This window comes from Microbacterium sp. CFBP9023, from assembly GCF_034045055.1.
Lineage (GTDB): Bacteria > Actinomycetota > Actinomycetes > Actinomycetales > Microbacteriaceae > Microbacterium.
In genome coordinates this window covers 1-56,806 of the sequence record NZ_JAXCWI010000001.1, presented here as the reverse complement: position 1 = coordinate 56,806, position 56,806 = coordinate 1, and the positions used below count along the sequence as shown (strand labels likewise).

Annotated in this window: 50 protein-coding genes and 1 tRNA gene (1 of these 51 cut by a window edge); 19 read left to right on the top strand and 32 right to left on the bottom strand. The window is 68.9% G+C overall.

The features are described from left to right. The 6 genes from SOM10_RS00255 to SOM10_RS00230 all read right to left on the bottom strand — a co-directional run. A protein-coding gene (locus tag SOM10_RS00255) for an LCP family protein (protein WP_222839157.1) crosses the window boundary here: on the bottom strand, positions 1–816 show its 5' portion. The gene continues 555 nt to the left of window position 1, outside the view; the window shows 816 of its 1,371 coding nt (coding positions 1–816); the start codon lies at positions 814–816; the stop codon falls past the left edge of the window. Positions 817–896: 80 nt separating this feature from the next. Then, on the bottom strand, positions 897–1,364 hold the full coding sequence (gene purE / locus SOM10_RS00250) for a 5-(carboxyamino)imidazole ribonucleotide mutase (RefSeq protein ID WP_053099056.1): 468 nt from the start codon (positions 1,362–1,364) through the stop codon (positions 897–899). Positions 1,365–1,473: 109 nt separating this feature from the next. Then, the gene (locus tag SOM10_RS00245; RefSeq protein ID WP_320487928.1) at positions 1,474–2,598 is read right to left on the bottom strand and encodes a 5-(carboxyamino)imidazole ribonucleotide synthase; all 1,125 of its coding nucleotides are present in this window, start codon (positions 2,596–2,598) and stop codon (positions 1,474–1,476) included. 82 nt (positions 2,599–2,680) lie between these two features. Next, a complete protein-coding gene (locus tag SOM10_RS00240; protein WP_056278146.1) occupies positions 2,681–3,235 on the bottom strand; it encodes a PH domain-containing protein in 555 nt (184 codons plus the stop codon). 57 nt (positions 3,236–3,292) lie between these two features. Continuing rightward, the gene (locus tag SOM10_RS00235; protein ID WP_320487926.1) at positions 3,293–4,057 is read right to left on the bottom strand and encodes a biotin--[acetyl-CoA-carboxylase] ligase; all 765 of its coding nucleotides are present in this window, start codon (positions 4,055–4,057) and stop codon (positions 3,293–3,295) included. A gap of 1 nt (position 4,058) precedes the next feature. Beyond that, positions 4,059–5,342 (bottom strand): CDP-glycerol glycerophosphotransferase family protein, encoded by a 1,284-nt coding sequence (locus SOM10_RS00230; protein WP_056278141.1) that lies wholly within the window; start codon positions 5,340–5,342, stop codon positions 4,059–4,061. Positions 5,343–5,495: 153 nt separating this feature from the next. Between SOM10_RS00230 and SOM10_RS00225 the strand changes: the two genes are divergently transcribed. Next, positions 5,496–6,521 carry a glycosyltransferase gene (locus tag SOM10_RS00225; RefSeq protein ID WP_053099055.1) on the top strand — a complete coding sequence of 342 codons (1,026 nt, stop codon included), beginning with the start codon at positions 5,496–5,498 and terminating at the stop codon, positions 6,519–6,521. A 21-nt stretch (positions 6,522–6,542) separates the two neighbouring features. Here SOM10_RS00225 and SOM10_RS00220 read toward each other — a convergent pair whose 3' ends face one another. From SOM10_RS00220 to SOM10_RS00210, 3 genes are read right to left on the bottom strand one after another with little or no spacing between them, the layout of a single operon-like run. Further along, positions 6,543–7,979 carry a CDP-glycerol glycerophosphotransferase family protein gene (locus tag SOM10_RS00220; protein WP_230100651.1) on the bottom strand — a complete coding sequence of 479 codons (1,437 nt, stop codon included), beginning with the start codon at positions 7,977–7,979 and terminating at the stop codon, positions 6,543–6,545. Further along, positions 7,976–9,229, bottom strand: coding sequence for a CDP-glycerol glycerophosphotransferase family protein (locus SOM10_RS00215; protein ID WP_320487923.1), 1,254 nt, complete (start codon positions 9,227–9,229; stop codon positions 7,976–7,978). The genes SOM10_RS00220 and SOM10_RS00215 overlap by 4 nt, the downstream gene beginning before the upstream one ends. Before the next feature lie 53 nt (positions 9,230–9,282). Continuing rightward, positions 9,283–10,875, bottom strand: a complete 1,593-nt coding sequence (locus tag SOM10_RS00210) for a S1C family serine protease (RefSeq protein WP_320487922.1) — start codon at positions 10,873–10,875, stop codon at positions 9,283–9,285. A 100-nt stretch (positions 10,876–10,975) separates the two neighbouring features. On the opposite strand from SOM10_RS00210, the gene SOM10_RS00205 reads away from it, so the two are divergent. After that, on the top strand, positions 10,976–12,175 hold the full coding sequence (locus SOM10_RS00205) for an aminotransferase class I/II-fold pyridoxal phosphate-dependent enzyme (RefSeq protein ID WP_320487921.1): 1,200 nt from the start codon (positions 10,976–10,978) through the stop codon (positions 12,173–12,175). Positions 12,176–12,185: 10 nt separating this feature from the next. Here SOM10_RS00205 and SOM10_RS00200 read toward each other — a convergent pair whose 3' ends face one another. Then, complete coding sequence (locus SOM10_RS00200) at positions 12,186–13,007, bottom strand: carbon-nitrogen hydrolase family protein (RefSeq protein ID WP_320487920.1); 822 nt, start codon at positions 13,005–13,007, stop codon at positions 12,186–12,188. Between the two features lie 79 nt (positions 13,008–13,086). Here SOM10_RS00200 and SOM10_RS00195 point away from each other — a divergent pair. Continuing rightward, positions 13,087–13,160: transfer RNA gene (locus SOM10_RS00195), tRNA-Met, on the top strand. A 120-nt stretch (positions 13,161–13,280) separates the two neighbouring features. On the opposite strand, the gene SOM10_RS00190 is transcribed toward SOM10_RS00195, so the two are convergent. After that, the gene (locus SOM10_RS00190) at positions 13,281–13,748 is read right to left on the bottom strand and encodes a hypothetical protein (protein ID WP_053095607.1); all 468 of its coding nucleotides are present in this window, start codon (positions 13,746–13,748) and stop codon (positions 13,281–13,283) included. A gap of 4 nt (positions 13,749–13,752) precedes the next feature. After that, entirely contained in the window at positions 13,753–15,072 is a 1,320-nt protein-coding gene (locus SOM10_RS00185; RefSeq protein ID WP_053095606.1) for a hypothetical protein, read from the bottom strand. Positions 15,073–15,293: 221 nt separating this feature from the next. Between SOM10_RS00185 and SOM10_RS00180 the strand changes: the two genes are divergently transcribed. Then, positions 15,294–15,884, top strand: coding sequence for a hypothetical protein (locus tag SOM10_RS00180; protein ID WP_320487918.1), 591 nt, complete (start codon positions 15,294–15,296; stop codon positions 15,882–15,884). A 151-nt stretch (positions 15,885–16,035) separates the two neighbouring features. Here SOM10_RS00180 and SOM10_RS00175 read toward each other — a convergent pair whose 3' ends face one another. Together SOM10_RS00175 and SOM10_RS00170 are read right to left on the bottom strand one after the other, a co-directional pair. Further along, complete coding sequence (locus tag SOM10_RS00175; protein WP_053095604.1) at positions 16,036–18,930, bottom strand: UPF0182 family protein; 2,895 nt, start codon at positions 18,928–18,930, stop codon at positions 16,036–16,038. Positions 18,931–18,976: 46 nt separating this feature from the next. Next, positions 18,977–20,071 carry a YlbL family protein gene (locus SOM10_RS00170; protein ID WP_082586550.1) on the bottom strand — a complete coding sequence of 365 codons (1,095 nt, stop codon included), beginning with the start codon at positions 20,069–20,071 and terminating at the stop codon, positions 18,977–18,979. Positions 20,072–20,188: 117 nt separating this feature from the next. On the opposite strand from SOM10_RS00170, the gene SOM10_RS00165 reads away from it, so the two are divergent. After that, complete coding sequence (locus SOM10_RS00165) at positions 20,189–21,595, top strand: zinc-dependent metalloprotease (RefSeq protein WP_053095602.1); 1,407 nt, start codon at positions 20,189–20,191, stop codon at positions 21,593–21,595. 789 nt (positions 21,596–22,384) lie between these two features. Here SOM10_RS00165 and SOM10_RS00160 read toward each other — a convergent pair. Together SOM10_RS00160 and nudC are read right to left on the bottom strand one after the other, a co-directional pair. Beyond that, complete coding sequence (locus SOM10_RS00160) at positions 22,385–24,106, bottom strand: ATP-dependent helicase (protein WP_053095601.1); 1,722 nt, start codon at positions 24,104–24,106, stop codon at positions 22,385–22,387. After that, the gene (gene nudC, locus SOM10_RS00155; protein ID WP_056278120.1) at positions 24,103–25,002 is read right to left on the bottom strand and encodes an NAD(+) diphosphatase; all 900 of its coding nucleotides are present in this window, start codon (positions 25,000–25,002) and stop codon (positions 24,103–24,105) included. Before nudC ends, SOM10_RS00160 begins: the two co-directional genes overlap by 4 nt. A gap of 64 nt (positions 25,003–25,066) precedes the next feature. On the opposite strand from nudC, the gene SOM10_RS00150 reads away from it, so the two are divergent. Beyond that, complete coding sequence (locus tag SOM10_RS00150) at positions 25,067–26,416, top strand: phosphotransferase (RefSeq protein WP_320487915.1); 1,350 nt, start codon at positions 25,067–25,069, stop codon at positions 26,414–26,416. Here the strand turns inward: SOM10_RS00150 and SOM10_RS00145 are convergent. Together SOM10_RS00145 and SOM10_RS00140 are read right to left on the bottom strand one after the other, a co-directional pair. Further along, positions 26,362–29,856, bottom strand: coding sequence for an ATP-dependent DNA helicase (locus SOM10_RS00145; RefSeq protein ID WP_320487914.1), 3,495 nt, complete (start codon positions 29,854–29,856; stop codon positions 26,362–26,364). The genes SOM10_RS00150 and SOM10_RS00145 overlap by 55 nt on opposite strands. Then, positions 29,805–33,038, bottom strand: coding sequence for an ATP-dependent helicase (locus SOM10_RS00140; RefSeq protein WP_053095597.1), 3,234 nt, complete (start codon positions 33,036–33,038; stop codon positions 29,805–29,807). The genes SOM10_RS00145 and SOM10_RS00140 overlap by 52 nt, the downstream gene beginning before the upstream one ends. 186 nt (positions 33,039–33,224) lie before the next feature. Here SOM10_RS00140 and SOM10_RS00135 point away from each other — a divergent pair, with 186 nt between their 5' ends. Next, the gene (locus SOM10_RS00135) at positions 33,225–33,449 is read left to right on the top strand and encodes a DUF3107 domain-containing protein (RefSeq protein ID WP_053095596.1); all 225 of its coding nucleotides are present in this window, start codon (positions 33,225–33,227) and stop codon (positions 33,447–33,449) included. 7 nt (positions 33,450–33,456) lie between these two features. Next, positions 33,457–33,744, top strand: coding sequence for a hypothetical protein (locus SOM10_RS00130; protein WP_056278108.1), 288 nt, complete (start codon positions 33,457–33,459; stop codon positions 33,742–33,744). Between the two features lie 22 nt (positions 33,745–33,766). Here SOM10_RS00130 and SOM10_RS00125 read toward each other — a convergent pair whose 3' ends face one another. After that, positions 33,767–34,480 (bottom strand): ferritin-like fold-containing protein, encoded by a 714-nt coding sequence (locus SOM10_RS00125; RefSeq protein WP_053095594.1) that lies wholly within the window; start codon positions 34,478–34,480, stop codon positions 33,767–33,769. 167 nt (positions 34,481–34,647) lie between these two features. On the opposite strand from SOM10_RS00125, the gene SOM10_RS00120 reads away from it, so the two are divergent. Next, a complete protein-coding gene (locus SOM10_RS00120) occupies positions 34,648–36,171 on the top strand; it encodes a DEAD/DEAH box helicase (RefSeq protein ID WP_053095593.1) in 1,524 nt (507 codons plus the stop codon). Positions 36,172–36,244: 73 nt separating this feature from the next. Here SOM10_RS00120 and SOM10_RS00115 read toward each other — a convergent pair whose 3' ends face one another. Continuing rightward, the gene (locus SOM10_RS00115; RefSeq protein ID WP_187249398.1) at positions 36,245–37,120 is read right to left on the bottom strand and encodes a PHP domain-containing protein; all 876 of its coding nucleotides are present in this window, start codon (positions 37,118–37,120) and stop codon (positions 36,245–36,247) included. Between the two features lie 88 nt (positions 37,121–37,208). Between SOM10_RS00115 and SOM10_RS00110 the strand changes: the two genes are divergently transcribed. Genes SOM10_RS00110 through SOM10_RS00100 form a run of 3 tightly spaced genes read left to right on the top strand, consistent with a single transcriptional unit; the run spans position 37,209 to position 40,586 of the window. After that, entirely contained in the window at positions 37,209–38,228 is a 1,020-nt protein-coding gene (locus SOM10_RS00110) for an endonuclease/exonuclease/phosphatase family protein (RefSeq protein ID WP_320487904.1), read from the top strand. Between the two features lie 37 nt (positions 38,229–38,265). After that, a complete protein-coding gene (locus SOM10_RS00105; protein ID WP_230100661.1) occupies positions 38,266–39,687 on the top strand; it encodes an aminopeptidase P family protein in 1,422 nt (473 codons plus the stop codon). A gap of 8 nt (positions 39,688–39,695) precedes the next feature. Beyond that, entirely contained in the window at positions 39,696–40,586 is an 891-nt protein-coding gene (locus tag SOM10_RS00100) for a phosphotransferase (RefSeq protein WP_320487902.1), read from the top strand. 4 nt (positions 40,587–40,590) lie between these two features. Here SOM10_RS00100 and SOM10_RS00095 read toward each other — a convergent pair whose 3' ends face one another. From SOM10_RS00095 to SOM10_RS00080, 4 genes are read right to left on the bottom strand one after another with little or no spacing between them, the layout of a single operon-like run. Then, a complete protein-coding gene (locus tag SOM10_RS00095) occupies positions 40,591–41,346 on the bottom strand; it encodes a metallophosphoesterase family protein (RefSeq protein ID WP_230100663.1) in 756 nt (251 codons plus the stop codon). A 12-nt stretch (positions 41,347–41,358) separates the two neighbouring features. After that, positions 41,359–42,009, bottom strand: coding sequence for an alpha/beta family hydrolase (locus SOM10_RS00090; protein WP_295100551.1), 651 nt, complete (start codon positions 42,007–42,009; stop codon positions 41,359–41,361). Then, positions 42,009–42,764 (bottom strand): DUF4870 domain-containing protein, encoded by a 756-nt coding sequence (locus tag SOM10_RS00085; protein ID WP_320487897.1) that lies wholly within the window; start codon positions 42,762–42,764, stop codon positions 42,009–42,011. Before SOM10_RS00085 ends, SOM10_RS00090 begins: the two co-directional genes overlap by 1 nt. Then, complete coding sequence (locus tag SOM10_RS00080) at positions 42,764–43,531, bottom strand: general stress protein (RefSeq protein ID WP_320487896.1); 768 nt, start codon at positions 43,529–43,531, stop codon at positions 42,764–42,766. Before SOM10_RS00080 ends, SOM10_RS00085 begins: the two co-directional genes overlap by 1 nt. 101 nt (positions 43,532–43,632) lie before the next feature. On the opposite strand from SOM10_RS00080, the gene SOM10_RS00075 reads away from it, so the two are divergent. Genes SOM10_RS00075 through SOM10_RS00060 form a run of 4 tightly spaced genes read left to right on the top strand, consistent with a single transcriptional unit; the run spans position 43,633 to position 47,040 of the window. After that, entirely contained in the window at positions 43,633–44,898 is a 1,266-nt protein-coding gene (locus tag SOM10_RS00075; protein WP_053095585.1) for a magnesium transporter MgtE N-terminal domain-containing protein, read from the top strand. Then, on the top strand, positions 44,898–45,443 hold the full coding sequence (locus tag SOM10_RS00070) for a DUF1003 domain-containing protein (RefSeq protein WP_053095584.1): 546 nt from the start codon (positions 44,898–44,900) through the stop codon (positions 45,441–45,443). Before SOM10_RS00075 ends, SOM10_RS00070 begins: the two co-directional genes overlap by 1 nt. Further along, positions 45,440–46,558, top strand: coding sequence for an Mrp/NBP35 family ATP-binding protein (locus SOM10_RS00065; protein WP_320487893.1), 1,119 nt, complete (start codon positions 45,440–45,442; stop codon positions 46,556–46,558). The genes SOM10_RS00070 and SOM10_RS00065 overlap by 4 nt, the downstream gene beginning before the upstream one ends. A gap of 8 nt (positions 46,559–46,566) precedes the next feature. Further along, positions 46,567–47,040 carry a hypothetical protein gene (locus SOM10_RS00060; RefSeq protein ID WP_082297768.1) on the top strand — a complete coding sequence of 158 codons (474 nt, stop codon included), beginning with the start codon at positions 46,567–46,569 and terminating at the stop codon, positions 47,038–47,040. A gap of 37 nt (positions 47,041–47,077) precedes the next feature. Here SOM10_RS00060 and SOM10_RS00055 read toward each other — a convergent pair whose 3' ends face one another. After that, positions 47,078–47,464 (bottom strand): twin-arginine translocase TatA/TatE family subunit, encoded by a 387-nt coding sequence (locus SOM10_RS00055; RefSeq protein WP_053095581.1) that lies wholly within the window; start codon positions 47,462–47,464, stop codon positions 47,078–47,080. 89 nt (positions 47,465–47,553) lie between these two features. Here SOM10_RS00055 and SOM10_RS00050 point away from each other — a divergent pair, with 89 nt between their 5' ends. Further along, entirely contained in the window at positions 47,554–48,189 is a 636-nt protein-coding gene (locus SOM10_RS00050) for an O-methyltransferase (RefSeq protein ID WP_053095580.1), read from the top strand. A 91-nt stretch (positions 48,190–48,280) separates the two neighbouring features. Here SOM10_RS00050 and SOM10_RS00045 read toward each other — a convergent pair whose 3' ends face one another. The 3 genes from SOM10_RS00045 to dapE all read right to left on the bottom strand — a co-directional run bounded on the left by SOM10_RS00045 (position 48,281) and on the right by dapE (position 50,823). Then, positions 48,281–48,454: a DUF3117 domain-containing protein gene (locus tag SOM10_RS00045; RefSeq protein WP_067122349.1), complete on the bottom strand. Its 174-nt coding sequence runs from the start codon at positions 48,452–48,454 to the stop codon at positions 48,281–48,283. Positions 48,455–48,550: 96 nt separating this feature from the next. Continuing rightward, positions 48,551–49,768, bottom strand: a complete 1,218-nt coding sequence (locus SOM10_RS00040) for a hypothetical protein (protein WP_320487884.1) — start codon at positions 49,766–49,768, stop codon at positions 48,551–48,553. After that, positions 49,750–50,823 (bottom strand): succinyl-diaminopimelate desuccinylase, encoded by a 1,074-nt coding sequence (gene dapE / locus SOM10_RS00035; protein WP_056278082.1) that lies wholly within the window; start codon positions 50,821–50,823, stop codon positions 49,750–49,752. Before dapE ends, SOM10_RS00040 begins: the two co-directional genes overlap by 19 nt. A 65-nt stretch (positions 50,824–50,888) precedes the next feature. Here dapE and dapD point away from each other — a divergent pair, with 65 nt between their 5' ends. Together dapD and SOM10_RS00025 are read left to right on the top strand one after the other, a co-directional pair. Beyond that, the gene (gene dapD, locus SOM10_RS00030) at positions 50,889–51,842 is read left to right on the top strand and encodes a 2,3,4,5-tetrahydropyridine-2,6-dicarboxylate N-succinyltransferase (RefSeq protein ID WP_056278079.1); all 954 of its coding nucleotides are present in this window, start codon (positions 50,889–50,891) and stop codon (positions 51,840–51,842) included. 227 nt (positions 51,843–52,069) lie between these two features. Then, a complete protein-coding gene (locus SOM10_RS00025; RefSeq protein WP_320487879.1) occupies positions 52,070–53,470 on the top strand; it encodes a DEAD/DEAH box helicase in 1,401 nt (466 codons plus the stop codon). 75 nt (positions 53,471–53,545) lie between these two features. On the opposite strand, the gene SOM10_RS00020 is transcribed toward SOM10_RS00025, so the two are convergent. The 4 genes from SOM10_RS00020 to SOM10_RS00005 form a co-directional block, all read right to left on the bottom strand. Further along, positions 53,546–54,016 (bottom strand): SRPBCC family protein, encoded by a 471-nt coding sequence (locus SOM10_RS00020; RefSeq protein ID WP_053095575.1) that lies wholly within the window; start codon positions 54,014–54,016, stop codon positions 53,546–53,548. 11 nt (positions 54,017–54,027) lie between these two features. Next, positions 54,028–55,347, bottom strand: a complete 1,320-nt coding sequence (locus SOM10_RS00015; RefSeq protein ID WP_150115050.1) for a citrate synthase — start codon at positions 55,345–55,347, stop codon at positions 54,028–54,030. 144 nt (positions 55,348–55,491) lie between these two features. Continuing rightward, entirely contained in the window at positions 55,492–56,604 is a 1,113-nt protein-coding gene (gene dapC, locus SOM10_RS00010) for a succinyldiaminopimelate transaminase (protein ID WP_320487876.1), read from the bottom strand. Between the two features lie 3 nt (positions 56,605–56,607). Continuing rightward, on the bottom strand, positions 56,608–56,806 hold a 199-nt coding region (locus SOM10_RS00005; protein WP_320487875.1), incomplete at its 5' end, for a ferredoxin family protein.

Below are 56,806 nucleotides of genomic sequence, written 5' to 3'. Positions count from 1 at the left end.
CTCCGCCGCATCCTTGGTCGCCTCGATGCCGGGATCGGAACCGTGCGATGCGGCGTCCGGGTACAGTCCCGTGCCGTTGTCGTCACGGCAGATCTCTGCCGCGTTGCGCACGTGGTTCATCCAGCCGTTCCAGCCGCACGCGCTGGAGCTGTGACCCTCGAAGCCGTTCGGATACAGAGCCTGCATCGGGCTTCCCTCGCTGAAGGGTGCATTGGGCAGCTCGCGCGGGATCCCGGTGATCGTCACGGCGCCGGTGGTCGCGTTCACCGAGACCACCGAGATGCTGTCGAACCTCATCGAGTCTCGGCCCTCGCCGCTGTCCGCTCCGAGCAGCAGGATGTTGTAATACCCCTCGCTCGGCGGCAGGCTGGGCCCGCTCTGTCCGAAGATCGTGCTGATCGTTCCCCGGGCTGTGCCGACGTACGACGCCGCGTATGCCGTTCCGGTTCCGACGAGACCGAGCAGAAGCAGGGCGACGAGTGGGATCGCGAACTTGGACGGGCCCGGGACCCTGACCAGTCGGACGAGCCGCAGCACATCGAAGGTGAGCACCACCCACAGCACGAGGTAGGCGATCAGCAGCACCTGGACGAGAGTCAGGATGACCGCGGAGAACCAGCCTCCGCCGACCGTGAGCCACAGCAGCACAGGACGAGCGAACAGCGCCAGCCCTGCGCCCACGATCACGAGCAGCCATGCGGTCAGCGTCGCGCCGAGACCGAAGCGTCCGAGCCTGCGATTGCCGGCGAGAACCTGGGCAGAACCGGGCACCAGCAGATTGAGCAGCACCAGCCACCACCCGCGTTTGGTCATCATCCCCGCATCGGCGGTGTTCGGATGCCGGATCGGGCGGCTCTCGATCAGTGGTCGCGCCGTACCTCGCGGCGGCGCAAGGGTCACAGGGACCCCTTCAGCCGATCGTTCTTCTCCTCGACCTGCGCTTCGAGGTCGAGCGCGTAGGCCTCGACACGATCCGCGAGGTCATCGTCGGAGGTGCCGAGGATCCGCGCCGCGAGGATGCCCGCGTTGCGCGCTCCCGCTATCGACACCGTCGCGACCGGGATTCCGGCGGGCATCTGCACGATGGAGAGAAGCGAGTCCATCCCGTCGAGGTACGCGAGCGGAACGGGGACTCCGATGACCGGCAACGCGGTCATCGAGGCCAGCATCCCGGGAAGATGAGCGGCCCCGCCGGCACCTGCGATGATCACACGGATGCCGCGACCGCGCGCTTCCCGCGCGTACTGCATGAGCTTGTCGGGGGTGCGGTGCGCCGAGACGACCTCCACCTCGTGCGGGATAGCGAAGTCGCTCAGCGACTGAGAGGCGTCGCTCATCACGCGCCAGTCGGAGTCGGAACCCATGACGACGCCGACGAGGGGCGCGGTGGAGGAGTGCAGTGGCTCAGTCACCCACTCAGGCTACGGTCTGGTGCTGGGAGAAACCCCGAACGGCACACCCCTGACCGCACGCTCAGTCGAAGTGCGCCGCCGCGGCGCGCGCGACGTACACCGCGTCGTCGAGGTCGTCGCCCGTCACATTGACGTGCCCGACCTTGCGACCCGGTCGCGGGCTCTTTCCGTAGGTGTGGATCTTCGCCGACGGATGCTCGGACATGGCTCCGGCGAAACGGTCGCCGAGCGTGCCGGTCTGCGGCCCTCCGAGGATGTTCACCATCACGGACCACGCCGCCTGAGGCGCGGTGTCGCCGAGGGGCAGGTCCGCGACAGCGCGCAGGTGCTGTTCGAACTGCCCGGTCACTGCGCCGTCCTGGCTCCAGTGGCCGCTGTTGTGCGGACGCATGGCGAGTTCGTTCACGAGGATGCGCTCATCGTCGGTCTCGAAGAGCTCGACCGCGAGCATCCCGGTGACCCCGAGTCCTTCCGCGATCGATCGACCGATCTCCTCGGCGACCCGGACGAGGCGCTCGGCCGCATGAGGCGCCGGCGCGATCACCTCTGCGCACACGCCCCCGCGCTGCACCGTCTCGACCACCGGGTAGGCGACGATCTGGCCGCCGGGACGACGAGCCACCTGCTGCGCGAGCTCGCGCACGAATCCGACCAGCTCCTCGACCAGCAGCGCCTCGCCGTCGGCGAGCCCGTCGAACCAGTCCTGAGCCTCGCCGGCCTCTCGGACCACGCGGACTCCCTTGCCGTCGTATCCGCCGCGGGGCGTCTTCACGACACCCTGCCCGTCGTGCTCGTCGAGGAATGCCTGCAGCTCGGAGGAGTCGCGCACCGGCGCCCAGTCCGGCTGAGGAACCCCGAGCTCTTCGAGCCTCGCCCTCATCAGGAGCTTGTCCTGGGCGAACTGCAGGGCGTCCGGCCCCGGGTGCACGGCGATCCCGTCGGCGACCAGTGCCCGCAGCACCTCCTGCGGCACGTGCTCGTGGTCGAAGGTGACGACGTCCACGTCGCGGACGAACGCGCGGACGACCTCGAGGTCGTGGTAGTCGCCGACCGCCGTCGCGGCGAGCTGCGCGGACATCCCCTCGTCCTCAGCGAGCACCATCAGCTCGAGTCCGAGCTCGACCGCCGGAGCGATCATCATCCGAGCCAGCTGGCCTCCACCGATCACACCAACGCGCAGCGCCATGGGCCGCCTCCATTTCGTCCTGACCATTCTCGCGCATCAGCGCGGGCGCCGTTCACGCGTCCCGCCCGACGCGGTACCGCGCTCAGAATCCGGCAGTGCCGTCGTGACCTGACTGCGCATCGCGGTGCGCCAGGATCTGGCTCACCTCGATCTGATCGGCCAGTGTCTCGTGCACGAGCGTCACGTTCGGGACATTGGGCAGACGCAACGGCGCATCGACCCCGTTCGAGAGGGTGATCGTTCCGACGCCCCACATCCGCTGGATCATGCCGCGGCGGACGCCGATCGTGTATCCCCGAGCGTGCGACATCTCCCGCCGGTTGCGGGCGCCGATACCGTGATTGACGATGACCCTCCGCGTGGTGAGAGTAACGGAGCGCGAGTACCAGATGACCCAGGGCACGACGACCAACAGGAGGACGATCGCTCCGGCTGCACTCAGCAGCATCCAGTTCTCGAACGGCGCCGGGAGGTTGTCGTAGAAGAAGGACGTCGCACCGAAGACGGCGATGAGCACGAGCGCCGACCAGAAGAGCCTCCGGGCGTGAGTGCGGAACCGGGCGATGAGCAGCTCTTCCGCGGGCGCACCCGGCGGTGGCATCGTCGGCCTTCCGCCGAGAGTCACGGGCTGAGTCACTCCTCCATTGTGCCCGCAACCGCCGACATCGCCGCTCGCGCGCCGGGCGTGTCAGACTCACGCCGGACGGACGTGCACCACATCTCCGGCAGAGATCGATGTCTCGGCACCCTCCCCCTGCACGACGAGCCGACCGTCCACGTCGAGTCCGGTGGCTCTTCCGACGAGGACGGAGTCGCCGGGAAGGGAGACCCTGACGTCGAGACCGATCGTGGCGCACCGCTCGGTCGCGGCGGCGTGGAGACCGCTCGAGACGGCGTCGCCCGCTCCCGCGAGCTCGGCGACCAGCTGATCGAGTGCGCGCAGGTAGGTGGCGAGAAGCCTGTCGGCGTCAGCCTCGACGCCGAGGATAGCGAAGGACGTCGCGGTCGGCACCGGAAGCTCCGAGCCTGTCATCGCCGTGTTCACACCGGTTCCGACGACGACGGCATCCTGAGTCGCCTGCGCCAGGATTCCGCAGATCTTGCGACCGTCGACCAAGATGTCGTTCGGCCATTTGACCGCCACGTCGTGGTCGGGAAGCTGTTCGGCGATCGCATCCGCCATCGCCACTCCGGCCGCGAGCGGGATCCAGCCTCGCGAATCCGCCGCCGAGGGCAGCCTCCGCAGCAGCACGGAGACGGCGAGCGATGCGCCAGGCGCGGATGTCCAGGAGCGGCCGAGTCTGCCGCGCCCCGCCGTCTGGTTGTCGGTGAGGACAACGGACAGGTGCGGCGTCGACGGCGAATCGCGCGCTCGCTTGCTCAAGATGTCGTTCGTCGAGCCTGCTTCGGTCAGCACCTCGAGACGTGAGGCGACCGCGGCAGTGAGTGGAAGGTCCACGTCAGACCTCCTCTTCGTCGGCCTCTTCGTCGTCATCGTCCTCATCGGTGCGCACTGCCCCGATCTCGTTCGCCTGCCAACGATCCCACTTCTGCATGAGCTGCGCGATCGCGGCGTGGAACTTCTCCGTGGCCACTCCGGGGGTCGTGTCTCCGAAGTAGTGCTGCACCCACATGCGCAGCCTCGCGATGGCGACCTCGTCGGCACGCACGCGTTCCACCTCGGCGACGATGTCACCCGCAGCGCCTGCGTCGAGCCATTCACAGTCCGACAGGTAGCCGTTGGTGTCGATCGATGCCCTCTCGTCGGCCGGCCGTGTGATCATCAGCGGCTTGCCTACCGCGAGGCGGTCGTAGACCATCGCCGAGATGTCGACGATCGCGACATCGGCGGCGGCCAGCTGCCATCCGAGCTCCGCCCCGTCGTCGTAGACGTGCTGGGCGGACGGATCCGCGGCGTTGGCGGCCGCGATGGCGGCGATGATGCGTCGGTGCGCGGCACCGTACGCGTCGTCGATCACGCCGCTTCGCGGGTGCGGGCGGTAGATCACGCGGTGCCTCTCCGAGGCGAGCAGCGTCGTGACGAGGGTCTCGCCGTGGGTGGCGATCGACCCGTAGTGCGCGCTCGGGCGGTCGCCCTCCCACGTCGGGGCGTAGAGCACCACGGTGCGCTCGTCCGGAACGTACGGCAGCGTGCCCGAGTAGTGGTCGGCCTGCGGCCGGCCGATCTCGATCGTCCGTCGATCGATGTCCCAGTCCCAGAGAGTCCGTGACAGGCGGTCACGGGCAGCCTGTCCTGCGACCAGGGCGTAGTCGTACGCCTTGTACTGATTGGTCGTCATGTACATCTTGTCCGACTCGCCGTGATTGATGAACACGTGCCAGCGCCTGCCGTAGCGGAACATCTGGAAGTTGCGGGTGTTCTGATTCACGTAGAGGACGACACGGATGTCCTGCGTGCTGAGGAACCGTTCGAGATCGCGGATCGTCGGGACGAAGGCGACGGGAGGACCGTCCTCGTCGAGCAGCTTGTCGGCGCCCGTCGCCGACCGGGACAGCACGACGACGGGCCAGTGCTTCGACAGCTCCACGAGAGGGCGATACCACTGCCGCATCTGGTACATGTTCACGTCGCCGTCGGCGAAGTACACCGCCACCTGGTAGTGCTCCGGCGGGTGCGGTTCGCGCTCGGCGAGGCGCCGCCGCACTCGCTGCACAGCCTTGCGCGAGGCGAGCGCCCGCTTCAGCAGACGGTAGGCCTTCTTCGCATCGGACACAGCACCCATCCCTCCAGGATACCGAGTGCGGCGGCTCGCCCCGCCTGACGCCTTCCGAGATCACCGGTGCCGGGAATCAGCGAACGCGCGAGAAGCGCATGCCATGATCGTCATGTGCCTGACAACGACATCGCCGCCCCGGAGAACGGAGTGTCTTTCGTCATGCCCGTGCTCAACGAGCGCGCCTATCTGGAGCACGCAGTCGCCTCCGTGCTCCAGCAGGAGCTCACTGTCCCCGCAGAGCTGGTGCTCGCGCTCGGGCCTTCCACCGATGGCACGACGGAACTCGCTCAGCGCCTGGCCGCCGGGGACGCGCGGATCCGCCTCGTCGACAACCCCGCAGCTCACATCCCGGTCGGGTTGAACGCCGCGATCCGAGCGAGTCGCTTCGCGACGATCGTCCGCGTCGACGCCCATTCCGAACTCGCTCCGGGCTATGCGGCCCTCGCCCTCGCGACTCTCGAACGCACGGGTGCCGCGAACGTCGGCGGTGTGATGCGCGCTGACGGGCGCACGCCGTTCCAGACCTCCGTCGCGCGCCTCTACAACTCCCCCGTCGGCCTCGGCGGCGGGGCCTATCACGGCGGCACCCACGAGGGCGAGGCCGAATCCGCCTACCTCGGCGTCATGCGTCGGTCGGTGCTCGACGAGGTCGGGCTCTTCGACGAGTCGATCCGCCGCGGAGAGGACTGGGAGCTCAACCTCCGCATCCGCCAGGCAGGACATCTCGTCTGGTTCGATCCCGATCTCTCGGTGACCTACTGGCCTCGCGAGAGCTGGCTGCGCCTCGCCCGTCAGTTCCGGGCCACGGGCGCGTGGCGCGGCGAACTCGTGCGACGATACGGACGCCGCAACGGCATCCGGTACTTCGCTCCCCCGGCGCTCGTCGTCCTCGTCGCGGCCGCTCTCCTCACCGGCGTCCTGCAGTTGACCGGCATCCTCTCCGGCGCTCTCTCGCTCGTCGTCGGGGCCGTGGTCTATCTGCCGCTGGTGGCGTATCTGCTGCTCGTGGTGGGCGTCGCCTGCCTTCCCGGCGGTGGCGGGCTGCGCCAGAGACTGTGGACACTGCTGGTTCTGCCCACCATGCACCTCTCCTGGGGCCTCGGCTTCATCGAGGGCGTGCTGCGCGGCGCTCGCGACACGGTGGACGCGTCTCGACTCGGCACCCGCAACACGCCACTCCCCTGACGCGCCGCACCGCCGACCGGCTCACCGGGTGACGTACCCCTGGTCCAGGATCCGCGCGACGACCCGCTCGGCGGAGCGACCGTCATCCCGCGGGTTGAACTGCGCCCGCCAGGCACGATATCGCTCGGCATAGACGTTCCCGTGCTCGCCGTCGGCGAGTGCCGCGACCAGTTCATCCTGCGTGCGAACCAGAGGGCCGGGGGCGCGGGTCTCGAGATCGAAGTAGAACCCACGGAGCTCTCCGCGATAGTGGTCGAGGTCGGGCACGAGGAAGAACATCGGCTTGCCCGTGACACTGAAATCGAACATCACCGAGGAATAGTCGGTGATCAACACGTCGGCGGCGAGCAGAAGCTGCGAGGTCTCGGGGTATCCGGTGACGTCGATCACGCGAGCGCCCGCTCGGTCCCGTCCCGTGTCGATCGTGCGCGAGTGGCCGCGCACGAGCACGACGGAGTCCGTCTGCCTGGCGAGCTCCTCCGCGTCGATGAAGTCGACCATCTCGGGTCGGTCGTCGCGCCAGGTGGGCGCATACAGCAGCACGCGCTCGCCGTCGGCGATGCCCAGGTCCGCGCGGATCGCTGCGGCATCCCCGGTGACCAGAGCGTCGTTCCGCGGATACCCCTCGACCCAGATGGGCCGTCCGAAGAATGCGTATGCTTTGCGGAGAATGCGCTCGGAGTAGGTGTTCTGTGCCAGAAGCACGTCCCAGCGTCGAGACTCCTTGATGACCGCCGCCATCCGTCGAGGGGCGAACCCCGGACGGTGCAGCGCCAGCCGCTTCAGGGGCGTGCCGTGCCAGGTCTGCAGCACCTTCTGGCCGGGCTTGCGGGCGAAGCGACGGCGCAGCCAGTCATTGACCACGAGCAGGCGGGATGCCGCGCGGGCACGCCACCACTCCGGGCTGCCTTCGACCACCGCGATCGCCCCGTCGGGAACCGCCACCGACAGGTCGACCACACTCCAGTAGCGCGTGACGTCCGGCGCCTGCGCGAACAAGGCGCGGTCGATCGCCTGCGGGTTGCAGCCGACGGCACGTCCGTAGAAGCTCTCGAAGAAGACGGCGTTCTCGGTCGCCCCGGGATGCGCGAGGTAGCGGCCCTCGAGCGTCGCCTGCCCCTCGCTCGTCTCATAGGCGGGATCGATCGGGGCCGCGATGCGCACGGTCGTCCCGTCGACGGCGACGCGCACGCCGGTCAGCACCTCCGCTGCGACGAGGAGATCACCGAGCTCCACGTCTGCAATGTGCAGCTCGTAGTCCCCAGTCGGCAGGGGAAGCTCAGGGCCGCCCCACCGTGCTGCGCGCAGCGGGAACGTCGCCTTCCAGGTCTTGCCTCCGCCGGTGATGCGCGCGCCGACCCGGGCGCGCGGCCCGATCAGCTCGGCGGTGGTGGGGCGCTGGCCGGCGCCTGCGATGACCAGCGTCTCTGCCGCCTCATCGATCCGGGCCGTGGTCATGCTGCTCCCTTCGGCGCGGGGATCCCCCGCGCACGGATTGTCTCGTAGACGCGCCGGGTGTTGCCGCCGTCGCGGAAGGCGTGCATCTCCGCGCTGAGCGTATCCGAACGCTCGGCGCGTGCAGAGAAGAGGTCCTCGTCGTCCAGAAGTGCAGACAGCTGCGGCAAGAGCGAGTCCCAGCCGGTCGCGGCGTCGTCGCCGGCGACGTCCTGGAACCGACCGTAGAAGCCTCTCGTCCGCGCGTAGTCCTCGGCGTCGGGAGCGAGGAACAGCACCGGCATTCTCAAGAGTCCCACGTCGTACGCCATCGAGGAGTAGTCGGTGATGAGCACATCGATCGCCGGCAGCACCGGCGTGACGTCGGTCAGCAGGCCGGAGCCGAGCATCCGCACCCTTCTGCTGGGCAGCGGAGGCGCATACCCGCCCTCTCCGAGCGGGTGGGAGCGAACGAGCAGCACGGCATCCCGCTGCTCGAGCATCTGGATGATCCGCACCCACTGAGTCGCCGACGGGACTGCCGGATCATCGGCTCCGTCGCGCCAGGTCGGGGCGTAGAGGATCGTCCGAGATGCGGTCGGCAATTCGCCGACGACGCGCGCCAGCGCATCGGACGCGGCGGCCCGACGCTCGGTCGGGTCGCCTGCGGACAGCACGTCGACGCGCGGCTCGCCCGTGACGACGACGCGGCCGTCGCCGAGCGCGAAGGCCGACTCGAGCCGACCCCTCGACCGGTGCGATGCGGCCGGGAAGACTCGGATCCGCTGAGCGGCTCGGCGGTACAGGAAGCCGACGAGACGACGCAGCAGCGGCGCACCGGGGACTTCCGGGACCTGCGTGGTCGCGGGTGAGTCCAATCCGATCCGCTTGAGGGGGATGCCGTGCCAGAGCTGCACGACGAAGGCACCGGACACCGCATAGCGGTTGACGTCGCCGAGGCCGTGCGTGACGACGACGACGCGGGCACGCGCCGTCGCCCACCACCCTCGCAGGCTGCCCTTGCGCACCGTGCGGAGGCCGAGCGCCGCGGCATCGTGGTCTTCCCGATCGGAGGACGTGAGCCACACGGTGTCGTGCCCCTCAGCTGCGGCGACACGGTGCAGGGCGAGAGCCCCATCCCCGACGCCTGCACCGCACCCGAACACCCATCGGGCCCCGCGCGGAATCACGAGGGTGCCGGCGCGTCCGGCGAGGTAGAGCGGTATCCGAAGCAGCTTGGCCGCATTGCCGGAGCCGAAAGAGAAGGACGCCACCCCGCGAGCCTATCGCGGGGTGGCGTCCTTCTCGGTGAGCACGGTTGCCGGAGTCAGCCGGCGAGGTCGCCCAGGGTCACATCGGCCTCGTATTCCTTGCCGCCACGGATGTAAGTGACCTTCGCGTCGCTGCCCCCGGCTGCCGCCCGCACCTGCGCCGTGAGGTCGCTGGCGCTCGTGATGGGCACGCCGTTGAACGCGGTCACGATGTCATCGGCCTTCAGCCCGCCGGCCGCGGCGGCGCCGCCACCGGTGACATCCGCGATGTAGGCACCCGACACGTCGGCATCCTTGACGCTGGCCGCATCCTGCACCGATGCCCCGAGCAGGCCATGGGTGGCTGCGCCGTCGGCGATGATCTCCTCCGACACCCGCTGAGCGATGTTCGCGGGGATGGCGAAGCCGATCCCGATGGATCCCGACTCCTCCGAGCTCCCGGAGCTCGCGATCGCGACGTTGATGCCGATGAGCTCGCCCTTGCTGTTCACGAGCGCGCCGCCGGAGTTGCCGTGGTTGATGGCGGCATCCGTCTGGATCACGGCGATCGAGATCGACTCCGACGTCTGCTGCGAGGTGTTGCCGGGCAGATCGAACTGGAACGGGCCCTCGCCCTCCTCAGGCGTCTGCTGCTCGTTCTGCGGAGCATCTTCCGAGGACGAGTCCGGAAGCGCCGACGACGCGATCTGGATGCTGCGGTTCAGAGCACTGACGATTCCGGTCGTGACCGAGTTCGACAGGCCGAGCGGCGCGCCCAGAGCCACCGCGGTGTCCCCCACGTTGAGCTTGGAGGAGTCTGCGAAGTCGATCGGGGTGAGATCTGTCGCGTCCTCGAGCTTGATGACGGCGAGGTCGTAGATCGGGTCGGTCCCGACGACGGTCGCCGAGAAGATGCGGCCGTCCGACGTGGTGACGCGGATCGTGGGATCGGCGACTGCGCCGCCGAGCGTCACCACGTGAGTGTTCGTGAGCACGTAGCCGTCGTCGCTGATGATGACGCCCGATCCGCTGCCGCCCTGATCGGAGCCGGCCACCTCGATGGTGACGACCGACGGGAGCGCCGCGGTCGCGACGGCCGTCGTCTCGTTGACGGAGCCGGGGTTGTTGACGGTGATGGTCTCGGGACCCTGGGCGACGCCCGTCGAACTCTGGTCGGAGATCCCGTTGAGGATCGCTCCGCCGCCGAAGCCCGCGACACCGCCGACGAGCGCAGCCGCCACGACGATCGCGGCGAACTTCACTCCGGCGCGCGGCTTCTGCTCTTTGACCTTGACGGAGCCGTCGACCGGCTGCCCGGGCTGCGCTCCGGTGTGCAGACCGAACGCCGCACCGGGAGAGGCCGCGGCCGGTCCGCCGACCGGGCCCGATGCGTGGCCAGGGTGGTGTCCCGGCGCTCCGAGGTACTGCTGCGGGACGGTCTGGGCGTCCGGCGCCACCGGGGCGGTCGGCGCCTCGAATGCCGGCGCGGGTGACGATGTGAACGTCGCGGGAACGTGGTGTCCCTGATATGGCCCCGGGGCGGCGACGATGCCGGGGGTCTGAGCGGCGGCATCCGTCGTCGAACGGTCGACGACCTCTGCTGCCTCGGTGGACGGCGCTGCGTCATTCGACGCAGGTGCCGTGTGGTCCTGGGTGCTGTCTTCGTTCATGGTGTGTGCTCCTTCAACAACGCCCTCTCAGAGTGACGCCTGTATCTGTGCGTTTCGTATGGCGAAGATGAGTTTCACCTATGGCCTTAGCCTGTTCTTCATGAGTGTCATCCCCGGCGCATGGCGGCGCACGGCAGCGGGAGCCGGTCTGCTCGCACCAGACGGAACCGTCGCGCCCACCATCTTCGCAGAGATGTCCGCTGCTGCGGCCCGAACCGGTGCGATCAATCTCGGCCAGGGCTTCCCCGACGAGGACGGTCCTGCAGAAGTGCTCGACGCTGCCAGGGACGCGATCTCCCGCGGGGTGAACCAGTACCCGCCCGGAAGAGGGAACCCCGACCTGCTCGCCGCGATCAGCGAACACCAGCGGCGCTTCTACCGGCTCGAGGTCGACCCCTTCACAGAGGTGATCGTGACGGCCGGCGCCACCGAGGCGCTGACCGCGACGCTGCTCGCCCTCATCGACGGTCCTGACGACGAGGTCGTCGTCTTCGAGCCGTACTACGACTCCTACGCGGCGGCGGTCGCTCTCGCCGGCGCGCGACTGCGCACGGTGCCGTTGCGCGCTCCGGACTTCCAGCCCGATCTCGAGCAGCTGGCGGACGTGGTGTCCGACCGCACGCGCATCATCCTGGTCAATGACCCCCACAACCCCACCGGGGCCGTCTTCGGTCGCGAGGTGCTCTCGGAGGTCGTCCGTCTCGCCGACCTGCACGATGCGATCATCGTCACCGACGAGGTCTACGAGCATCTCGCGTTCGAGATCCCGCACACCCCCGTCGCCACCCTGCCGGGTGCCGCCGAGCGCACGCTCACGATCTCGTCGGCGGGCAAGACGTTCTCCGCGACCGGCTGGAAGATCGGCTGGGTGCACGGCCCCGCCGATCTCATCACCGCCGTGTTGACCGTGAAGCAGTATCTGACATACGTGAACGGCTCGCCGTTCCAGCCGGCGATCGCCGTGGGTCTGCGCCTCGGAGATGCGTTCTTCGCGGGTACCGCGTCGACGCTGGCGCGCAAGCACGAGATACTCGGCGCCGGCCTGCGCGCCGCCGGGTTCACCGTGCATCGGCCCCAGGGCGGCTATTTCACGGTGGCCGACGCATCAGCGCTCGGCGGAGCGGATGCCGCGGAGTTCTGCCGCGCACTTCCCGAACGCGCAGGAGTGGTCGCGATCCCGCTGACCGCCTTCGTGTCGCAGTCACGCCGACGCGAGTACGCCGGGCTCGTCCGCTTCGCGGCATGCAAACGCGTCGAGATCCTGGAGGACGCGGCGACGAGGCTCGCGACGAGCTTCTGAACGCTCCCGTTCAGCGCGGACCGACGGCGTAGCGGCGCACGCGCAGGGACGGGTTCACTGCCCGCACGCGATCGATCGTGCTCCGCTCGACTGTCGCGAACGCGATGCCCTCGGTCGTTCCCACCCCAGCGAGCACGACGCCCTGCGGATCGACGATCTGCGAGTGCCCGACGCCGATCGGGGTCGGGTGGTCGGCGGCGATCACGTACGCGGTGTTCTCGATGGCGCGTGCGGCCAGCAGCGTGGTCCAGTGGTGCTCCTTGAGCGGACCGCGGACCCACTCGGCCGGCACCACCAGGGCGTCGGCGCCGGCATCCATCAGAGTGCGCGACACCTCGGGGAATCGCAGGTCGTAACAGGTCATCAGTCCGAATCGGATGCCCGCGAGCTCGAACGTCGCCGCTCCCCCGACCTCCCCCGCCTCGACCCAGTCGGACTCGGTCTGGCCGAAGGCGTCATACAGGTGCTGCTTGCGATAGGTCGCGAGGATGCCGTCGCCGCGCACCGCGACCACCGTGTTCCTCACATGAGCGGCGTCCGAGGCCTGCTCGGCCAGCCCCGCCACGATCACCACCGCGTAGTCGGAGGCCAGCGCAGTCAGTGTCGACACGAACTCACCATCGAGTGGCTCCGAGTTCTCGGCGAGAGTGGCGTCCATCGGATCCACGAAGTAGCTCGAGTACTCGGGGAACACGACCAGCCTGGCACCGCGTGCGGCGGCCTCCGCCGTCAGCTCCGCGATCCGATCCCGGTTGGCGGCGCGGGAGGCGGCGGGGGCGAACTGACAGACGGCGACGGGCACAGCGACGGGCACGGCGGGGGTCTCTGGCATGCTCCCATCCTCTCGCACACGCGTCCTCGCGGCCTCGATTCGCGCACTCCTGATTCGCGTGTTAGGCTATTGATCGTGCCGCGGGGTGGAGCAGTTCGGTAGCTCGCCGGGCTCATAACCCGGAGGTCGCAGGTTCAAATCCTGTCCCCGCAACGAGAATGCGACACACGAAAGGCCCTTGATCGGGAGATATTCCGATCAAGGGCCTTTCGCATGTGTACCTCACGCCGGCCTCGCAGCCGAGCGACATCGAGATCGCTCGGCTGCGAAGGATCAGCGGTAGCTGAGTGTGAGCTCAGGACCGGTCGGCTCGACGAACTTGACTCGGACGCTGCCCAGCGCCGCCGCGCCGGCCGCGACGTAGCTCATCACGACGCGGTCCCTGTTCGCGGTTCCGCCGTCCGGCAGGATGAGAACGCGCGCGACCGAGAGCGCGTCCACGAAGTCACCCGCCGAGGCGCCCCCGACCCGGCCCTGTTCCCAGGTGCGGAAGACACTCGCCGCTGGTGAGCTGTCGCGCTGCACTCCCTCGGAGATGGTGGTGCGCGCCATCTCGTCGAGGAAGGCGAGATTGTCGAGAACCATATCGACGTCGTTGAGGACGGACTCGTCGAAGCGGTCCGGATAGTCGATCTCGATGCGCACCTGCACATCGTCTCCGTCGAACGGCACCGAGCCGTTCATCGCGCCTCCTCCGGTTCCGCCGTCGAGGGTGATCTGTCCGAGATGACGGCTCTCCATCAGCTCACACCCCCAGATTCGCGCTGAGGATCTCTTCGGCAAGGAGGCGCGAGACCTCCTGCGAAGCCGCGGAATCCGACGAGAAGAAGTCCTCGACAGTCGCGTCGAACAGCTGATGCCCTCGGGCATACTCGGCCACGGTGAGGGCCAGGCAGCGCGCCGTCAGCGCGTAGAGGTCGCTCGCCGCGTAATGCGTGCCGTTCGACGAGCGCCCGACGCCGGCGCCGCGGGGAGTCGGGTTCGACGCCGGCGCGCTGCCGAGCGCCGCTGCGGCACTGGCGAGCTCCGTATCGATCCGGCCCATGCTGTTCGACACCACGGTCGCATTGCTCCTGTCCATGCTCATCGTGCCGTCACCGACCGGGTACGGGCCGAGAGCGAACGCGTCCAGATTGTAGGTGGCGTTGTCGGAGCGGATGATGCTCGCGGCTTCGGTCATCGCGTCGTTGAGCTCGTTCTCCTGCTTCTCGAGCGCCTTATCGAGATTGCCGAGCGCCTCGTCGAGAGACGACAGGATGTCGGAATAGGTGTTGCCCTCGATGACGACGTTGCGGGCGATCCCCTGCACGGCGCTGCTGGCCGCGCCGGCGATTCCCGAGAGCACGGCTGCTGCGGCCACCGTGCCCGTGCCGGCCGTCACGATCGCGGATACGACGCCCGCCACCGCTCCGACGACTGTCAGCACGAGCGTCCCGTTGGCCGCAGCGGCGTTCCCCGCCTTCTGGTCCCAGGCGGCGCGAGCGCTGTCGCAGATCGACACGACGTCCTGTCGCGCGGCGGGCCACATGGCGGCCTGAGCGCTGTAGTTGAGCTGGAGGATCACGCATGCGTCCCCCAGGCCGTGGGTGACGGACTGGAACTGGATGTAGTACTTGTCGATGAACGCGGGCTTGAAGCTGCCCTCGATCTTGTTCGCCATCATCTCGTGCACCGAGTCGTTGGCTGTGCCGATCGCACCGGTGTTCTGCACCGACGCACCCGCGCCCGAGGTGCCGAGGATCGCGGCTGCCGCCGAGGTCGCACTCGCCGGTGCCTCGCAGGCGTCGCCGCCGTCCGGCAGATCAAGCCACTTCGACACGCGGGCATCGATCGCGGCCCGGATGTCGTCGAAAGCCGGTGCGACCGAGTGGTTCACGCCGTTGCCGTCGCCCCCGCCCTCGCCTGCGGCATTCGGCCGGTTGTAGAAGTTGAGCATGAAGCCCCACTTCGCGTAGATCTGGTCATTTCCCCAGTTCGGGTGAAAGCCCTGGTCCGCCATGAAACAGTCGATCGCGGCGCGCTTCATCTTGCCGATGATGTCCGGCAACTCCGAATAGTCAGGCATATCTCGATCCCCTCCAGTCTCGATTTCCGTCAAGTGCCGCCCGGACATCTCTCGACGCGTCGGGGCGGCTCCACCGAGAGACTAATCGATTCCCGGACTCCTTCGCTCGCGACAGGACGACACCCGCATCGCCCGCGGATCCACTCGTTAGACTGTCCCACCGAACGGCGCGACCGTCGACGGCGGCGCGGTCGGTGGAAACAATGACCCGGAGGTCCATCATGACGCAGACTCCCGACAGCGCCGCGGGGAACCGTCCCGCGCTCGCATCAGGCGCATCGCGGCGCGCGATCGTCAGCCTCTGGGTCGGCGCCGTGGCTCTGCTGATCTCCGTCGCACTGATCGTGCTCTTTTTGCCCGTTCCGGCCCTGCTCCCGGTCGCAGCAGCCGCCGCGCTGCTGGCGATCGTCGCTCTCCTGCTGGGCGTGCGAGCGAGACGCTCCGCGGTCGCTCGCGCGGGAACGGCGGCCGTCGTCGTCGCAGCGGTCGCCCTCATCGTCGATCTCATTCTCGTCGTCGTGATGGCAGTCGGCGTCCTCGCCGGCAACGGCCTCAACCACGTCGAGGTGCGTGCCACGGGCGGACCCACATTCACGGTCTCCTTCGCCGATGACACACAGGCGTACGACGAGGAGTGGGCCTCCAGCGGCTGGAAGCAGTACACGACGACCGGCGATTCGGCGGAGATCGTCGTCACCGCCCCGGACGACGACACGGACGCGACCGTGAGCTGTCAGATTCTGTGGAACGACGAACTGGTCGTCGAGCAGAGCGGCACGGGCTCCGTGACCTGCCGTTACGACGCGGACTGACCGACCGGACTGATCGGCCCGGGCGGATCGAGGCGGCGTCAGCGGACTGCTCGTCGCCCCCGGCGCCTGCCTCCGCGAGCGTCGGCAGAAACGGACGATGCCGCCCCTCGCGAACGAGGGACGGCATCGTGTGCAGACGGGGCCGGGGCTGTTACTCCCCCGAGGCGGCTTCCAGTCCGAGCAGCGTGTTCACGGCATCCGTGAGGCGCTTGTCGGCCTCGGCGAACTTGGTCAGATCCCCTGCCTTCAATGCGGCCTCTCGGTCGGTCAGCGCCTGCTGCGCGGCTGCAAGAGCCTCAGCCTCGGCGTCGGTCGGCACCGTCGGCTCGGTCGGGACCTCACCGGTGTCCGGGTCGGGCTCGGTCGGCTCGACCTCATCGTCTCCACCGGTCGCACCGGCATCGCCGCCGAAGAGGGTGTCGAGCGCGGCGGTCAGCGTGTCTTCGAACGCGACCTTGTCGCCGAAGGCCACGAGGACCTTCTGCAGACGCGGCAGCTTGGTGCCCTCCGAGGACTGCACGTACACCGGCTGCACGTAGAGCAGACCGCCGCCCACGGGCAGAGTGAGGAGGTTTCCGTACAGCACCTCGGACTCGCCCTGCTGCAGCAGGTTGAGCTGCGGCACCACAGCCGTGTCCGAGTTGTAGGTGTTCTGCACTTGGCCGGGGCCCGGCACGGTCGTATCGGTGTCGATCTCGAGCATCCGAAGCTGGCCGTAGCCTTCTGCCTTCACGCCGGCCTCCGATCCGGCATCCGAGTCGACCGCGAGATAGCCCATCAGCACGTCGCGGTTGCTGCCGCCCTGCGCCGAAGGAATGAACGTCGAGAACATCGAGAAGCGCGGGGAATCCTGACCCGGCATCTGCATCGTCAGGTAGTACGGCGGCTGCAGGACCTGCTCGCTGCGCGGGTCGTTCGGCGTCTGCCAGCGGTTGTCCTGCTGCGCGAAGGAGCCGGCGGTGTCGATGTGGTAGGTGCCGAGGATGTCGCGCTGCACCTTGAACAGGTCGGTCGGGTAACGGACGTGGCTCATCAGATCGGCCGACATGTCGCTCACGGGCTTGAGCGTCGACGGGTAGATGTTCTGCCAGGTCTGCAGCACGGGATCCTGGTCGTCCCATGCGTACAGGGTGACCGAACCGTCGTAGGCGTCGACCGTGGCCTTGACCGAGTTGCGGATGTAGTTGATCTCGTCGATCGCGAGCGTCGGCGACGGGAGGTTCGAGTCGGCGATCGCATCCGACAGGCTCACGTTCGTCGAGTAGGGGTAGGTCGAGCTCGTGGTGTATCCGTCGACGATCCAGACGATCCTGCCGTCCACGACGCTCGGGTACGGGTCGCTGTCGAGCTCGAGGTACGGCGCGACCTTCTGCACGCGCGTCTTGGGATCGCGGTCGTACAGGATCTGCGAGTCGTCGTTCACGAGGTTCGAGAACAGGATCTGCTCCGACTGGAACTTCAGCGCGTACAGCAGCTTCGTGAAGCTGCTCCCGATCTTCGGTCCGCCGTCGCCCTCGAACGTCGTCTTGGTCTCGCTGGCGCCGTCCTTGCCTCGCGGATAGTCGATCTCGACAGGATCGGTTCCGTCGGGAGAGCCGACGATCGAGTACTCCGGCGAGTTCTCGCCGAAGTACACGCGCGGCTCGAACTCCTCCTGCTGGGTGAGGAAGCCGTCGGACGGGATGCCACGCTCGAGGAAGACCGGCTCGCCGTCGGGCGTGCGCTGGTTGCCCGCTGCGACGACCAAGCCGTAGCCGTGCGTGTAGACAGCGGCGCGGTTGTTCCAGTTCGTGACGTCGACGCCGTTCATGTCGAGGTCGCGGACGGAGACGACCGTGTCCTGCATCTCCCCGCCGATCTCGTAGCGGTCGACGTCGAGCTTCTCCTGGAACTGGTAGTAGCCGCGGTACTGCTCGAGCTGTCGCACGGCGGGGCTGATCACGTTGGGGTCGACGATGCGGATCGATGCGGTGGTCTCGGCGTCTTCACGCAGCTGGCCGGCCTCGGCATCGGTCTCGGCTTCGAACGGGGTGGTCTCGAGGTCGGCGACCCCGTACGCCTCCTTGGTGCCGTCGATGTTCCGCTGGTAGAACTCCGCCTGGTAGGCGTTCTGGTTCGGGCGGACCTGGAACGTGGTGACGGCCCACGGGAATCCGACGCCGACGACGAGCGAGGCGACGATGAGCAGCGCGGTCGCGGCGAGAGGGAACCGCCACCGGCCGATGACGGCCGTGACGAAGAAGAGGATGGCGACGAGCGCGGCGATGATCGCGAGGATCGCGAGGCCGGGGATCGTGGCGTTGACGCCCGTGTAGGCCGGGCCGACGATGCGGTCGTCCTGTGCGACGAGGGTCTTGTAGCGGTCGAGCCACAGGCTCGCCGCCTGAACCAGAAGGTACAGCCCCGCGATCACAGCGAGCTGGATGCGTGCGGGCTTCGAGATGCGCAGCTCGCCCTGACCGATGCGGACCGACCCGTAGAGGTACGACACCAGCGCGGTGACGATGAGGGTGAGCAGCAGGACCGCAGACACGAAAGCCAGCAGGATCGAGTAGAACGGCATCGCGAACATGTAGAAGCCGGTGTCGACGCCGAACTGCGGGTCGGTGGCGTCGGTCGCGACGCCGTTGGCCCAGAGCCAGACGGTCTTCCACTGGCTGGCCGCCGAGAAGCCGGCGAAGAGGCCGAAGAAGATCGGCATGCCCCACATCGCGAGGCGGCGGAGCGGCTCGATGACCTCCTGGTACCTGTCGAGCTGCGAGCTGAGCCGCACGTAGACGGGGCGCAGTCGGTACGCGAGCTGGATGGCGACGAACAGCGGCACGGCCATGCCGAGGAATCCGACGACGAACATCACCGCCGTGGCGAACCATTGGGTGGTGAGCACTCCCGCGAAGCCCACCTGGTCGAACCAGAGGAATTCGGTGTAGAGCGACGCGAAGACGAAGAAGGCGGCGATCAGCGCGGCGATGATCGCCAGCGAGATACCGAAGATTCTTCGCGAGGTTCGGGGAGTGGCCGGGTTCGGTGCAGAAGTCGAGGTCACCCTCCCATCCTAGGCACGCCTTACTGTGCTGCGGCTGTCATACCTATCACGGGGAGGTCACGACGTCGCAGGTCGGGAGCGATCCCACGTCGCCGCCGTTCGCGATCACCTCGAGCGCGTCGAGCGATTCCTCCAGCGTCGAGGTGCTGATCACGGTCAGTCCGTCCGGCACGTGGCCGGTGACCTCGTCGCAGTTCGTCGACGGAGCGAGGAAGTACTCCGCCCCCGCATCACGGGCACCGTAGAGCTTCTGACGGATGCCGCCGATCGGCCCGACCGTCCCATCGGCCTCGATCGTGCCGGTGCCGGCGACGTTCTCGCCGCCGTTCAACTCCCCTTCGGTGAGGGTGTCGATGATGCCGAGCGCGAACATCATCCCGGCGCTGGGTCCACCGACATTGTCGAGCTGGAGCGTCACATCGATCTCGAAATCGTAGTCCGTGCGCAACGTGACACCGATCAGCCACGTCGTCACGTCACCGTCGGTCTGCTCGACGGGCGTCACCTCGACCACCTGTTCCTCGCCGGAGCGCTGCACGGTGAGCGAGACCGGCGCGCCCTCCCCATCCTGGATCGCCTGACGCAGCTGCTTCGCGGAGGTCACCGCGGCGCCGTCCACGGCGGTGATGACGTCCTCCGCCTCGAGCGCTCCCTCGGCCGGTGCATCCTCGACGACCTCCTGGACGACGACCTCGGCTCCGGTGTCGTAGCCCAGCTCGTTGAGCGCTGCCGCGGTCGCCTCGTGCTGCGAGTCCACCATGAGTGTCGCGTTGCGTTCGTCACGCTGCTCCGTCGTGACCCCCTCGGGGAACACGGAGTCGAGAGGCACCACCGCTCGTGAGGAGTCCATCCACGCGAGAGCGAGCTCGAACCAGCTCGGGGTGCGCTCACGGTTTCCGACGACCTGCACGGTCGTGAGGTCGAGAGTGCCTCCGGTCTCGAACGTCTCAGCGCCGTCGACCTGGATGAGCGGAACCTGCTCGCCGTCGGCTCCTGCCGCGGTGCCGAGGGTGTCGTAGACCGGGCCCGGACGCTGGATCACGTAAGGCGTCGGGAGGAAGGTCAGCACGACGAGCGCGATCAACGCGACGACCAGCGCCCAGACTCCCAGTCCGAGCTTGACAGACCGGGTTCGATCCACAGGGTTCCTCCGTCGTTCGCGGGCGGCGTACAGCGATCTGCCCGCTTCGGGGTCTCGCGGCCGATCCTGTGACTAGCGTAGATGCCACGGCTTTAGGCGTGCTGAGAGGCGAGCGACATGTCAGACAACGACCCGACCCCCGAGGACTTCCAAGAGTTCCTCCGACGCATGATGTCCGGCCAGGGCGCCGGAGACATCGACCCCGAGGCGCTGCAGAACGCCTTCGCGGGCATGGATGGGATCCAGATCGACCCGGCGATGATGCAGACGATCATGTCGCAGCTGCAGGGTGCGTTCGGCGGCGATCCCTGGGAGAACGCGCTGCGGCAGGCGCTGCACATCGCCAACCGCGACGGTCTCGGCATCACCGACGGCTCGCGGACCTCGCTCGTCGACTCCTTCGCCCTCGCGGACCTCTGGCTCGGCGAGGCGACCACGATCTCCGAACTCGGCGAGTCGCCGAAGGCCATGACGCGCGGCGAATGGGTTGAAGCGACCCTGCCCGTGTGGAAGGAGATCGCCGGCCCCGTGTCGACGAGCATCGCCGATGCGCTCACCAGCGCGCTCGACACGCAGGTGCCCGAAGAGATGCGCGACGTCGTGCAGGGCGCGGGCAAGCTCATGCGTGGTCTCGGCGGCTCGGTCTTCGCGGCGCAGTTCGGCCAGGTTCTCGGCAACCTCGCACTCGAAGTGGTGTCAGGCGGAGACGTCGGCATCCCGGTGCTTCCGGCAGGCACTGCCGCTGTCATCCCCCAGAACCTGACAGCGTTCGGCGAGGGTCTCGAGATCCCGGAAGACCAGATCACCCTCTATCTCGCGACCCGCGAACTCGCATACGCCCGGCTGTATCGCCACTCGAAGTGGCTGCACCTGCACGTCATGGCGCAGATCACCGATTTCGCCCGCGGGGTCACGGTCGACGTGGATGCACTCGAGGACGTCGCAAGCCGTCTCGACCCGTCCAACCCCGAAGAGCTCCGCGCGGCCATCGAAGGCGGAGCGCTGCTTCCCACGCAGACCGACGCGCAGCGCGAGGCACTGGCCCGACTCGAGAACCTCGTCGCGACGATCGACGGCTGGGTCGACGTCGTGACCGCGCAGGCCACCTCGCGTCTTCCCGACGGTGCCCGCATCGCCGAAGCCGCTCGCCGCCGCCGCGCGGTGGGCGGTCCCGCCGAGGACGCACTCGGCGCTCTCGTCGGACTCAAGCTGCGGCCCCGTCGTCTGCGCGAGGCGTCGGCCATGTGGCAGGCGGTGACAGACGCCGTGGGCATCGCCGGACGCGACTCCCTGTGGGACTACCCCGACCTCATGCCGACGTCGGACGACATCGACGACCCGTCGGCGCTCGTGGCGCGACTGCAGGCGAGCGCGCGGGGAGAGCAGCCGGTCGCCGATGAGTTCGACGAGGCGCTGGCACGTCTGCTGGATGGCGACGACTTCTCGCGAGAGCAGCCGGAGACGCCCGAAGGCGAGCAGGACACCGACGGTGACGACGGCCCAGGAGGAGACCGACCCGTGTGACCGACGGGGTGGCAGAGTCTCGAGGACTTTTCCACGGATGCCCGCGACTCCCCCACCGGGAGCTCGGCTTTGCGCAGAATCGAGGGATGTCTCCTCTGACACCCAAGACCATCACTCGCCTGGATCCCGCGGTTCCGCTGCTCTGGCGGGACGGTGAGACACTGCAGATCGGCATCGAGGGGACGCTGCGCATCGCCGCCTCGGAACCGTGGGTCGAGCGTCTGATCGCTCGGATGGCCGCCGGATTCCGGCGCGGGGGCTTCGATGTCGTGGCACATGCCGCCGGCGCCCCGCGCGCAGAGGCGCGGATGCTCCTGGCGCGGCTCGAGCCGCTGCTCGTCGACGATTCTCCCGCTCCCCCGGCTGCGTGGGTGGAGAGCATCGACGTCGCCGACGCGCGATGCGAGTTCCGCATGCGCGAGGCGCTCCTCGACGAGGGCATCGCCGTCGGCGAGCGGGAGAATCCCCGCGACATCGGCATCGTGCTGGTCGAAGGTGCGGCGGCCGCGCTGCACTTCGCACGCTACCTTCGCGACGACACGTCGCACCTGCCGGTCGCGCTCGAGCGAGGACGGATCACGGTCGGACCCCTGGTGGTACCCGGCGAATCGGCCTGCCTGACCTGCCGCGACGAGCATGAACGCGAGCGCGACGATGCCTGGCCCCGCATGCACGCCCAACTCATCGGGCGCGGCGCGGGTCCGATCAGTGCCGCGCGGATCACGGAGGCGGCGACGCTCGTCGCGCGGCTGCTCGCAGAGAGCGCGGCCCCGGGCTCGTTCGTCGAGGTCAGCGGCGAGGGGCGCCGCGACTGGCGCTCGGTGACGTTTCACGAAGAATGCCGGTGCCGCGAGCAGTCGTTCCCATCTCTGCCAGGAACCGCGACGGGGCGCGTTCCCCGCGTCCCGCTGAGCGCGACCACGACAGCGAGAGAGTACGCGCGGCCCGCGTGACGCCGACGTAAGCGAGGCGGCGCTCTTCGTCGATCGCCTCGAAGCCGGTGGCGTAGGAGATCGGAAGTGCGCCCTCCGCCCACCCCGCGAGGTAGACATGCGGCCATTCGAGACCCTTGGCGGCGTGCAACGTCGACAGAGTCACGGTGCGCATGGTGGGCTCGTGCTGGTCCTTCGCGCGCGCCATGAGCGCGTCGCTGAAGGTGCGCAGGGTCTCATCGGGTCCGGCGTCTTCGGCGAGACGCAGAATCGCCCGTCGAGCCTCCCAGCCGTCGCGCTGAGCTCCCCCGGCCGCCGGTGGCTCGTCGGAGAGACCGAGCTCGCGGAGGACCCTCTGGACCCCGGGCAGAAAACCATGCTCGGTCGGCGCGACCGCGGCGGCCCGCAGGGCCAGGATCGCCTGTCGCACCTCGGGCATCGCGAAGAACCGGGTTCCACCCAGTACCGATGTCGCGATGCCCTCGGCGGCGAGCGCCTGCTGCAGCACCGCGGACTGCGCATGAGCCCGGTAGAGCACGGCGATCTCTGAGGGCGACGCCCCTGACTCGATCCGCGCTGCCACGGCGGCGGCGATCCCCTCTGCCTCGTCGCGCTCGGAGTCGTACGCCGTGACCGTGGGCGAATCCGCGTTGAACGTCTCTCTCGCCGGGACGAGTTCGAGGGCGCCCGGCCGCCCCTTCATCAGGGCGTTCGCCGCTTCGAGGATCGGGGCCTGCGAACGGTAGTTGGTCTCGAGTCGCACGACCGTGGCATCGGGATGTCGCCGCTCGAACTCGAGGAGGAATCGCTGTTCGGCGCCGGCGAACGAGTAGATGGTCTGACTCGCGTCACCGACGACGCAGATGTCCTTGCGATCGCCCAGCCAGAGTTCGAGCAGGCGGTTCTGGAGCGGAGAGACGTCCTGGTACTCGTCGACCGTGAAATGCCGATACTGCTCGTGCACGGACGCTGCGACGCGAGGTTCGGCCTCGAGCATCCCGGCGCAGGCCAGCAGCACGTCCTCGAAATCGAGTTGGCGCCGCTCGTCCTTCAGCGCCTCATAGCGCTGCTGCAGTTCGACGAACTGAGCGGAGTCGACGCCGCTCAACGTGCGGCCGAGCGACGCGTGCTGTTCGATCGACAACATCGACACCTTGCGCCATTCGATCTCCGAGGCGAGGTCGCGAAGCGTCGCGGTGCTCGGCCGCAGTCGCATCGCGTCGGCAGCCTGGCCGAGCAGCCTCACCTTGTTGTCGATGATCGACGGAGCGGGTGATCCGGCCAGTGTGGGCCAGAAGAAGTTCAGCTGGGCGAGGGCGGCGGCATGGAACGTCCGCGCGGCCACGCCCTCGACGCCGAGCGCGCGCAGACGACCCCTGAGCTCGCCCGCGGCCTTGGCCGTGAAGGTCACCGCCATGACGCGCGACGGCGAGTATGCACCGGTGTCGACGCCATGGGCGATCCGGTGGGTGATCACTCGGGTCTTCCCGGTTCCCGCACCTGCGAGCACGGCGACGGGACCGCGCAGCACGGATGCCGCCTCCCGCTGTCGATCGTCGAGGGCTTCGAGCGCGCTCACGCGCGCTCCTCGAACCAGTCGAGGATCAGTGCGCGGGCGATGGACGCGGGTCCGGGGAGGCCGACGGGTCCGTCACCGGCGAGAGCGGACCCGATCTCGTCACGGGTGAACCAGCGGACGTCGATGATCTCCTCCCCGTCGGGCCGCAGCTCGTGCTCATCCAGAGCGACGGCACGGAAGCCGAGCATGAGCGAGCGAGGAAAGGGCCACGGCTGAGACGAGACGTAACGCAGCGAGGCCAGCCGAACGCCGGATTCCTCCTCGAGCTCACGATGCACGGTCGACTCCAACGACTCGCCCGCCTCGGTGAATCCGGCGAAGCAGGAGTACATCCGGCCGCCCCAATTGGCGTTCGCCCCGAGCAGGAGCCGTTCGCCGTCAGAGCTCTCCACCGCGACGATGACAGCTGGGTCCGTCCGAGGGAAGTGCTCGCGACCGCAGACGAGGCAGCGGCGCGACCATCCGGCCTGGCGCAGCTCCGTCCCTCCGCCGCATCGGGGGCAGAACGGTGCGTCCCGCAGCCAGCCTCCCAGCGCGAGCGCCTCGATGAGCAGCTCCGTGTCACCCGAGCCGAGACGCGCGCCGAGGTCGCGGAGTCCCAGCCACACCTCGTCGGGTGCGGTGTCGACGGTGTCGCCCTCGGGCTGCAGAACGGCGAGAAGCACGGCGGTACCGTCACCTTCGCGCCCGAGGAGCGCCCAGGTCGCATCGACGATCTCGGCGGCGGGAACCCGCAGCAGCGTGGCCGATTCGAGGTCGGCGCCCGAAATGCGCACGCGGCCGTCTCGTACGGCGATGACCCGCGTCGCCTCGTCGGCGCGCAGACGATCGAGGACTCCGGGTTCGACCCGCAGATCCGCTGCGCGATCGAGGGATGTGCTGCTGCCGGCGATCATCGTCTCCCTCTCTCACGGGCGTGGCGGAAGCTGGACCACCCCCACGTCCACCTACCCTGGAGGCATGGGACGCTCTCCATTCACTCTAGCCGCGGCGGTGACTGCCGCACTGCCCGGCGCCGAGGTGATCGGGGCCCGCACGCTCAGCGCCGACGGTGACGGACGCTTCGACTCCGCGGTCGCCACTCTCGCAGACGGGCGCGAGCTCGCGATCCGTGTCGCCGATGACGACGAGACCTCACGCGAGCTGGCCGCCGAGGCCCTCGCGCTGCGGGCTCTGACGGCCGGTGCGCGGGCGATGCTCCCCTTCCGAGCCCCCGAATACATCGGCGAGACGCGACTCGCAGACGCCCGCGCGCTCGTGACGGAGCTGCTGCCCGGATTCCAGATCGAGGCGGCGATGGTGCCGGCCGGCCGTGGCGCCGCCGAATCGATGGGTGCGGCGATCGCGGCAGTGCACTCCCTGCCCACCTCGGTCGTGAGAGGCGCCGGATTGACGACGCGGTCTGCGCAGGAGAGCCGCGACGAACTCGCTCGACTGATCGACTCCGCGGCATCGACCGGGCGCGTCCCCGCGCGGCTCACCGTGCGATGGCGCGACGCCGTCGCCGACGACGATCTCTGGCGGTTCGAATCGACGGTCGTGCTGGGCGGCGTGCAGTCGACCTCCTTCATCTTCCGGGACGACCCGGATCTCGGTCCCGAGGTCACCGGACTCATCGGCTGGCATTCGCTGGCCGTCGGAGATCCGGCGATCGATCTGTCGTGGCTGTCCACCGCCCCTGATGCGGCGCACGACGTCCATGCCGCGTACGCTCGGGCCGCCGACCGCGGGCCGGACGGCGCTCTCGAGGTGCGCGCACGCCTGCTCGCCGAGCTCGAATTCGCCCGATGGCTCGTCCACGGCGACTCCTTGCACCGACCCGACATCGTCGACGACGCCGCCGCCCTTCTCGAGGCACTCGCCGAAGGATTGCACAGCGACGATCTCGGCGTGATCGCGTCGCGCAACGAGGGCGTCGAGTCCGCCCTGGACGCGCTCGACAGAGTACCGGCACGTGCCTCGGCGGGGGCCGACACGTCGATGCAGACCGACGCGTACAACCCGAACGAGCTGTGGCGCGACGACGAGGCCGACGGTCCCGATGGCGACGCCGACGATCAGGCGACGAGCGATCTCAGCGACGCCGCCGCGGACGCCGCTCGTCGTCTCGAGGTCGGTGGCCTCGAGACGGAAGATCTTTCAGGCGTGCGCAGGCACACCGCGCAGGAGCCCGCCGCGGAGCGACGCCCGGTCGATGACCCGGCGCGGACTGAGCGAGCGGACGGCTCAGACGAGGGATCGCCGGAGGACGAGGCTCAGCGGGCCGCCCGAGCAGCGCTCCAGCGCTGGAAGAGCTCCGACTCGGAGTAGACGCGGTCACCGCGGATGACGAGGTCGTCCGCGACGTAGTACAGCGCCACGTCGATCTCCTCCAGGGGCACTCCGAAACGACGGTGGTAGGCGAGACGGTAGAGCGCGAGCTGCAGCATCCGCTCCTCCCGTTCCCGAGGTGTGCGTGGGGCCTTGCCCGTCTTCCAGTCGACGATCTCGATGCGCCCGCCGCGATCTTCGCGTCGATAGACCGCGTCGAGTTTGCAGATGACGATATGGCGTTCGCCATCCGGCACAGCGCCACCCAGCGCGAAGTCGATCTCGATCTCGACCGCGATGGGCTTGAGCGCTCCCCACTCGCTGGCCTCGAAGATCGACTGCAGGGTCTCGAGGTCGGCGGCGTCGGCGGACGAGACCTCCGCTCCGCCGACGGTCTCGACGAACGAGAGATCATCCTCGTCGACCTCCCACAGCGCCTCGTCGACGCGCTGACCGACGCCGACGAGTTCGCTCCTCCACTCGACCCATGCGTGGAACAGCGTGCCCAGCCGGGTCTGCCGATACGGCCGCTCAGGCATCGGACGGACGATGGAAGACACGGTGCCGGTGAAATCGGTGACGTAGTCCTTGAAGCGGGAGGCCGGCACCCGGGTGGGCGGTGATGCGTCGGTGCCACGCAATCGGGCGGCGCGCTCGGCGAGCAGACGCGCCAGTTCGGGAGCGGCCTCCGGCTCCCCGTCGGCTGCCGCGCGCACGGCGCCGGCGGCTGCCTCGACGACCCCACGCCGAGCGCCGAGCGGGTCGAGAGGCCAGGTGAGCGTTGCGCCGGGGCCGTCGTAGGGGTTCTCGTCCGGATCCACGGGCTCGATCGGAGCGATTCCGAGAATCTCCATCGCCTCGGTCAGATAGGGGCTCGGGTTCTTCGGCTGCTTCTGCCCCGCCCAGTGGGCCCCGGTCAGAAGCAGATGACTGCGCGCCCTGGTGACGGCGACGTAGGCGAGTCGACGCTCCTCCTCCTGCTGATACTCGCGGTAGGCGTCCTTGAAGACCGTGATCGCGCCCGGCGCTGTCTTGCTCCTGCTGGTCAGCGATGCGATACCTGCCTTCAGCCGCTTCGCCGCATCGAGCTCTTCGTCCGAGGGCGCTATCCAACTGAAGGTCGGCAGGGCCGCGCTGTCGCCTCGCAGAGCGAACGGCAGCACTCCGAAGCCGAACCATCCTGAGGTGTCCGTCGGGCGCGACGGCAGTTCGCCCTCGACCATGCGGACGACGGCGACCGCATCCCACTCCAACCCCTTGGATCCGTGGATCGTCAGAAGCTGGACGACCCCGGGTTCGGGCGGCTCGGGCCGCGGCACCAGCTCGTCTGTGCTCTCGGCCTTCTCCAACCAGGCGAGGAGACTCGAGATGGTCCCCCGTTCGTCTGCGGCGAGGAACGACCGAACCTCGTCAGTGAACGCGCGCAGCTGCGTCGCCGCGATACGCGCCGGCCCTCTGGTCTCGTTCGCTGCGAGCTCGATGTCCAAACGCAGCTCGAGCTCGATCAGCCTCAGCAGATCGGGAAGCGGAAGCGACGACGCCCGTCGGAGGCGTTCGAGCATCTCGCCCGCGGCACGGATGCGAGAACGCCCGTCCGGCGTGATCCCGGCGAGAAGGCGGTAGTCGTCGCTGAGACCGCGGAGCACGTCGACGGCGTCGATGATCGACAGCGCCTCGTCCGCCCCCCGTGACGCGCGGATGCGTTTGCGGAGCTCGTCGTCCAGCGGCAGCAGCCCGCTGTCCCGACGGGAGAGCTCCGCCGCGAGCTGCTGCAACGCCGCCATGTCGGCGACACCGACGGAGAATCGAGGACCGACGAGGAGCCTGATCAACGCAGAGCCCGCCGTCGGATCGTGCAGCACGCGCAGCGTCGACACGACATCGACGACCTCGGGGGTCGCCAGGAGTCCCCCGAGCCCCAGGATGCGGTGCGGAATCCCTTCTGCGGCAAGGGCCGCCGCGAACGTCTGCATGTGCCGCTTCGACCGGAACAGCACCGCTCCGGTATGCGGCTTCGCGAGGTCGTCGTGCTCCGCGCGACGCGCCGCGAACCATTCGGCGACCGCGCGAGCCTCGTCATCGACGGTGAGCGGGAAGCTCATCTCGACCGCCCCGGGGCCGGCGCCGGGACGAGACTCGAGCGGTGGCACATCCAATCCGGGCCTGCGCAGCGGACCGAGGATGCGGTTGGCGACACCGAGGATGCTCCGGTCGTTGCGCCAGCTCGTCATCAGACTGTAGTTGCCGACGCTCTCGTGTTCGGAGAAGGTGCGCGCGAAGGCGTGCAGATTGTCCGCGCTGGCGCCTCGCCATCCGTAGATCGACTGGTGCGGATCCCCGACCGCCATCACCGCGGTGTCGCGGAAGAGTCGGGCGAGGAACTGCGTCTGGATCACCGAGGTGTCCTGGTATTCGTCCAGCAGCACCACCTGATGCTGCTGCCGCAGGTCCTCGCGCACGTCGGGAGACGACTCCACGATGTCGTAGGCGCCGCTGACCTGGTCGGCGAAGTCCAGCACTCCGCGGCGCTCCTTCTCGGCGATGTAATCGCGCACCAGGACGGACAGAGCGGGAAGAGCGCGCAGGTTCGCAGCCGCGGTCGCGACCTCCGCGTTGCTGAGGTACGGCTCGAACGCCTCGGCCTGGCGCAGCGCGATGCGATCGGCGCGGTCGAGATCGACCCGGTGATCGAGCGAGTCGCCGGCCAATCTCTGAACCGCGTCGACCACCCCCGCCACCGACCGGTCGATCTCCTCCAGCTCCGGCAGGTCGGCGCGCAGCACCACGTCGCGCACGAGCATCCAGGATGCGGCCTGGCTGAGCATGGCGACGTCGGAGTCGCGGCCGATGCGCGCCGCGTGCTCGCGCACGATGCCATCCGCGAACGCGTTGTAGGTCGAGACCTTCGGACGGATCAACAGATCCTCGGCCGAACGGGGGGTCGAGACCGCCCCGGTGCCGAAACCTGCGGCGAGCTCGTCGAGCACCTGCGATCGGACGACCTCGCGCTGTCTGGCGTTCGCGGCTCTCGACACGCGATCGAGGGCACCGCTCGCCACGATCTCGGGCAGGTGCGGCAGCAGTCCTCGTCTCCCGTATTCGTCGATGAGCGCCAGACGGACGCCGATGCGCTCCGCGAGCTCACCCGCGGCCTTGCGCGTGAAGGTCAGGCCGAGGATCTGATCGCGTCGCACATGCCCGTTCGCGACCAGCCAGACGACGCGGCCGGCCATCGTCTCGGTCTTTCCGCTGCCCGCGCCCGCGACCACCAAAGCCGGCGCCGGTGGCGACTCGATCACCCGCTGCTGAGCCTCCGTCGGTGCGGGGAGACCGAGCGCGGCGGCGACGTCCAGAGCAGAGATCCCGTTCCCCGCTCCCGTCCACGCCGTCACGCGCTCACCGCGGCGACGGTGTGGATGCGGCACGGCTGGACTCGCCATTGCGTATCCGCGCAGTGAGCCTCGACATGGGCCGTGAAGCTCGCCGCCGACATTCCTCGGGCGGCTTCCGCGATCCGCCCGAGGAACTGGACACGCTCTTCACCGGCGAGGGTGTGCTGGTGCGCCACGCGGAAATCGCTGCCGGCCAGGGTCTTGGCGACCAAGACCAGGCGCGCGCCGGCGAGGGCCGCAGGATCCGCTCCCGCCACGAGTCCTTCCTGCACCGCCACCTGGTATGCGGCGAGCTGGGCGTGGTCCGCCACCTTCTGCTCGCTCTCCGGCTCGTACTTGCCGGTCTTCAAGTCCACGACCACGACGCGCTCCCCGCTCTGCGCATCGGCCATGCGCGTCCACTTCTGTCCCCGCGCCTTCGCATGCTCTCCACCACCCGCGGTGTACGCCTCGACCCGGTCGATGAAGCCGTGCACGATCGCATGGTGCGGATGGGGGTCGCCGTCGACGCTCGCCGCACGCACGCCCGGCGCGATGCCCTCCTGCTCGGGCACCTCGACCGCGAACCGGAACTCCACCTCGCCGGCGATCACCCGACCGCCTTCGTCCGCCACGTCCGACAGGTAGCTGTGCAGTCGATCGATGTACAGATCGGCGCGGCGCCTCTCCTTGCGACCTATCCAGGCCGTCTCGAAATCGAGCTCCGGCCAATGCTCGGCCAGGACCTCACGCAGACGGTCCAGTTCGCCGTCGGGCACCTGCTCCATCGCCTCGTGGATGATCGTGCCGATTCCGGCCGACGGCGGCATCACGGTGTCGCCGCCCAGGGCGGACACCGCCCAGTTCAGCTCGCACTCCTCGAAGGACTCCATCCGCGACGGCGAGACCCGGGCGGCGTCGACGGCGAGGTCGTGCAGCGGTGCATCGGTCGTCGGCGGCGTCACTCCGTACCACTCGTCCGGATCGGCACCCGGCACTCCCTCCCGCGCGAGCACCGCCAGCTGGGCGGAGGCGTGGTCTCGGGCGGCACGGACGGTCGAGGTCGTCAGTACCCGACGATGACGCGCGACGAGACCGCGCAGCGTGAGCGGGTGCTCGGCCGAGGCATGCAGCTCGGGCGGGTCGGGCGGCGGGAGGAAGCCGAAGAACGCACTGGGTGTCATGTCGTCGTCATCGACCGCGGTGATGAGGAGTCTGCTCCGCGAACGAGAGATGGCGCGGACGAACAGCCGCAGCTCATCGTGCAGAGCGGCGCGGCGCCTGTCGAGTGCCTCGGGCGGGTGCTCGGCGGTTCCGGTGCGGGATGCGAGCAGTGCGTCGGCGAGACGCCAGGACTGGAGCATCCCGCCGCGCAGCCGCACATTCGGCCAGATTCCGTCCTGCACTCCGGCCACCACGACCGCGTCGAACTCCGTTCCGAGTGCGGTCGCCGGTGTGAGCAGGGTCACACGGCCCGGCCGGTCGGGACTCGAGAGGGAGTCTTCGGGCACCTCGCTGTCGAGGATGTCGCGCACGAAGACCTCCGGCTTCTCGTTCGGGGTGCGCTCGACGAATCGCTTGGCCGCACCGAACAGGGAGACGAGCGCATCGAGGGCTCGCGCCGTCTCCGCACCGCTGGTCTGCAACGACATCTCACGCCAGGCGATCTGGAGCTTGCGCCCGTCGACCGCTCTGGCCTGGTCCCAGACCCGCCACAGGAGATCGTGGATCGTCTCGCCGTCGGCAGCCGCGGCGGCCACATCTGCGATCGTCGCGGCGAAGCGCGCGGCCAGGCGCGATTCCTGGGCGTCGATGAGCGTGAAGTGGTCGGGCGATGCCAGCGCCTGGCGCAGCAGTTCCCGTGCGGGCGTCGAGCCCCCCAGGTCGAGCTCGATATGGCGCAGACGAGCGCGAAGGCGTCGGAGCCCGATCGCATCCATGCCTCCGAAGGGCGTGCGGAGCGCCTCCTCCCAGTCCTGGGGAGTCCGCTCCTCGGCCGGCGTGAGGGCCAGGCGCACGATGCCGACGATGTCGCGCACGATCGGCTCGGAGCCGAGAGGACGTTGCACGCCCGCGGCTCTCGTCGGGATCTCCCGCGCGGCGAGCTCTGCGTCGAGCTGCGTGACCTGCCTGGTGTCGTGTGCGATGACCGCGATGCGATCCCACGGGACGTCATCCACGAGGTGCCATTCGCGCATGACACCCGCGATGCGGTCGAGCTCTTCATGCGGTGACGGGGCGATGAAGGTGCTCACGTCGCCGGGGGCACCCGGGCTGTGCGCGGCGACGGGCTCGGGCGCGCGCCTGTGGTCGACGCGACCCGACACGCCGATCGCCTGCGTGACGGTGCGGGTCAGCGCGGTGAGCGCCGGCGCCTGACGATGAGGGACATCGAGCACGTGGACCTCGCCCAGCGCCGTGGCGAGCTGCGCGAACAACTCGGGGCTCGCGCCGCGGAAAGCTCCGGAGGAGATGTCAGGATCGCCGAAGGCGAGCACTGCCGTGCCTCGCGCACGGAGCGCCTCGACCACCGCGATGCCACCGCGTGTCAGCTCCTGCGCGTCGTCGATGAGCACCACCCTGAGGTCGGCGAGAGGGCCGAGGGCACTCGGCTCGGCGGTGCGCAGGATCGTGCACGCCTCGGCGAGCAGGTCTGCCGCGTCGCGGTGGGATGCCCGTGCCAGGTCGAGCACGGCGCGGTATTCGACGAGGAACTCGGCGACGGACGACCAGGCGGGGACATCGGACGTGCGCAGCTCGTCGGGCTGCGCCCCCAGTTCGACGCATTCCGCGAGGAAGGCACGGAGCTCGGAGCGGAACCCCTTGGAGGCGCGTACGGCGGGGCTCAGCGCCTGCGGCCAGTCGATGCGCTCGTCCTCCGCGTCGCCGGCGAGGAGCTCGGCGATCAGGCGGTCCTGGTCTGCGCCGGTCAGCAGAGCCGGTGGCTCCGCCCCTTCGCGAACCATCGCTCCGCGCACCACCTGGAATGCGAACGACCCGAGCGACCTGGCCAGCGGCCCGGGAGTGGCCTGACCGATCCTGACCCCGATGCGGTCCCGCAGCGCGGTCGCCGCCTGCCTGCTGGGAGTGAGGACGAGGACCTGCTCCGGACGCATCCCCGCTGTGTCGAGCAGATGGACGACGCGCTCGGTGAGAGTGCGGGTCTTGCCCGTGCCGGGCGCCCCGATGATGACGCCGGATGCCGAGGCGTCTGCACCGATCACGGCGTTCTGCGCGGCATCCTCTGTCATGTCCTCCACGCTACTGCGGCGCGCCGACATCGCCGGGCGTCGGCGTCTCGCGACGGTGTGCGCTCAGGGCGAAACCGGCCCGATCCGCGGATCCCGTCACCTCGCCGCCCGGTAGAGTTGGGCTCAGTCGTCGACCTCCGAGGTCGACTCGACCACAGCATCGTCGACTGGAAAACAGGAGTACGCGTGGAAATCCGCATCGGCATCATCAACACCGGCCGCGAGCTCAGCTTCGAGACCGCATCGAGCGCGGACGAGGTCCGCACGCAGGTCTCCTCGGCTCTCGAGCAGAACACTTCTCACCTGAGCTTCGCCGATGTCAAGGGCAACTCCTACCTGGTTCCGACCGCGAACCTCGCGTACATCGAGCTCGGCACCGAGGAGTCTCGTCGCGTCGGCTTCTTCGCCTGACCCCACGATGTACATCCTCCTCGCTCTCGTCGGGGCGTGCGCGCTCGGCATCGCGGCCCACTACATGATCGGTGGGCGGGAGTTGCGCGGGGTCGCTCTCACCCCCGCTGTCGCCACGGCCCTCGCGGCCGTCGTCTACACCGGCCTGCAGTGGCTCGGCGTGGGCGAGGACAGCATCTGGCTATGGCTCGCGAGCGTCGTGGGCTCCGTCGGCATCGCGGCAGTCGCCACCGTCGCGATCGTCGCGTCGCGCCGACGCAGCGATGCCGCGGCCAAGGCGGCGCTCGGCATCTGATGCCGTCGGCCGGGTCCGTCGGCTAGGAGGCGAGACCCATCGCATCCATGCGGCGTGCGTGCGCGCCCATCAGCTCGGTGTAGACCAATTCGACGCGGTCCTCGCTCATCGCGGCGAGCTCGGGCTGACGCAGCGCGGACCGGCACACCAGGATCGTGTCCCCCACGAGCCGGCGCGCCCACATCGAGAGCAGCGACCGCCACTCGCCGTCGCCGTCGATCGTCTCCTGGATGATGGCGACGATCTCGTGTCGCGCATCGTCCTCGGAGAGGATCTCCGCGACCCTCTCCCCCGTGTCGCCGTAGCTCGAGGCGAGTGCGAAGTAGAAGTCGTCGAGCATCCCTGCCGTGATGTAGACGGCGAGGAGAGTCTCCCGCGGACGCGCGCCGATGGTCTTGCGCCGGAAGGCGTCGAGGTTCTCCCGGAACGGGAGCATGAGCTGCGTCGGATCGTCTCCGCGCTCCGCGATGAGTTCGACGATCGCCCGATGCTTGGTGAGCGCAGCACCGGCTGCCCGGGAGAGCGCCTCCTTCTCGGAGAGCTCCGGAGTCGCCCTGATCAGCCGCGTGAGCGTCTCGAAGTACCCCAGCTGGAGGTACGCCGCCTGTCCCAGGAATCGCGGCAGCTCCGGCGCGAGTTCGGCGAAGTCGACCCGCGTCGCCGCTCCTTGATCGCCCCGACTGCGCAACGTCATCGTGCGCCGGGGCGTCCTACGCTTCCAGAACCAGTTCACCACGGGGTTCACACTACCCGGGGGACGCGATATTCCCGGGCGTCGCCACCCCCTCGGGTAGGCTGTCCCTGTCCCCGCCGTCGGAGCGGGGCCCGCGCCTGTGGCACAAGAGACGGCGTGGATCCGTGAACATGGCGATCCTCGCAGGTCGCCGGACAGGCATCTGAACATTGACAACCTTCGCTGATCTCGGAATCGATCAGGACATCATCGACGCTCTCGCCTCCAAGGGCATCGTCGACGCATTCCCGATCCAGGAGCAGACCATCCCCCTCGGCCTTCCGGGCCAGGACATCATCGGCCAGGCCAAGACCGGAACAGGCAAGACGTTCGGCTTCGGCATCCCCGTGGTGCAGCGGCTCGGCCTCGACCCCGAGCACGGCGTCAAGGCGCTCATCGTGGTGCCGACGCGCGAGCTCGCGGTGCAGGTGTACGAGGACATCGACCTGTTGACGAGCAACCGCTCCACCAGCGTCGTCGCGATCTACGGCGGCAAGGCATACGAGGGCCAGATCGACCAGCTCAAGGCGGGCGCCCAGATCGTCGTCGGCACGCCCGGTCGCCTGATCGACCTCGCCGGCCAGCGTCTGCTCGACCTCTCCAACGCGACCGAGGTCGTGCTCGACGAGGCCGACAAGATGCTCGACCTCGGATTCCTCGCGGACATCGAGAAGATCTTCCAGAAGGTCCCGGCCGTCCGTCACACCCAGCTGTTCTCCGCGACCATGCCCGGACCGATCGTCGCGCTGGCTCGTCGGTTCATGACGAACCCGATCCACATCCGCGCGACCGACCCCGACGAGGGTCTCACGCAGGCGAACATCAAGCACCTGGTGTACCGCGCCCACTCGCTCGACAAGGACGAGATCATCGCCCGCATCCTCCAGGCGGAGGGTCGCGGCAAGACGGTGATCTTCACCCGTACCAAGCGCGCCGCGCAGCGCCTCGTCGACGAGCTCAGCGACCGCGGCTTCAACGTCGGCGGCGTGCATGGCGACATGGGACAGGACCAGCGCGAGCGGTCGATGGCCGCGTTCAAGGCCGGCAAGCGCGACGTCCTCGTCGCGACCGATGTCGCCGCCCGCGGCATCGACGTCGACGATGTCACGCACGTCATCAACCACACCATCCCCGACGAGGACAAGACGTACCTGCACCGCGCCGGTCGCACCGGCCGTGCGGGCAAGACCGGCATCGCCGTGACCTTCGTCGACTGGGAGGACCTGCACAAGTGGGCGCTGATCAACCGCGCCCTCGAATTCGGGCAGCCCGACCCGGTCGAGACCTACTCCTCGAGCCCGCACCTGTTCAGTGACCTCGACATCCCCGCAGGTACCAAGGGCCGTCTCGTCTCGGCTCCCAAGACCCAGTCGGTGAAGACCGAGCGCGCACCGCGCCCCGAGCGTGCGGCCGATGCCGCGGCCGAGGGCACGGATGAGGGCGGCACCCGCCGTCGTCGGCGTCGTCGGGGCGGCTCGACCCCGGTGGGCTCGACGTTCGCCGAGGGCGCTGCCGACGCATCACCCGGAGACTCTCAGTCCTCGCCGTCAGCGGACCGCGGCGCCGAGGGCGCCGGCACCCACGACGGCGCAGGCAAGGAGCACCACGACGGCAAGCCGGCCCCGGCCCGTCGTCGCCGTCGTCGCCGCGGGGGTTCGGGCGGCGCGGGAGCGGCTCCGGTCGTCGGAGCCTGATCGACTCCACCTCAGGGACTCACAGAGGGGCGGATGCTGCAGCTGCGGCACCCGCCCCTCTGCCGTCCCGGCGTCACGCGTAGCGGGGCGCGGAGCCGGTCGCGCGCTCGATCAGTCGCTCCACCATCTCGTCGGATGTGGTGTTCTCGCCCGGCAGATTGGGTTTCCCGGTGCCGTGATAGTCGCTCGAGCCGGTGACGATGAGATCGTGCTTCGCGGCGATCGCGTGCAGCGTCTTCCGGCCTGCCGCGGTGTTCTCCCGATGATCGATCTCGAAACCGCCCAGGCCTGCGGCGATGAGCTGCTCGATGAACGGCACCGGCATCATGTGGTCGCGGCCGATCGTGGCAGGGTGCGCGATGATCGCCACCCCTCCGGCCTCGGTGATCAGACGCACTGCCGTGAGCGGGTCGGGCGCGTAGTGCGGCTCGTAGTAACCCTCTCTGGGGTGCAGAATCCCGTCGAACGCCTCGGTGCGGTCGCGCACGATTCCGCGGGCCACAAGGGCATCGGCGATGTGCGGACGGCCGACCGTCGCGTCGAGAGTGGTCTGGGCGAGGACATCGTCCCAGTCGAGGTCGTAGTCACGACCGATGCTGCGGACGATCCGCTCGGCACGACCGATCCGGTCGCCTCTGATGCGATCGGTCTCGGATCCGAGCGCCTCGTCGAGCGGATCGAAGAGGTAGCCCAGCACGTGCACACTGCGCCACTCGTGTTTCGCGGAGAGTTCCATGCCGGGGATGAACGTCATCCCGAGCTCGGCCGTCGCCGCCGCCGCCTCGTCCCACCCCGTCGTGCGATCGTGATCGGTCAGCGCCATCGTGCGCACCCCGAACCGGTGTGCCTGGCGCACGACATCGCCGGGCGACTCCGTTCCGTCCGAGTGGTTCGAGTGCATGTGCAGGTCGGACGGACCGGCGAAACGGCGGGATCGAGCGGTGGCCATGCTCCGAGCGTACCGACGACCGTGGACGTCGGCCGCGCACGCCTGTCGCTCTAGGGACTTCACAGAGAGGACTTCTAGGCTGAAGAGGATGTTTCGACTACTGGGGATCCTCGTCACCGTGCTGCTCGCGATCGCGACGGCCGTCGTCGTCTGGCCGCAGTTCTTCCATCTCGAGCAGACCTATCCGTTCGCGCAGATCGTCGCCGCCCGCGGCGTGGTCCTGGCGGCATTCCTCCTCGTCGCGGCCGTTTCGCTGCTGCTCCTGTTCGCGAAGCCGTTGCGCGGCTTCGCGGCATCCGTGCTGATCGTCGCCCTGCTCGGCGCCGGTGCGACGGGAGTCATCGGCTTCATGCGCGGGTTCGGCGCAGACACGCTCCCCGCCGCCACCGATTCGAGCATCCGGGTGCTCACCTGGAACACGGCCGGCGACGAGGTGTCCGCCGAGGAGATCGCGCGGGAGATCCTCGAGCGTGGCGCTGACGTCGTCGCATTGCCCGAGACCACCGAAGAGGTGGGCGAGCAGATCGCCGTGCTGCTGCGCGATCAGGATCACCCCATGTGGGTGCACCATGTGCAGTTCAAGCCCGACGTCGTCGACGGCCCCAAGTCCTGGCACACGACCGTCCTCGTCTCCCCCGACCTCGGCGAGTACTCCGTGATCGAGTCGTCCGAGGACGGCTCCAACAACACCGGCTCGGTGCCCAGCGCGGTGCTGATGCCGGTCGATGGCGAGGGTCCGACGATCGTCGCGGTGCACGCCGTCGCGCCCCGGATGGAGGACATGGCGCAGTGGCAGAGCGACCTGCGCTGGATCGCCGACCAGTGCCCCGAGGGGAACTTCATCCTCGCGGGCGACTTCAACGCCACGATCGACCACATGGCGGGGCTCGGCGTCGACGGCGGCGACATGGGGTACTGCCGCGACGGTGCGACCCGCTCCGGCAACGGATTCAGCGGCACATGGCCGAGCTCGCTGCCGGCGCTGCTGAGCACCCCGATCGACCACGTCATGGCGTCGCCGAGCTGGTCCACGACGGGTTCCGTCGTGATCGGCGGCTCGGGAAGCGACCACCGCGGTCTCGTGGTGCAGCTCGAACCCGCAGGCTGACATGCCGTGGCCGTCGCTCAGGTGACAGACTGGAGGGATGAGCACCGCTGAGCGCGACACGATCGCAGAGCCCACGACCGAGACTCCCGCCGAGACGACCACCACGAATCGGAAGCAGCCCTTCCCCCGCGGATTCCTCGACACGATCTCGACCGGATGGGCGGAGCGCCCCGAGTCGATCCCCGCGCCGCGAGCGCAGGCGCCGTTCGCCGCCGTGCGTCGCGCCGCCCTGTCCGCTGCCTTCCCCGGCAAGCGACTCGTCATCCCTGCCGGTTCGCTCAAGCAGCGCAGCAACGACACCGACTACCCGTACCGTGCGCATTCGGCCTTCGCACACCTCACGGGATGGGCTTCGGATGCCGAGCCCGACTCGATCCTCGTGTTCGAGCCGGCCGAGTCCGGCCACGATGTGACGCTGTACTTCCGGGAGCGCGCCGATCGCACCACCACGGAGTTCTATGCGGACGCCACGGTCGGTGAATTCTGGATCGGCCCTCGCCCGTCTCTCGCCGGCGTCGCGGCAGACCTCGACATCGCGACCGACCACCTCGAGAGGTTCTCGGCCGCCGAGGGAGAGCTCGTGCTCGACGAGGACGACGACCTCACCCGCTTCGTCTCGGAGCTGCGGCTCGTGAAGGACGAGTACGAGATCGCCGAGATGCGCCGAGCGGTGGACATCACCGCGCAGGGATTCGAGGACGTCATCCGTTCGCTTCCCGACGCGATCGCTCATGCTCGCGGCGAGCGCGTCGTCGAGGGCGTCTTCCACCGCCGCGCGCGCGAGGACGGCAACGGCGAGGGCTACGACACGATCGCCGCATCGGGTCCCCATGCCTGCTACCTGCACTGGACCCGCAACGACGGCACGGTCGTGCCGGGAGACCTCATCCTCGTCGACGCGGGCGTCGAAGCGGACAGCCTGTACACCGCGGACATCACCCGCACGCTCCCCGTCTCCGGAACCTTCACCGAGGTGCAGCGCCGGGTGTACGAGACGGTGCGCGAGGCCGCTGATGCCGCGTTCGCCGCGGCTCGCATCGGGGTGCGCTTCCGCGAGGTCCACGAGGCGGCCATGCGCGTCATCGCCGCGCGCGTCGCCGAGTGGGGAATGCTCCCCGTGAGCGCGCAGGAGGCGCTGGACGGCGACACCGGCGGGCAGCACCGCCGCTACATGGTGCACGGCACGTCGCACCACCTCGGCATCGACGTCCATGACTGCGCGCAGGCCCGGCGGGAGATGTACTACGACGGCATCCTCGCCCCGGGAATGGTCTTCACGATCGAACCCGGCCTCTACTTCCAGATCGACGACCTCACCGTTCCCGAGGAGTACCGGGGTATCGGTGTGCGAATCGAGGACGACATCCTGATGACCGAGGACGGCCCGGTGAACCTCTCGGCGGACATCCCGCGCACGGCGGACGAGGTCGAAGCCTGGATCGCACGAGTCCAGCACTGACCTCACGGATGCACGAGGGCGAGCTCGCACTCACGGACGATCGCGCTGCGCGGCTGATCGCGCAGACGTTCCCCGAGCTCGCCCATCTGCCGATCGAGCGCGTCCGCTCGACGGGCACGGTGAACACGATCTTCCGGATCGGCGACGACCTCGCGGCACGGTTCCCCTTCGTCGCAGAATCGCGCGATGTCCTCGGCGCCGAGGCCGCGGCGATGGCTGAGCTCGCCGACGTCTGCGGCGTGCCGGCGACGCGGCCTGTCGGACTCGCCGCGGCGACCGAGGAGCATCCTTCTGCCTGGTCGATCCAGACCTGGTTGGCGGGTGTCGCCGCGACCCCCGCCGGCCACGCATCGTCGGAGTCGCTCGTCTCGGACGTCTCCGGGCTGATCGCTGCGCTGCGGTCGACCGAGACCCGCGGACGGAAGTTCGACGGGCGCGGCCGCGGTGGTGTTCTCCGTGACCACGACGAGTGGGTCGCGCTCTGCATCGAGCGCAGCGCTCGCCGGATCGATCCTGATAGCGTGGATCGACTCTGGAGCTCGCTGCGCGACGCGCCCCGCGAGGGTGCGGACGTCATGAGCCACCGGGACCTCACGCCGTTCAACCTGCTGGTGGCCGACGATCGTCTCGTCGGTGTCCTCGACGGCGGGGGCTTCGGCCCTGCCGACCCTGCGCTCGATCTCGTCGCCGCGTGGCATCTGTTCGACGCTCGGGGGCGATCCGTCGTGCGTGACCGTCTGCGCGTCTCCGACAGCGAGTGGCGGCGAGGAGCAGCCTGGGCGCTGCAGCAGGCGATGGGCCTCGTCTGGTACTACGAGTCCTCGAACCCCGCCATGAGCGGTCTGGGACGGTCGACGATGAGGCGTCTGCTCGACGATCCGGACCTCGCGAACCTCTGAGCGATCATGGCGTCGCCGTCTGCGATGCCTGCCGCCCTCGATATACGGCGGTGCGGAGCTCGACGGCCCAGACATCGGCGGTCGGCATGTCGAGCGATTCGGCGACGGCGATCTCGGCCTCGACGTCGTAGGGCACGCGCACGAACTGGATCCCGAAGGGATCGTCCGCCGACTGTCCTCCTTCGAGGATCACGTAGGACGGAACGGGTGTGTCGAGCGGGTTCCCGACGCTTCCGACGTTGAACAGCGTACGTCCGTCGTTCGATTCGATGTAGGCGTCGTGGATGTCGGCGTAGCCCACCACATCGGGCAGCGGGCCGTCGCCGGTCATCTCCGTCGCCTCGAACATCGCGGAGAACTGCTCGGGCGTGTGGGCGAAGTGCACGCGGACGTGCGGGCTCTGCGCCGACGCGTGGAACAGGCGGATCCGATGACCGCTGAGGACCAGATCGACACTCAGCGGAAGCGACCGGAGCCACGCCCTGCTCGGCGCCGACAGCTCATCCCGCCACCACAGCATCTCGGACGGCCCGTCGTCGGGGATGGTCGGCAGGAAGTCGTCCCAGTTGCCGCGGACGTTCACCTCGCACACGTCGCGGCAGCGCCGCACGGCGTCCTCGCCTCGTGGCCCCTTGCCCGCCGTGTCTCCGAGGTTGACGATGCGGGCGATGCCCCGGCGATGGATGTCGGCGAGCACCGCCTCGAGAGCGGTCAGGTTTCCGTGGACATCGGAGATCAGGGCGACGCGTTCGAGACTCACCCTGCCATGCTGTCAGGGCCGGACGAACTCCGCGACGATCGGCGCGAGCGACGCACCGATGTCGGATGCCGCACGCTTGCGCCCCTTCACCTCGAAGGTGTGACCGCCACCCTCGATCCAGACGACGCGGGCGTCCTGACACGTGGAGACGACGTCATCGAACTGTGTCAGAGGTTGGATGAAGGGGTCGTTCGTGCCCTCGATGAACAGCTGCGGCGCAGCGACCGCCGGCAGGTGCTCAGCTCTCGGCTTCTCCGGTCTGCCCGGAGCGTGCAGCGGGTAGCCGAGGTAGACGAGACCGTCGACCGCCAGTCCCTCGGCCACGGCCATCGATGCCATGCGTCCGCCGTAGGACTTGCCTGTGGCCCAGATGGCGGCCTCCGCGTCGAGATCGCGCGCGAACGCCACCGCCGCGTTCCACGTCGCGATCGCGTGCGCCGCAGGCCCCGGCATCCTGCGCCCCTGCTCCACGTAGGGGAAGTTGAACCGCAGGGTGGAGAATCCCCGGTCCGAGAGCGCATCCGAGAATCCCACGAGGAATGGATGGTCCTTGCCCGCACCGGCGCCGTGGGCGATCAGGACTGTCGCGCCGTTGTCTCCGGGCGCCCAGTCGGCAGAGACCGTCGTCACCCCGGAGGGCAGCTCGACAGGGATCTCGATCATCAGGCCCGCAGGTACGGGATGGCGAACGGCACGCGCATGACCTTGCCGCTCGACGCACGCACCATGCCCACGATCACGAGCACGACGTGCAGCACCGAGAGCGCGAAATAGAGCGTGATGGGGATGCCGAGCGGGTAGAAGCCGGTGGTCGGCGAATCGGAGGTCAGCGCGAAGAGCAGCACGAAGTGCGTGACCAGGAGCACCGTGGAGACCAGAAGGTACGTCAGCCCCCAGTTCAGCGCAGCGCGAGCGTTCTCACGCGCGACCCCGCCGTATCGACGGGACGCCCCGCCGCTCACGGCCATGGCGAGTCCGGACGCGAGTCCGCCGACGAACGGGAACGGGATGAGGATCAGCAGGCCCAGTGCCCACGGAAGCAGACCCCGCGGGGGGACGGCCGCAGGGTAGGCGCCGACGGGGTACCCCTGTACGGGGTAGGCCGGCGGCGCGTAGCCCGGTGCCGATTGCTGCGGCGCGTAGCCCGGCGCCTGAGGCGGCGCATACCCCGGGGCCTGCGGCGGTGCGTACCCGGAGCCCTGCGGCGGTGCGTACGCGGAGCCCTGGGGCGGTGCGTAGCCGTGCGACTGCTGCGGGGCTGAGCCGGGCGCCGGCGGCGGGGCGTACGGGTTCAGCGGACGGGCCGGCGCCGCGGGCTGCTGCCCGTCAGGGAAGGGCGGAACGGGAGGCACGGGCGGCGGTGCGGGCTGCGCCGATCGCTCGGACGGGGTCGACGGATCGCGGGGTGCGTCTGACATCAGGCGGGCTCCGCAGACTTCGGAGGAACCCCCGCGCCACCGGTCCCGGGCGCCGCGGGAGACGGCGGCTCCGGATCCGCGGGCCTCGGCGGGACGGCCGGCTCTGCAGGCGGAGTCTCACCGCCGCCCAGCGGCGGTGTCGGCTCGCTGCCGGGAGTCGGATCGGCTTCGGGCGTCGGCTCTTCGGGCGTCGGCTGTGTCGTGGTCGTCGGCTGTCCGGCCGGTTCGTGCGCGCCGGGGGTGATGCGCTCGCCGTACCGCGGCGGCTCGTCGAGGTTCACCGGTGCCCGCGCCGGTGCCGGCGTGGCCGCACCCAGGGCGAGACGGGCCTTCGCGAGCGAAGCGGCCTGGACGCGGACCTCGTAGTGATCGGCCGCGAACTGCGTGACGCTCGCGAAGTCGCGGCGTCGCCGCACGATCGCATACGTGACGAGGCTCAGAAGCATCCCGAGTGCGACGCCGATGAAGACGAATCCGACGAACAGCTGGATCGGAACCTCCGGGTTGCCGATCACGAGGATCGCAGAGAGGAAGAGACCGATGAGCACGCCGTTGATCGCTCCCGATCGGGCGGCTGCTGCATAGCCCAGACGCCCGGTGATGCGCTCGACCGTCCGCACGCTCTGTCCGATGATCGCGATGTCCCGGGCGGGCACCTCCTGGGCGATCAGTTTCGACACCGTCTTCTGGGCGCCTTCGTAATCGCGTGTGGAGGCGACGATCTCGCCCTCATCGCGGCTGTCGGCTGGACGGTTCAGCATGCTCATCCCGCCATTGTTCCATGCCTTGTGGTGACAGGGCCGGGAGTGTGTCGTGCAGCGGTGCCGCCGGGGGCCACCCCTGCGACACCGGCGACTACGCTGGACGAGTGAGCACACAACGGGTATTCGCCGCGCGCCTTGCTGGCTGCGCCGTCTTCGACCCCGTGGGCGACCGGCTCGGCAAAGTCCGTGATGTCGTCATCGTGTACCGAAGTACGGGTGCTCCCCGCGTCATCGGCCTCGTCGTCGAGATCCCCGGGCGCAGACAGGTCTTCCTCTCCATCGGACGGGTGACGTCGATCCGCGCGGGCCAGGTGATCAGCACCGGTCTCATCAATGTGCGCCGATTCTCACCGCGCGCCGGCGAGGTGCGCGTTCTCGCCGAGCTCCTCGGGCGTCGGGTGAGCCTCGTCGACGGCAGCGGCACCGCCGTGATCGAAGACGTCGCCATCGAGCCGAACCGCATCGGGGAATGGGCGATCAGTCAGCTCTTCCTGCGTCGACCGAAGACCAGCGCCTCTCCGTTCGCGAAGGGACCGACCACGTTCGCAGCCTGGAGCGAGGTCGCCGAGCAGCACTCCCCCGGCGAGTCCCAATCGGCCGAGCAGCTCGTCGCGTCGTACTCGGAGCTCCACGCAGCCGACCTCGCGAACACCCTGCTCGACCTCCCCCAGCAGCGCATGATCGAGGTCGCCGAGGAGCTCTCGGACGACCGCCTGGCCGATGCCCTGGAGGAGATGCCCGAAGACGAGCAGGTGCATATCCTCGATCGACTCGGCGACGAGCGCGCCGCCGACATCCTCGACCAGATGGAACCGGACGACGCCGCGGACCTCCTCGCGCAGCTTCCGCCGAATCGTCTCGAGCAGCTGCTCGAGCTGATGGAGCCCGAAGAGGCCGAGGACGTCAGGATGCTGCTCCGTTACGGCCCCGACACGGCCGGTGGACTCATGACGCCCGAGCCGATCATCCTGTCGGCCGACGCGACGGTGGCCGAGGCGCTCGCCCTCATCCGGCGCCACGAGCTGCACCCCGCCCTTGCAGCCGCGGTCTTCGTGACCCTGCCGCCGTTCGAGACGCCGACCGGTCGGCTGCTCGGCATGGTGCACTTCCAGCGGATGCTGCGCTACCCGCCGCACGAACGTCTCGGGGCCATCATGGACGACAGCCTCGAGCCGGTGCGGGTCACCGCGTCCGCCGCTGAGGTCGCCAGGATGCTGGCGAGCTACGACCTCGTCTCGCTCCCCGTGATCGATGCCGCCCACCGACTGGTCGGCGCGATCAGCATCGACGACGTCCTCGACTACCTCCTGCCCGATGACTGGCGCACGCACGACAGCGACGAGCCGACGGTCTCCAAGGAGGTGCGCTGATGCCCCGCTCCCGCTCGCGCTCGCCTCGGCTCGACGCACCCCTGGGCCGCGGCACCTCCCGCCAGCGCTCGACGTCTCGTGATCGCTTCGGCCGTTTCACCGAGTGGGTCGCCCGCGCCATGGGCACCCCCGCGTTCCTGCTGATCCTCACTCTGTTCTGTGTGCTCTGGATCTGCTGGAACACACTGCTGCCCGACCACCTGCGCTTCGATGACGCGGCGCTCGGTTTCACCGCCCTCACCCTCATGCTCTCGCTGCAGGCGTCGTACGCGGCCCCTCTGATCCTTCTCGCGCAGAACCGCCAGGACGACCGTGACCGGGTGCAGATCGAACAGGATCGTCAGCGGGCCGAGCGCAACCTCGCCGACACCGAGTACCTCGCCCGTGAGATCGTCGCGCTGCGGATGTCGCTCGAGGAGCGCAACAACCAGGTCGTGACCCGCGATGTGCTGCGGCAGGAGCTCAAGTCGCTGCTCGCCGAGCTCGGAGACCATGACGACGAGCCGGTCGAGCGACGCCCCCGCGGCCGCGCCGCATCATCATGAGCACCGCTGATTCCGTGCGGGCGGCCGTAGCCGCGGTCACAGATCCCGAGCTGCGACGCCCCATCGGCGATCTCGACATGGTCAGGGAGATCGACGTCGACGGTCCGCGCGCGCACGTCGCGATCGTCCTCACGATCGTCGGCTGCCCGGCTGCCGCCCGCATCGAATCGGACGTCCGCGCGGCCGCCGCCTCCGTGCCGGGGATCACCGAGGTGGACGTCGAGGTCGGTGTCATGACGCCCACCGAGCGCAAGGCGCTCACCGAGAAGCTGCGCGACGGCCGGCCGCCGCGCCAGATGCCCTTCGGCCCGGACTCGCTCACGCGGGTGATCCTCGTCTCCAGCGGCAAGGGCGGGGTCGGCAAGTCCACGGTGACGGCGAACCTCGCGGTCGCACTCGCCGCGCAGGGTCTCGCAGTCGGTCTCGTCGACGCCGATGTGCACGGCTTCTCGATCCCCGGGCTCCTCGGCATCCCCGCGGGGACACAGCCCACGCGCATCGACGACCTGATGCTCCCGCCCGTCGCCCACGGAGTGAAGACGATCTCCATCGGCATGTTCCTGCGCGACGGCGAGGCCGTGGTGGCCTGGCGCGGTCCGATGCTGCACCGCACAGTGCAGCAGTTCCTGACGGACGTGTTCTTCGGCGACCTCGACATCCTGCTGATCGACATGCCCCCCGGCACCGGCGACATCGCGATCTCGATCGGGCAGCTGTTGCCGCACGCCGAGGTGCTCGTCGTGACGACCCCGCAGGCGGCCGCATCCGACGTGGCGATCCGCAGCGGGCTGGTGGCGCGTCAGACCGGTCAGCGGGTGATCGGCGTGGTCGAGAACATGGGCGCGCTCACCCTGCCGGACGGCAGCGTGATAGACCTGTTCGGCTCGGGCGGAGGTGCGGCCGTCGCAGAGGCGCTGTCCGAGACGCAGTCCGTTCCGCTGCTGGCGTCGATCCCGCTCAGCCCCGCGCTGCGCTCCGGAGGCGACGACGGTGTGCCGGTCGTCCTGAGCGACGGCGCCGATGCGGCGGCGACGGCGATCCGTGATCTGGCCCGCACTCTCGCCGGACAGGGGCGCGGACTCGCCGGCCGGTCGCTTCCCATGAATGTCGGATAGGCCCGACCATGACTGTCACCGTCGATGAGCGGTTGCTTCGGGGAATGGCTCGAGATGCGGCGGTCTACGCGCTCACTCGTCCTGCGGCGATCGTGATGTGGATCGCCCTCGCTGCAGCGCTCGCGCTGAGCATCCTGAATCTGAGCGCGACCGGAGGCAACCCGGGGCTGTCGGGTCTGCTCCCCGTCGCGAGCATCGGTCTGATGGTCTATGCCGTCGTGATGACGATCGTCGGAGCACGGCGTGCCGTGCATTCGGCGACCCCGCCAGGCACCGTCGTCTGGGTGCGACTGGGCGACACTGCCCTGCACATCGGCGCGGGGCATCGCTCGTCCGACATCGACTACAGCACCTTCCAGAGCGTGCGAGCAGGCGCTGACGCGGTACTGCTCAAGCTGCGTGGCGCGTCGGCGATCACCGCCATCCCCCGGTCACTGGTGACGGACGACGACCTCGCCACGCTGCGCGCGCGCATCGGCTGAGCCTTCGCAGCGGAGCTCCGCCGGGCGGAGACTCGGGCTATGTCGCTTCGGAATCGTACGGCGGAGGACTCGCGACCGAGAACTCCGGTCGCACCCTCGCCGTCCGCACCGGTTTCACCGTCGGCTCCGCAACGACTGCCTCCGCACGGGCGGGACCGGGCGCAGCGTCGTCTTCGAAGAGCGCGTCGCGGATGATGCGCCGGGGGTCGTACTGCCGTGGATCGAGTTTGCGCCAGTCGACGTCGTCGATCTCGGGACCCATCTCGTCGCGGACACGCGATTTGGTGTCGCGGAGGAACTCGCCGGCGCGCCGAGCGAGCTTGGCGACGCTCTCGGCGTAGCGGGGCAGCCGCTCCGGTCCGATGAGAAGCACAGCGATCAGACCGATGAGCAGCAGCTTCTCGAAGGTGATCCCGAACTGCATCTGTCCAGGCTACCGCCGCGCCTGCCGTTGTGCCGCGCACCGAGCGCATACCCTGGGAGAACACATATCTCAGTCGGGAGAATCAGGCAATGAGCGAGAACGATGCGAATGCACGTTTCATCCGCGAGTCCATCGCGGAGCCGTCGCCGATCGCCCGCGCGCGTGCGCACGCCATCGAACTCGGCGCGTCGCCGATCAGCGCGGCCGTCGGCTCGCAGATCGCCGTGCTGGCCGCCGCGACCGGTGCCAGATCGATCGTCGAGATCGGCACGGGCGCCGGAGTCTCGGGGCTCTGGCTGCTGCGCGGCGCGCCGCAGGCGGTGCTGACCTCGATCGACAACGAGCCCGAGCACCTCGCCGCCGCCCGTCAGGCCTTCTCCGACGCACGCGTCCCCGCGACGAAGGCGCGTTTCATCACAGGTCGCGCGGCTGACGTGCTGCCCCGCATGAACGAGGCGTCATACGACATCGTGCTGGTCGATGCCGACCCCGAGAACGTCATCGACTACGTCGAGCACGGCCTGCGGCTGGTGCGTCGAGGCGGAATGGTTCTCGTCCCCCGCATTCTCGGAGGCGGCCGTGTCGCCGATCCGGTGCAGCGCGACGAGGTGACCTCCGCCTACCGCTCGCTCGTGCAGGAGACTCAGGAGTCATCAGCCGTGCTCGCGACCGTCTCTGCCTCCGGCGAGGGGCTGCTGCAGCTGATCAGCGTCGGCGAGAGCTGAGCCGAACACCGTCGTGAACGGACGGAAGAGGGCGACGGATCATCGATCCGTCGCCCTCTTCGTGAATCCGCGTGCGCGAATTCGAGTTCGATCAGGCGGGCGTCACGACGGCTGCCAGCACGTCGTGAAGCTCCTTCGCCTCTGCGTCGTTCACGGAGACGACCAAACGGCCGCCGCCTTCGAGCGGGACGCGCACGATGATGAGTCGCCCTTCTTTCACGGCCTCCATGGGTCCGTCTCCGGTCCTCGGCTTCATCGCTGCCATCGTGGGCTCCTTTTCCTCCGGTGGTATGCGATCAGTTTATCGGGTGTTACCGGAACCTGGATGTCCCCTATGAAGAAATGCATCAAGCCTTAACATTCACGGCACCTGCCAGAAGGTGTTCCCCAGGGCGTAGATGTGGAATATCCACAGCCACTGCCCCAACAGGCAGACGGCCAGGACCCCGAGCCGCCAGACGCGCGAGCGCGGCACCGCGAGTGCTCCCCAGATCGGGCTCAAGGGCAGCAGCAGCCGGAAGGTGCTCGACTGGGGGAAGAACACCGCGAGCAGGTAGAGGAGGTAACTCGCGCTCCACAGCCGCAGGTCGGGACCCAGCGCACGCACCTGCGGCACGTAGAGCAGGGCGGCACCCACTGCCACCACCAGGAGCGCGACGGCGACCGGCCCCCACGAGCCGGGGAGTCCCCACTGACCGAACCAGAACTGGGATGCCTGGACCCACCCTTCGAAAGGCACGAACCCGTCCACACCCCCCACGAGCCAGTTGCGACGCCAGGAGAGCTCGGTCGCCAGGTACGCACCGGGATCGCCGGTCACGACACCGGCGATGACCTGCCACGAGAAGCCCGCGACCGTGGCGAGTGCGCCGAGCGCCACGATGTGCATGATCTCCCGCGGGGCGAGCGGATCATCCCTGCGATGCCACCAGCGGAGGATGCCGTGCAGACCCAGGTACAGCGCGAACGCGAGAATCCCCGGTCTGGTGAACGCCATCACGGGGATGAGGAGATACAGCCATGCGTAGTTCCGTCGCACCGTGGCATCGAGAGCCAGGAAGAGCAGCAGCAGGAACAGGGTCTCGGCGTACCCCACCTGGAACATCGCCGCGATCGGTCCGGAGGCGAAGAACACCACCGCCCACATCGCCGCACGCGCGCCGATCCGATCGCGCAGCAATCGGTGCAGCGCGAGACAGGCGAGGTAGCCGGCCACGAATGACAGCAGGAAGGCGCCCATCCCCCACGACCCGAACACGAAGCCGATCGCCTTGGCGGCGAAGGCGAACACCGGCATGAACGCCCAGGCGTTCTCAGCGACGTCACCCGATTCGGTGAGCGGCAGATCCGAGGGGTATCCCTCTTCGGCGACGAGCCAGTACCACTGCGCATCCCACCCGACGATGAAATCGGCGAGGCCCGGTTCTGCGCCGAACCTCGACAGCGATGTCGACTGCGTCGCCGCCGCGATCATCATCGCGGTCGTCACCGCGCGAGCGGCGAGGTAGATCAGGGCCACGCGCAGCGCCAGTGGCGCTGCGGCCCACCGGCGGGTCGCGGTCAGCGCGAGCTGAGCCATGCGCGCAGTCCTCGCTCGACGGCGTCGATCTGCGCGAGCGGCACGCGCTCCTCGTCATGGTGCGCGAGGTGCGGGTCGCCCGGTCCGTAGTTCACGGCGGGGATGCCGAGGGCGGAGAACCGAGCGACATCGGTCCAGCCGTACTTCGGGCGAGGCTCGGCGCCGACGGCGGCCACGAAGTCTTGGGCGATCGGCGCGTCGAGGCCCGGCCGCGCGCCTTCTGCGGCGTCCGTGATCTCCACGTCGAAGCCGGCGAGGAGGTTGCGGATGTGCGCTTCTGCATCTGCTGCCGACTTGCTCGGAGCGAACCGGTAGTTCACCTCGACCTCGCAGGCATCGGGGATCACGTTGCCTGCGACCCCGCCTGTGATGCGCACGGCGCTCATGCTCTCCCGATACAGGAGTCCGTCGACCGCGATCTCTCGTGCACGGTACTCGGCCAGGCGCGCGAGGATCGGGGCTGCCCGATGGATGGCGTTCTCACCGATCCACGCACGTGCCGCGTGCGCACGCACGCCGGTGGTGCGCACGATCGCGCGCATCGTGCCGTTGCAGCCACCCTCGACCTCGCCGTTGGACGGCTCGCCGAGGATCGCGAAGTCGGCCTGGAAGAGATCCGGCCGCACCGCGGCGAGGAGCGCCAGCCCGTTCTTCGAGGCCTCCACCTCTTCGTTGTCGTACCACATCCAGGTGATGTCGACCGAGGGCTCGGTGAGCTCGGCGGCGAGCTTCAGCTGCACAGCGGTGCCGCTCTTCATGTCGACGGTTCCCCGGCCCCAGATGTACTCGACGCCGTCGATCTCGACGTCCTTCGTCGGCACGTTGCCGTTGATCGGCACGGTGTCGATGTGTCCGGCGATCGCGACCCGCTGCGCTCGCCCGAGATCGGTGCGCGCGACGATCGTGTTGCCGTGTCGGATCACCTCGAGATGGGGATACGCGGAGATCGCCTGCTCGATGGCATCCGCAAGCGCCTTCTCGTCACCCGACACGCTCGGGATGTCGCAGATCGCACGGGTCAGGTCGACGGAGGACGCGGTCAGATCGAGCATCATGCCCCCAGCCTACTTACCCCGACATCTGGACCATCCCTCGTCGCCGGTAGCGATACCGTGGAGGTATGACTGAGGCGCGCACCGTGTGGGGTACTGGACTGTCGACGATCGCCGGTGACGGCACCGTACTGGATGCCTGGTTCCCCGAGGTGACGGCCGTCGAGCCCGGTGCTGACGACGCGGGCACCGCGCTCGCGGCGCTCGAGGAGTTCACCGGTCCGGACGAACGTCGCAACGTCTCGGTGCAGACGGTACAGCTGCAGATCGATCTCGATGCGGCGCCGGCCTCGACCGCTGACGCCTATCTGCGGCTGCACACACTGTCGCACCTCCTGGTGCGACCGAACGAACTCAACCTCGACGGCATCTTCGCGCATCTGCCGAACGTGGCGTGGACGAATGCCGGCCCCATGCACCCCGTGGATGCCGCGCGGCTTCGACCCGTGCTCCAGCGCTCAGGGATCCAGGTTCAGGGGCTCGACAAGTTCCCCCGGCTCACCGACTACGTGCAGCCTGCCGGTGTGCGCATCGCAGATGCGTCGCGCGTCCGCCTGGGCGCGCACCTCTCCCCCGGCACGACCGTCATGCACGAGGGCTTCGTGAACTTCAACGCAGGCACCCTCGGTGCGTCGATGGTCGAAGGACGTATCTCCCAGGGCGTCGTGGTGGGCGACGGCAGCGACATCGGCGGCGGCTCGTCGATCATGGGCACGCTCTCGGGCGGCGGCGCACACCGCGTCTCCATCGGGGCACGCACGCTGCTGGGAGCCAACGCGGGCATCGGCATCTCGCTCGGCGATGACTGCGTCGTCGAGGCCGGACTGTACGTGACGGCCGGCACGAAGGTCGTGCTGGTCGACGGCCCGGCGACGCCTGACGGCGGCAGGAAGACCGCCAAGGGTTCCGAGCTGTCCGGACGCGACGGACTGCTGTTCCGCCGCAACTCGCTGAGCGGCGCGGTCGAAGCCGTGCAGCGCGCCGGCGTCGGTGTGACCCTCAACGACGCACTCCACGCCTGATCGCACGACTCGCTGAGAGCGGGCCGTCTCAGCCTTCTCCGGGACTGCCGTGATAGTGTCGCGGTGACGCCACTCGCACTGCGAGACGTCTGCGTCGTCGACACGCTCCCGCGCCACTTGCCTGGTTCTGGCCATTTCGAACGGCGAAACGATGCGCGATCCCGCGCCGTCGCCCACCTTCCGCACCCGGCCCCTCGGCTCGTGCGTGCATTTCTCGGAGATACTTCATGACTTCCTTCCTCGATCTCGGCGTGCCCGCCGACCTCGCCGCCGTCCTCGCGAAGGACGGCAAGACCGAGGCGTTCGCGATTCAGCGCGACACGCTTCCCGACTCGCTCGGCGGACGCGACCTCCTCGGCCGCGGCCGCACCGGCAGCGGCAAGACGATCGCCTTCGCGCTCCCCCTCGTCGCCCGCCTCGCCGCCTCGTCGCGCAAGAGCCGCCCCGGGCACCCCCGAGGACTCGTCCTCGCTCCGACCCGTGAGCTCGCGACCCAGATCGCCGCGACCATCGCGCCCCTCGCCGAGGCGAAGGGCCTGCGCGTCACCACCGTGTTCGGCGGCGTCAGCCAGCGTCCCCAGGAACAGGCCATGCGCAACGGCGTCGACATCGTCGTCGCGTGCCCCGGCCGTCTCGAAGACCTGATGAAGCAGCGGGTCGTGCAGCTCGACTCCGTCGAGGTGACTGTGCTCGACGAGGCCGATCACATGGCCGACCTCGGCTTCCTGCCGGGTGTCACCCGCATCCTCACCGCCACGCCCGCCGGCGGACAGCGCCTGCTGTTCAGCGCCACGCTGGACCGCGGCATCGACACCCTCGCCCGCCGGTTCCTCTCGAACGCCGTGAGCCACGAGGTGGACGAGGAGAGCGTGCCCGTCGGCGAGATGACGCACCGCGTGCTCGTCGTCGATTCCACCGACAACAAGACCACTCTCGTGCGCGAGCTCGCCTCGGGCACCGGTCGCCGCATCCTCTTCACCCGCACGAAGCACCAGGCGAAGAAGCTCGCGAAGCAGCTGACCGCGGCGGGCATCCCCGCTGTCGATCTGCACGGAAACCTCTCGCAGAACGCGCGTGAGCGCAACCTCGGCGCCTTCTCGTCAGATCCCGCCGACGGAGGCGTGCGCGTCCTCGTCGCGACCGACGTCGCCGCCCGTGGCGTGCACGTCGACAACGTCGACCTCGTCGTCCACGTCGACCCGCCCATGGAGCACAAGGCATACCTGCACCGCTCCGGCCGCACCGCCCGTGCGGGAGCCGCGGGAACCGTCGTCACGGTGGTCCTCCCCGAGCAGCGTCGTGATGTGAAGGACCTCCTGCGCAAGGCGTCGATCACCGCCGCGCTCGAGCCCGTCACGTCGAACGCCGTCACCGAGCTCGTCCCCGAGCGTGCGCCGCACGTGCGTCCGGCTCCGGTTCAGCCCCAGCAGCAGCAGCGTCAGTCGTCGAAGCAGCGCCCCGCCGGTGGCGAGCGCAATTCAGCGGCCAACCCGCCGTCGCGCCGCAGCCGTCGTCCGCGCTCGGGCCAGGGCGGCCAGGGCGTCACGGCCGGCAGCCGTCAGGGTGGCCAGGGCGGATCCCGCTCCGGCGGCCAGGGCGGCCGTGGTCGCGGTTCGCAGGGCCGCTGACCCGAGAGACATACAGGCGGGTGCGCCGACGCTCAGCGTCGGGGCACCCGCCTTCTTCGTCCCGCCTGCGCGAGGTCAGCCGCGAACGGCGGCCAGCACCTGCGGATCTGAGCACCCTCGGGCGAAACCGGCGATGCGCCGACGGATCTCGAACCCGAGCACCCGCGCGCCGATCCACTCGGCGATCGGCGCGAGCCAGGTCGGCTGACACGAGAAGTTGTACTTCCAGACGGCGAGCGTGCCCTCAGGCACCTCGGTGAACCGCCAGCCTCCGCCGAGCTTCGTGAAGAACCACGGCCCGGTCTCCATGACCATCCCGACGTTCCTCGGCGGGGCGTAGGACACATACCGGCTCACCATCGACAAGCCGAAGCGCTGCCTGGTGAACGTCCGCACATCCTTGGCCGCGACATCGGCGCCATCGAGGAAGTGCTGCTCACTGATGAACGGATCCCACCGGCGTCGGATCGCACCCGTCGTCTGTGAGACGGCGAAGGCCGTCGCCGGATCCACCGGCACGACGGCCTCCGCGCTCACGACAGGCATCGCGAGTCGATTCAGCGGGTCTGGAAGGTGCGCTCGGGAGATCCTGTGTAGAGCTGCTGCGGGCGACCGATCTTGGTCTGCGGGTCGAGCTGCAGCTCGCGCCACTGTGCGAGCCAACCGGGCAGACGGCCGATCGCGAACAGCACGGTGAACATGCGCGTCGGGAAGCCCATCGCCTTGTAGATCACGCCGGTGTAGAAGTCGACGTTCGGGTAGAGACGACGCTCCTTGAAGTAATCGTCGGCGAGAGCCAGCTCCTCGAGCTCCTGAGCGAGGTCGAGCAGCGGATCCGTGACGCCGAGCTCGGCGAGCACCTCGCCCGCCGCCTCCTTGACGAGCTTGGCGCGCGGGTCGTAGTTCTTGTAGACCCGGTGCCCGAAGCCCATCAGCTTCACGCCCTCTTCCTTGTTCTTCACCCGCTCGACGAAGCGCGAGACGCTCTGACCGGAATCGCGGATCTGCCCGAGCATGGTGAGCACGGCTTCGTTCGCACCGCCGTGCAGCGGGCCGGAGAGAGCCTGGATGCCGGCGGAGATCGAGGCGAACTGGTTCGCGCCCGTCGAGCCGACGAGACGCACAGTCGAGGTCGACGCGTTCTGCTCGTGGTCCTCGTGCAGGATCAGCAGCAGCTCGAGGGCCTTCGACATCACGGGGTTGACCTGATACTCCTCGGAATGCACGCCGAAGTTGAGCTTCAGGAAGTTCTCGACGAAGCCGAGCGAGTTGTCGGGGTACAGGAACGCCTGGCCGATGCTCTTCTTGTGTGCATACGCCGCGATGACCGGCAGCTTGGCCAGCATCCGGATCATGTTCAGCTCGACGTGCTCGGGGTTGTGCGGGTCGGTCTGACCCTCGTAGTAGGTCGAGAGGGCTGCGACGGCAGACGACAGCACCGACATGGGGTGCGCGGTGTGCGGAAGCGCCGAGAAGAAGCGCTTGAGGTCTTCATGCAGCAGTGTGTGCCGACGGATCTTCTCGTCGAACTCGGCGAGCTCGGCGGCGGAGGGAAGCTCGCCGTAGATGAGGAGCCAGGCGACCTCGAGGTAGCTCGTCGAACCGGCAAGCTGCTCGATCGGATACCCGCGGTAGCGCAGGATGCCCTTGTCTCCGTCGATGAACGTGATCGCGGACTTCGTCGACGCCGTGTTGACGAACCCGTAGTCGAGTCCCGTGTAACCCGTCTGTCGCGTCAGCGTCGAGAAGTCGATGCTGTCGTTGCCGGCCGTGCCGCGCACGAGTGGGAATTCAGCGGTCGTCTCGCCGATCGTCAGCTTCGCCGTCGCCTGCTGCTCTGCCGCTGCGCTCACGCGGGCCTCCTCATGGATCTTCATCAAGTCGGATGTGGCGATGTCACGGCGCTGTGCACCAGGTCAGTTCGAGATCGTCGATACACGACCGAATCGCCTTTACAGCCTAGTAGGCACACAGGCCTACTGTGACAACCGACAAAAGAACCACTGATCTGAGGCCAGAACCTACACGGCCTGTGCGTGCAGACGCCGCGCGCCCTCAGCGATCCTGTCGGAGGGAGCCGTCAGAGCCAGCCGCACGTGCTGGGTCGAGAACTCACCGTAGAACGGACCGGGACCCGCCAGGATGCCGAGATCGGCGAGCCGCTCGATGCTCGCCCAGGCGTCCTGCCCCTCCGTCGCCCACAGGTAGAGCCCGGCCTCCGAGCCGTCGATCCGGAACCCCGCCGCCTCGAGCGCAGGCCGCAGCATGTCGCGTCGCGCTCGGTAGAGCGCCTTCTGAGCGGCGACGTGCTCGTCATCGCCCAGCGCCACTGCCATGGCGTGCTGCACCGGCTCTGGCGGCATCAGGCCCAGGTGCTTGCGGGCGGTGAGCAGTTCGCCGACGATGCGCGCACACCCTGCGACGAATGCCGCACGATAGCCGGCGAGATTCGACTGCTTGCTGAGCGAGTAGACGCTGAGCAGATTCGCCCTGCTGCCACCGGTCACGCGAGGATCGAGGATCGACGGAATCGGCTCAGTCGCCCATCGACCGTCCCAGCCGAGCTCGGCGTAGCACTCGTCGCTCGCGAGCACGGCTCCCAGCTCTCGAGCCCGCTCGACCGCAGCAGCCAGTTCCTCCACGCTCCAGGTACGGCCGTCCGGATTTCCGGGCGTGTTGATCCAGATGAGCTTGGTGCCGTCAGGCCACTCCGTCGGATCGTCGGACGGCAGCGGGGTCGCTCCCACGACGCGAGCACCCACCTCATAGGTCGGGTAGGCGATTCGGGGATGCACCACGATGTCGCCCTCCCCCAGGCCCAGAAGGGTCGGCAGCAGAGCGACCAGCTCCTTCGAGCCGATGGTGGGCAGGACGTTGTCGACGGCCAGGTCGCTCACTCCCCTGCGCCGCGCGTACCACTCGACGATCGCCTCACGAAGGGCGGGAGTGCCGACGGTCTGAGGGTAGGCGTGCGCATCGGTCGCCTCCGACAGCGCCCGGCGGATCAGCTCGGGCGTCGGGTCGACGGGCGAACCGACCGACAGGTCGACGATTCCGTCCGGATGACGCGCGGCGCGTTCGCGGTAGGGAACGACCGCATCCCACGGGTAGTCGGCGAGATCGCGAACACTCACGGACTACTCGCCCTGCGGCGGGAGAGCGGCGATGATCGGGTGATCGTGTGCGATGACGCCGACCTTGGCCGCACCGCCCGGGGAGCCCACCTCGTCGAAGAACTCGACGTTGGCCTTGTAGTAGTCCTGCCACTCGTCGGGCAGGTCGTCTTCGTAGTAGATCGCCTCGACGGGGCAGACGGGTTCGCACGCGCCGCAGTCG

What these genes read in the sequence shown, in the direction of transcription:
- SOM10_RS00220 (WP_230100651.1), bottom strand. Translation starts at nt 7,979, where the DNA reads ATGACCACGGCCCGGATCGATGAGGCGGCAGAGACGCTGGTCATCGCA.
- SOM10_RS00205 (WP_320487921.1), top strand. Translation starts at nt 10,976, where the DNA reads ATGAGTGTCATCCCCGGCGCATGGCGGCGCACGGCAGCGGGAGCCGGT.
- SOM10_RS00245 (WP_320487928.1), bottom strand. Translation starts at nt 2,598, where the DNA reads ATGGCGCTGCGCGTTGGTGTGATCGGTGGAGGCCAGCTGGCTCGGATG.
- SOM10_RS00045 (WP_067122349.1), bottom strand. Translation starts at nt 48,454, where the DNA reads ATGGCAGCGATGAAGCCGAGGACCGGAGACGGACCCATGGAGGCCGTG.
- SOM10_RS00040 (WP_320487884.1), bottom strand. Translation starts at nt 49,768, where the DNA reads ATGGCTCAGCTCGCGCTGACCGCGACCCGCCGGTGGGCCGCAGCGCCA.
- SOM10_RS00185 (WP_053095606.1), bottom strand. Translation starts at nt 15,072, where the DNA reads ATGCCTGACTATTCGGAGTTGCCGGACATCATCGGCAAGATGAAGCGC.
- dapD (WP_056278079.1), top strand. Translation starts at nt 50,889, where the DNA reads ATGACTGAGGCGCGCACCGTGTGGGGTACTGGACTGTCGACGATCGCC.
- SOM10_RS00015 (WP_150115050.1), bottom strand. Translation starts at nt 55,347, where the DNA reads ATGAAGATCCATGAGGAGGCCCGCGTGAGCGCAGCGGCAGAGCAGCAG.
- SOM10_RS00230 (WP_056278141.1), bottom strand. Translation starts at nt 5,342, where the DNA reads ATGGGTGCTGTGTCCGATGCGAAGAAGGCCTACCGTCTGCTGAAGCGG.
- SOM10_RS00090 (WP_295100551.1), bottom strand. Translation starts at nt 42,009, where the DNA reads ATGATCGAGATCCCTGTCGAGCTGCCCTCCGGGGTGACGACGGTCTCT.
- SOM10_RS00140 (WP_053095597.1), bottom strand. Translation starts at nt 33,038, where the DNA reads ATGACAGAGGATGCCGCGCAGAACGCCGTGATCGGTGCAGACGCCTCG.
- SOM10_RS00145 (WP_320487914.1), bottom strand. Translation starts at nt 29,856, where the DNA reads ATGGCGAGTCCAGCCGTGCCGCATCCACACCGTCGCCGCGGTGAGCGC.
- SOM10_RS00190 (WP_053095607.1), bottom strand. Translation starts at nt 13,748, where the DNA reads ATGGAGAGCCGTCATCTCGGACAGATCACCCTCGACGGCGGAACCGGA.
- SOM10_RS00200 (WP_320487920.1), bottom strand. Translation starts at nt 13,007, where the DNA reads ATGCCAGAGACCCCCGCCGTGCCCGTCGCTGTGCCCGTCGCCGTCTGT.
- SOM10_RS00180 (WP_320487918.1), top strand. Translation starts at nt 15,294, where the DNA reads ATGACGCAGACTCCCGACAGCGCCGCGGGGAACCGTCCCGCGCTCGCA.
- SOM10_RS00110 (WP_320487904.1), top strand. Translation starts at nt 37,209, where the DNA reads ATGTTTCGACTACTGGGGATCCTCGTCACCGTGCTGCTCGCGATCGCG.
- SOM10_RS00025 (WP_320487879.1), top strand. Translation starts at nt 52,070, where the DNA reads ATGACTTCCTTCCTCGATCTCGGCGTGCCCGCCGACCTCGCCGCCGTC.
- SOM10_RS00115 (WP_187249398.1), bottom strand. Translation starts at nt 37,120, where the DNA reads ATGGCCACCGCTCGATCCCGCCGTTTCGCCGGTCCGTCCGACCTGCAC.
- dapE (WP_056278082.1), bottom strand. Translation starts at nt 50,823, where the DNA reads ATGATGCTCGATCTGACCGCGTCCTCCGTCGACCTGACCCGTGCGATC.
- SOM10_RS00085 (WP_320487897.1), bottom strand. Translation starts at nt 42,764, where the DNA reads ATGTCAGACGCACCCCGCGATCCGTCGACCCCGTCCGAGCGATCGGCG.
- SOM10_RS00060 (WP_082297768.1), top strand. Translation starts at nt 46,567, where the DNA reads ATGACTGTCACCGTCGATGAGCGGTTGCTTCGGGGAATGGCTCGAGAT.
- SOM10_RS00210 (WP_320487922.1), bottom strand. Translation starts at nt 10,875, where the DNA reads ATGAACGAAGACAGCACCCAGGACCACACGGCACCTGCGTCGAATGAC.
- SOM10_RS00105 (WP_230100661.1), top strand. Translation starts at nt 38,266, where the DNA reads ATGAGCACCGCTGAGCGCGACACGATCGCAGAGCCCACGACCGAGACT.
- nudC (WP_056278120.1), bottom strand. Translation starts at nt 25,002, where the DNA reads ATGATCGCCGGCAGCAGCACATCCCTCGATCGCGCAGCGGATCTGCGG.
- SOM10_RS00130 (WP_056278108.1), top strand. Translation starts at nt 33,457, where the DNA reads ATGTACATCCTCCTCGCTCTCGTCGGGGCGTGCGCGCTCGGCATCGCG.
- SOM10_RS00165 (WP_053095602.1), top strand. Translation starts at nt 20,189, where the DNA reads ATGTCAGACAACGACCCGACCCCCGAGGACTTCCAAGAGTTCCTCCGA.
- SOM10_RS00100 (WP_320487902.1), top strand. Translation starts at nt 39,696, where the DNA reads ATGCACGAGGGCGAGCTCGCACTCACGGACGATCGCGCTGCGCGGCTG.
- SOM10_RS00055 (WP_053095581.1), bottom strand. Translation starts at nt 47,464, where the DNA reads ATGCAGTTCGGGATCACCTTCGAGAAGCTGCTGCTCATCGGTCTGATC.
- SOM10_RS00225 (WP_053099055.1), top strand. Translation starts at nt 5,496, where the DNA reads ATGCCCGTGCTCAACGAGCGCGCCTATCTGGAGCACGCAGTCGCCTCC.
- SOM10_RS00080 (WP_320487896.1), bottom strand. Translation starts at nt 43,531, where the DNA reads ATGAGCATGCTGAACCGTCCAGCCGACAGCCGCGATGAGGGCGAGATC.
- SOM10_RS00020 (WP_053095575.1), bottom strand. Translation starts at nt 54,016, where the DNA reads ATGCCTGTCGTGAGCGCGGAGGCCGTCGTGCCGGTGGATCCGGCGACG.
- purE (WP_053099056.1), bottom strand. Translation starts at nt 1,364, where the DNA reads ATGGGTTCCGACTCCGACTGGCGCGTGATGAGCGACGCCTCTCAGTCG.
- SOM10_RS00065 (WP_320487893.1), top strand. Translation starts at nt 45,440, where the DNA reads ATGAGCACCGCTGATTCCGTGCGGGCGGCCGTAGCCGCGGTCACAGAT.
- SOM10_RS00050 (WP_053095580.1), top strand. Translation starts at nt 47,554, where the DNA reads ATGAGCGAGAACGATGCGAATGCACGTTTCATCCGCGAGTCCATCGCG.
- SOM10_RS00150 (WP_320487915.1), top strand. Translation starts at nt 25,067, where the DNA reads ATGGGACGCTCTCCATTCACTCTAGCCGCGGCGGTGACTGCCGCACTG.
- SOM10_RS00070 (WP_053095584.1), top strand. Translation starts at nt 44,898, where the DNA reads ATGCCCCGCTCCCGCTCGCGCTCGCCTCGGCTCGACGCACCCCTGGGC.